This window comes from Devosia sp. Root685, assembly GCF_001427875.1.
Lineage (GTDB): Bacteria > Pseudomonadota > Alphaproteobacteria > Rhizobiales > Devosiaceae > Devosia.
Window position 1 is genome coordinate 59580 of record NZ_LMHK01000004.1, and the last position, 57399, is coordinate 116978.

The 57399-nt window shown below is 61.9% G+C and carries 51 protein-coding genes and 2 pseudogenes (1 of these 53 cut by a window edge); 27 read left to right on the forward strand and 26 right to left on the reverse strand.

Features of this window, described 5'->3' with window-relative positions; translation table 11 throughout:
• The 7 genes and pseudogenes from ASD83_RS17710 to ASD83_RS17740 all read right to left on the reverse strand — a co-directional run.
• Window positions 1–1427: HAMP domain-containing protein (locus ASD83_RS17710; RefSeq protein WP_056313469.1), on the reverse strand; the 1427-nt coding region annotated here is incomplete at its 3' end.
• A 150-nt stretch (window positions 1428–1577) separates the two neighbouring features.
• Entirely contained in the window at window positions 1578–2243 is a 666-nt protein-coding gene (locus ASD83_RS21390) for a methyl-accepting chemotaxis protein (protein ID WP_244489238.1), read from the reverse strand.
• 80 nt (window positions 2244–2323) lie between these two features.
• A pseudogene (locus ASD83_RS21515) lies at window positions 2324–4041 on the reverse strand (methyl-accepting chemotaxis protein); the annotation flags it as partial.
• Window positions 4042–4395: 354 nt separating this feature from the next.
• Complete coding sequence (locus tag ASD83_RS17725; protein ID WP_035085417.1) at window positions 4396–4785, reverse strand: response regulator; 390 nt, start codon at window positions 4783–4785, stop codon at window positions 4396–4398.
• Window positions 4786–4950: 165 nt separating this feature from the next.
• Window positions 4951–5997: a protein-glutamate methylesterase/protein-glutamine glutaminase gene (locus tag ASD83_RS17730; RefSeq protein WP_056313475.1), complete on the reverse strand. Its 1047-nt coding sequence runs from the start codon at window positions 5995–5997 to the stop codon at window positions 4951–4953.
• Window positions 5994–6836, reverse strand: a complete 843-nt coding sequence (locus tag ASD83_RS17735) for a CheR family methyltransferase (protein WP_056313477.1) — start codon at window positions 6834–6836, stop codon at window positions 5994–5996. The genes ASD83_RS17730 and ASD83_RS17735 overlap by 4 nt, the downstream gene beginning before the upstream one ends.
• 170 nt (window positions 6837–7006) lie before the next feature.
• Complete coding sequence (locus ASD83_RS17740; RefSeq protein WP_056313479.1) at window positions 7007–7597, reverse strand: chemotaxis protein CheD; 591 nt, start codon at window positions 7595–7597, stop codon at window positions 7007–7009.
• 163 nt (window positions 7598–7760) lie between these two features.
• On the opposite strand from ASD83_RS17740, the gene ASD83_RS17745 reads away from it, so the two are divergent.
• Window positions 7761–8114, forward strand: a complete 354-nt coding sequence (locus ASD83_RS17745) for a hypothetical protein (protein ID WP_156386035.1) — start codon at window positions 7761–7763, stop codon at window positions 8112–8114.
• 101 nt (window positions 8115–8215) lie between these two features.
• A complete protein-coding gene (locus tag ASD83_RS17750) occupies window positions 8216–8506 on the forward strand; it encodes a hypothetical protein (RefSeq protein WP_156386036.1) in 291 nt (96 codons plus the stop codon).
• Between the two features lie 870 nt (window positions 8507–9376).
• Here the strand turns inward: ASD83_RS17750 and ASD83_RS17760 are convergent.
• From ASD83_RS17760 to ASD83_RS17775, 4 genes are all read right to left on the reverse strand, one after another.
• Window positions 9377–9865 (reverse strand): chemotaxis protein CheW, encoded by a 489-nt coding sequence (locus ASD83_RS17760; RefSeq protein WP_056313484.1) that lies wholly within the window; start codon window positions 9863–9865, stop codon window positions 9377–9379.
• A 110-nt stretch (window positions 9866–9975) separates the two neighbouring features.
• Entirely contained in the window at window positions 9976–12324 is a 2349-nt protein-coding gene (locus ASD83_RS17765; protein ID WP_056313487.1) for a chemotaxis protein CheA, read from the reverse strand.
• A gap of 30 nt (window positions 12325–12354) precedes the next feature.
• A complete protein-coding gene (locus tag ASD83_RS17770; RefSeq protein WP_035085423.1) occupies window positions 12355–12720 on the reverse strand; it encodes a response regulator in 366 nt (121 codons plus the stop codon).
• A complete protein-coding gene (locus tag ASD83_RS17775) occupies window positions 12717–13007 on the reverse strand; it encodes an STAS domain-containing protein (RefSeq protein ID WP_056313488.1) in 291 nt (96 codons plus the stop codon). The genes ASD83_RS17770 and ASD83_RS17775 overlap by 4 nt, the downstream gene beginning before the upstream one ends.
• A gap of 163 nt (window positions 13008–13170) precedes the next feature.
• Here ASD83_RS17775 and ASD83_RS17780 point away from each other — a divergent pair, with 163 nt between their 5' ends.
• Window positions 13171–14487, forward strand: coding sequence for an NAD(P)H-dependent oxidoreductase (locus ASD83_RS17780; RefSeq protein ID WP_056313490.1), 1317 nt, complete (start codon window positions 13171–13173; stop codon window positions 14485–14487).
• Window positions 14488–14562: 75 nt separating this feature from the next.
• Window positions 14563–15459 carry a hypothetical protein gene (locus tag ASD83_RS17785; RefSeq protein ID WP_056313492.1) on the forward strand — a complete coding sequence of 299 codons (897 nt, stop codon included), beginning with the start codon at window positions 14563–14565 and terminating at the stop codon, window positions 15457–15459.
• Between the two features lie 6 nt (window positions 15460–15465).
• Here ASD83_RS17785 and ASD83_RS17790 read toward each other — a convergent pair whose 3' ends face one another.
• Entirely contained in the window at window positions 15466–16437 is a 972-nt protein-coding gene (locus ASD83_RS17790) for a zinc-binding dehydrogenase (RefSeq protein WP_056313494.1), read from the reverse strand.
• Window positions 16438–16556: 119 nt separating this feature from the next.
• Between ASD83_RS17790 and ASD83_RS17795 the strand changes: the two genes are divergently transcribed.
• Entirely contained in the window at window positions 16557–17366 is an 810-nt protein-coding gene (locus ASD83_RS17795) for a siderophore-interacting protein (RefSeq protein ID WP_056313495.1), read from the forward strand.
• Between the two features lie 37 nt (window positions 17367–17403).
• Here the strand turns inward: ASD83_RS17795 and ASD83_RS17800 are convergent, their stop codons facing one another.
• From ASD83_RS17800 to ASD83_RS17810, 3 genes are all read right to left on the reverse strand, one after another.
• Window positions 17404–17895: a hypothetical protein gene (locus tag ASD83_RS17800; protein WP_056313497.1), complete on the reverse strand. Its 492-nt coding sequence runs from the start codon at window positions 17893–17895 to the stop codon at window positions 17404–17406.
• 67 nt (window positions 17896–17962) lie between these two features.
• Window positions 17963–18847 carry a carbohydrate kinase family protein gene (locus tag ASD83_RS17805; RefSeq protein WP_056313500.1) on the reverse strand — a complete coding sequence of 295 codons (885 nt, stop codon included), beginning with the start codon at window positions 18845–18847 and terminating at the stop codon, window positions 17963–17965.
• Window positions 18844–19791: a pseudouridine-5'-phosphate glycosidase gene (locus tag ASD83_RS17810; RefSeq protein ID WP_056313502.1), complete on the reverse strand. Its 948-nt coding sequence runs from the start codon at window positions 19789–19791 to the stop codon at window positions 18844–18846. Before ASD83_RS17810 ends, ASD83_RS17805 begins: the two co-directional genes overlap by 4 nt.
• Before the next feature lie 415 nt (window positions 19792–20206).
• Between ASD83_RS17810 and ASD83_RS17815 the strand changes: the two genes are divergently transcribed.
• From ASD83_RS17815 to purU, 6 genes are all read left to right on the forward strand, one after another.
• Window positions 20207–21298, forward strand: coding sequence for a polyamine ABC transporter substrate-binding protein (locus tag ASD83_RS17815; RefSeq protein WP_056313505.1), 1092 nt, complete (start codon window positions 20207–20209; stop codon window positions 21296–21298).
• 52 nt (window positions 21299–21350) lie between these two features.
• Window positions 21351–22502, forward strand: coding sequence for an ABC transporter ATP-binding protein (locus tag ASD83_RS17820; protein WP_056313506.1), 1152 nt, complete (start codon window positions 21351–21353; stop codon window positions 22500–22502).
• A 298-nt stretch (window positions 22503–22800) separates the two neighbouring features.
• The gene (locus tag ASD83_RS17825) at window positions 22801–23655 is read left to right on the forward strand and encodes an ABC transporter permease subunit (RefSeq protein ID WP_244489239.1); all 855 of its coding nucleotides are present in this window, start codon (window positions 22801–22803) and stop codon (window positions 23653–23655) included.
• Between the two features lies 1 nt (window position 23656).
• Window positions 23657–24466, forward strand: a complete 810-nt coding sequence (locus ASD83_RS17830; RefSeq protein WP_056313510.1) for an ABC transporter permease subunit — start codon at window positions 23657–23659, stop codon at window positions 24464–24466.
• Between the two features lie 100 nt (window positions 24467–24566).
• Window positions 24567–24908, forward strand: a complete 342-nt coding sequence (locus ASD83_RS17835; protein ID WP_156386037.1) for a hypothetical protein — start codon at window positions 24567–24569, stop codon at window positions 24906–24908.
• 858 nt (window positions 24909–25766) lie between these two features.
• Window positions 25767–26621: a formyltetrahydrofolate deformylase gene (gene purU / locus ASD83_RS17840; RefSeq protein WP_056313513.1), complete on the forward strand. Its 855-nt coding sequence runs from the start codon at window positions 25767–25769 to the stop codon at window positions 26619–26621.
• A gap of 203 nt (window positions 26622–26824) precedes the next feature.
• Here purU and ASD83_RS17845 read toward each other — a convergent pair whose 3' ends face one another.
• The 5 genes and pseudogenes from ASD83_RS17845 to ASD83_RS17865 all read right to left on the reverse strand — a co-directional run bounded on the left by ASD83_RS17845 (window position 26825) and on the right by ASD83_RS17865 (window position 32679).
• The gene (locus tag ASD83_RS17845; protein ID WP_056313515.1) at window positions 26825–27265 is read right to left on the reverse strand and encodes an RrF2 family transcriptional regulator; all 441 of its coding nucleotides are present in this window, start codon (window positions 27263–27265) and stop codon (window positions 26825–26827) included.
• Window positions 27266–27891: 626 nt separating this feature from the next.
• Window positions 27892–29700 (reverse strand): annotated as a pseudogene (locus ASD83_RS17850) (cation:proton antiporter); the annotation flags it as partial.
• Window positions 29701–29847: 147 nt separating this feature from the next.
• Window positions 29848–30942, reverse strand: coding sequence for an ATP-dependent DNA helicase (locus ASD83_RS17855; protein ID WP_056313517.1), 1095 nt, complete (start codon window positions 30940–30942; stop codon window positions 29848–29850).
• On the reverse strand, window positions 30942–31643 hold the full coding sequence (locus ASD83_RS17860) for a fumarylacetoacetate hydrolase family protein (RefSeq protein WP_056313519.1): 702 nt from the start codon (window positions 31641–31643) through the stop codon (window positions 30942–30944). Before ASD83_RS17860 ends, ASD83_RS17855 begins: the two co-directional genes overlap by 1 nt.
• Complete coding sequence (locus ASD83_RS17865; RefSeq protein WP_056314048.1) at window positions 31618–32679, reverse strand: aldo/keto reductase; 1062 nt, start codon at window positions 32677–32679, stop codon at window positions 31618–31620. The genes ASD83_RS17860 and ASD83_RS17865 overlap by 26 nt, the downstream gene beginning before the upstream one ends.
• Window positions 32680–32812: 133 nt before the next feature.
• Here ASD83_RS17865 and ASD83_RS17870 point away from each other — a divergent pair, with 133 nt between their 5' ends.
• From ASD83_RS17870 to ASD83_RS17885, 4 genes are all read left to right on the forward strand, one after another.
• Entirely contained in the window at window positions 32813–33181 is a 369-nt protein-coding gene (locus ASD83_RS17870; RefSeq protein WP_056313521.1) for a GFA family protein, read from the forward strand.
• A gap of 28 nt (window positions 33182–33209) precedes the next feature.
• A complete protein-coding gene (locus ASD83_RS17875) occupies window positions 33210–34076 on the forward strand; it encodes an EamA family transporter (protein ID WP_244489231.1) in 867 nt (288 codons plus the stop codon).
• 58 nt (window positions 34077–34134) lie between these two features.
• The gene (locus ASD83_RS17880) at window positions 34135–34536 is read left to right on the forward strand and encodes a YciI family protein (protein WP_056313523.1); all 402 of its coding nucleotides are present in this window, start codon (window positions 34135–34137) and stop codon (window positions 34534–34536) included.
• 232 nt (window positions 34537–34768) lie between these two features.
• Window positions 34769–36091, forward strand: a complete 1323-nt coding sequence (locus ASD83_RS17885; protein ID WP_056313525.1) for a GumC family protein — start codon at window positions 34769–34771, stop codon at window positions 36089–36091.
• A gap of 38 nt (window positions 36092–36129) precedes the next feature.
• On the opposite strand, the gene ASD83_RS17890 is transcribed toward ASD83_RS17885, so the two are convergent.
• Both ASD83_RS17890 and ASD83_RS17895 read right to left on the reverse strand, forming a co-directional pair.
• Window positions 36130–36921: a WecB/TagA/CpsF family glycosyltransferase gene (locus ASD83_RS17890; protein ID WP_082561328.1), complete on the reverse strand. Its 792-nt coding sequence runs from the start codon at window positions 36919–36921 to the stop codon at window positions 36130–36132.
• A 118-nt stretch (window positions 36922–37039) separates the two neighbouring features.
• The gene (locus ASD83_RS17895) at window positions 37040–38098 is read right to left on the reverse strand and encodes a glycosyltransferase (RefSeq protein WP_056313528.1); all 1059 of its coding nucleotides are present in this window, start codon (window positions 38096–38098) and stop codon (window positions 37040–37042) included.
• 104 nt (window positions 38099–38202) lie between these two features.
• Between ASD83_RS17895 and ASD83_RS17900 the strand changes: the two genes are divergently transcribed.
• Window positions 38203–39084, forward strand: a complete 882-nt coding sequence (locus tag ASD83_RS17900; RefSeq protein ID WP_056313529.1) for a DUF6492 family protein — start codon at window positions 38203–38205, stop codon at window positions 39082–39084.
• On the opposite strand, the gene ASD83_RS17905 is transcribed toward ASD83_RS17900, so the two are convergent.
• Window positions 39066–40016 carry a glycosyltransferase family 2 protein gene (locus ASD83_RS17905; protein ID WP_056313532.1) on the reverse strand — a complete coding sequence of 317 codons (951 nt, stop codon included), beginning with the start codon at window positions 40014–40016 and terminating at the stop codon, window positions 39066–39068. The two genes, ASD83_RS17900 and ASD83_RS17905, sit on opposite strands and share 19 nt — an antisense overlap.
• Before the next feature lie 10 nt (window positions 40017–40026).
• Window positions 40027–41352, reverse strand: coding sequence for an O-antigen ligase family protein (locus ASD83_RS17910; protein ID WP_244489232.1), 1326 nt, complete (start codon window positions 41350–41352; stop codon window positions 40027–40029).
• 240 nt (window positions 41353–41592) lie between these two features.
• On the opposite strand from ASD83_RS17910, the gene ASD83_RS17915 reads away from it, so the two are divergent.
• From ASD83_RS17915 to ASD83_RS17960, 10 genes are all read left to right on the forward strand, one after another.
• A complete protein-coding gene (locus tag ASD83_RS17915) occupies window positions 41593–42642 on the forward strand; it encodes an endo-1,4-beta-xylanase (RefSeq protein WP_244489233.1) in 1050 nt (349 codons plus the stop codon).
• Window positions 42639–44075 (forward strand): lipopolysaccharide biosynthesis protein, encoded by a 1437-nt coding sequence (locus ASD83_RS17920; protein WP_056313533.1) that lies wholly within the window; start codon window positions 42639–42641, stop codon window positions 44073–44075. Before ASD83_RS17915 ends, ASD83_RS17920 begins: the two co-directional genes overlap by 4 nt.
• 295 nt (window positions 44076–44370) lie before the next feature.
• The gene (locus ASD83_RS17925) at window positions 44371–45810 is read left to right on the forward strand and encodes a UbiA family prenyltransferase (protein ID WP_056313535.1); all 1440 of its coding nucleotides are present in this window, start codon (window positions 44371–44373) and stop codon (window positions 45808–45810) included.
• Entirely contained in the window at window positions 45810–47138 is a 1329-nt protein-coding gene (locus ASD83_RS17930) for an FAD-binding oxidoreductase (RefSeq protein WP_056313537.1), read from the forward strand. Before ASD83_RS17925 ends, ASD83_RS17930 begins: the two co-directional genes overlap by 1 nt.
• Window positions 47139–47146: 8 nt before the next feature.
• Complete coding sequence (locus ASD83_RS17935) at window positions 47147–47569, forward strand: EamA family transporter (protein ID WP_056313539.1); 423 nt, start codon at window positions 47147–47149, stop codon at window positions 47567–47569.
• A gap of 54 nt (window positions 47570–47623) precedes the next feature.
• The gene (locus tag ASD83_RS17940) at window positions 47624–48634 is read left to right on the forward strand and encodes an NAD-dependent epimerase/dehydratase family protein (protein WP_056313541.1); all 1011 of its coding nucleotides are present in this window, start codon (window positions 47624–47626) and stop codon (window positions 48632–48634) included.
• Window positions 48635–48643: 9 nt separating this feature from the next.
• On the forward strand, window positions 48644–50089 hold the full coding sequence (locus ASD83_RS17945; RefSeq protein WP_056313542.1) for an aspartate aminotransferase family protein: 1446 nt from the start codon (window positions 48644–48646) through the stop codon (window positions 50087–50089).
• A gap of 25 nt (window positions 50090–50114) precedes the next feature.
• Window positions 50115–51335, forward strand: coding sequence for a hypothetical protein (locus tag ASD83_RS17950; protein WP_056313544.1), 1221 nt, complete (start codon window positions 50115–50117; stop codon window positions 51333–51335).
• 79 nt (window positions 51336–51414) lie between these two features.
• Window positions 51415–52830, forward strand: a complete 1416-nt coding sequence (locus ASD83_RS17955; RefSeq protein ID WP_056313545.1) for an exopolysaccharide biosynthesis polyprenyl glycosylphosphotransferase — start codon at window positions 51415–51417, stop codon at window positions 52828–52830.
• Window positions 52831–52916: 86 nt separating this feature from the next.
• Window positions 52917–54614 (forward strand): hypothetical protein, encoded by a 1698-nt coding sequence (locus ASD83_RS17960; RefSeq protein WP_056313547.1) that lies wholly within the window; start codon window positions 52917–52919, stop codon window positions 54612–54614.
• Here the strand turns inward: ASD83_RS17960 and ASD83_RS17965 are convergent.
• The gene (locus ASD83_RS17965; RefSeq protein ID WP_056313549.1) at window positions 54611–56038 is read right to left on the reverse strand and encodes an aminobutyraldehyde dehydrogenase; all 1428 of its coding nucleotides are present in this window, start codon (window positions 56036–56038) and stop codon (window positions 54611–54613) included. The genes ASD83_RS17960 and ASD83_RS17965 overlap by 4 nt on opposite strands.
• Window positions 56035–56802, reverse strand: a complete 768-nt coding sequence (locus ASD83_RS17970) for a gamma-glutamyl-gamma-aminobutyrate hydrolase family protein (protein ID WP_056313551.1) — start codon at window positions 56800–56802, stop codon at window positions 56035–56037. The genes ASD83_RS17965 and ASD83_RS17970 overlap by 4 nt, the downstream gene beginning before the upstream one ends.
• A 102-nt stretch (window positions 56803–56904) precedes the next feature.
• On the opposite strand from ASD83_RS17970, the gene ASD83_RS17975 reads away from it, so the two are divergent.
• Window positions 56905–57399, forward strand: the 5' end (the start) of a protein-coding gene (locus tag ASD83_RS17975) for a glutamine synthetase family protein (protein WP_056313552.1). It continues 867 nt past the right edge of the window; the window shows 495 of its 1362 coding nt (coding positions 1–495); the start codon lies at window positions 56905–56907; its stop codon lies beyond the right edge, outside the window.

The window sequence follows — 57399 nt, forward strand, 5'->3', positions numbered from 1 at the left end:
ATCGCTTCGGTCGCCTGCGCCATCACCTGCCCGCCGACTTCGGCCGAATTCGTCACGTCGCCCGCCGCTGCGCTGGCTTCCTGCGCCCGCTGCGCATTCTGCAGCACGGTAGAAGCCAGTTGCTCCATCGCCGCCGACGTTTCTTCGATGGTCGCTGCCTGCTTGGTGGTGCGTTCCGAGAGATCATTGGCACCCGAGAGAATTTCTCCCGTCGCGGTCTTCAGCGTACCTGAAGTCTCGCGCAGTTCGCCGACGACGTCGGTCAGCCGATCCGCCACCGCGTTGACGTCCGACTTCAGCCGCGCAAAGGCGCCCTGATAGTCTCCTTCCATGCGATGGGTCAGATCGGTATTGGCCAGCGCCGACAGCACGACACCGGTCTCCCCGACCCCGCGATCCACAGTCTCGACCAAACCGTTCACCGACCGCGCCAGCGCATTGAGTTCGTCATCGGGGAACTCGGCCTCAACCCGCTGCGAAAAATCGCCGGCAATAGCCGCATCAACCACATGCCCGAACGAGCGCTGCAGGTCGGTCATCATCTGCTGGCGGCTTTCCTGTTCGGCAATGATCCGCGCCGCTTCCGCCTCGGTCATCTGGCTGACGCGCAGCCCGTTTTCCCGGAACACTTCCACCGCCCGCGCCATGGCGCCGATCTCGTTGCGACGGTCCACATACTGAACTTCGGTATCGAAATTACCCTCGGCAATCGCCTCCATGGTCGCGGCAAGCCGGGGTACGGGCCGCGTCATTTGCCGCGCAACGATCAGCGCAATGGCGCCCATGACGGTCAACAGCACGCCGCCGATGACCAGCATGCCCGGGATGGAAGCCCGCGCCGCGCCTTGAGCCGCCTCGATATCCGCACCGACCCAGAAGGCACCGAGGAGCGTGTTGTCGAGTTTGAGCACGGGGAAGAATTCGCCCCAATAGGTCTTGCCCAGAAGCACGACCTCGCCCTCATAGGGCAGCGATTGCGACAGGGCCGCATGGGCCGGGCTCTGCGGATCCACGGCGAACTCCACGGCCCGCTTGTCGCCTTCGCCGGCAAAGCTCGAGGTCTTGGCCAGGAACTGCCCTGTTGCCGGGTCGATCGCAAAGACCACGGCTTCGTTGCCGGTCACGCGGGTGATCGAATCAATGGTGCCATTGTCGTAAAAGCGCGGAATGGAATAGGTCTGGAAAGCGCCAACGCTATTGTCCTCGGCCCAGGTCACCACGGAACTCGCGAGACGCTTTTCGAGGATCGTCGCGGCCGTCTTGAGGTCGGTTCGCTGCTGGAGCTGGGCCTGGTGCAGGGCCTGCTGGTGCAGTCCCATATAATTACTGACCGAATAGGCGATGATCGTCACGACGATGCTGCCGAGGACCAGTCCGGAAATAGCCGTGGTCAGCTTGATGCTGCCAAGCGCGGAAAAAAGTTTCATGCATCCCCCTGAGCACCCTGCCCGGTGCCGTCGCCCCAAATCTTCCGGCGCATCCTAGAGAGCGGAGGGTTAATGCAGGGTTGCTTGTATGGTAGCGCGGACAAGAAAAAGGGCGCCAGCGGCGCCCTTTTTCCTCGAAGCCACAATGATCTAGAACTCGCTCCAGTCATCGGCCTTCACCGCGGCATTGCCGTGACTGAGATAGGCTTTGGCGACCGATTTGAGTTTTTGCTGAATGCCGCGCGCGCCGTGCGGTTCGGCAGGGCGTGACGCGGGAGCGTTTCTGCGCTCATCGGTCGCAAAGATATCGACAATCCCGTCGAGCTTGTTGGCCTGCGCTTCGGTCTGCTCGATGGCGGCATTCATCTCTTCCACCAGCGCGGCATTGTGCTGGGTCATTTCGTCCATTTGCCGCACGGCCGCATTGACTTCTTCGATGGAAGACGCCTGTTCGCGGCTTTCCCGGGCAATGCCATTCATCAATTCATTGGACGAGCGCGCCGCTTCCAGCATGGCCGCCAATTTCGCAGCCGCATCGCCAACAAGCCGTGTGCCGCCCTTCACTTCCGTCGCGCTCTGCTCGATCAGCTGCTTCACATCCGAAGAAGCGCTGGCCGCAGATTGTGCGAGACGGCGCACTTCGACGGCCACCACCGCAAAGCCCTTGCCCGCCTCGCCCGCCCGTGCTGCTTCCACCGAAGCGTTCAGAGCCAGCAGATTGGTCTGGAAAGCAATGTCGTCGATCATCCCGATGATGTTGGAGATTTTGGCCGACGATTGCGTAATCTTCTCCATGGCTTCGGTCGCCTGCGCCATCACCTGCCCGCCGACTTCGGCCGAATTCGTCACGTCGCCCGCCGCTGCGCTGGCTTCCTGCGCCCGCTGCGCATTCTGCNGCTTCGGTCGCCTGCGCCATCACCTGCCCGCCGACTTCGGCCGAATTCGTCACGTCGCCCGCCGCTGCGCTGGCTTCCTGCGCCCGCTGCGCATTCTGCAGCACGGTCGAAGCCAATTGCTCCATCGCCGCCGACGTTTCTTCGATCGTCGCTGCCTGCTTGGTGGTGCGCTCGGAGAGATCATTAGCGCCCGAGAGGATTTCCCCGGTCGCGGTTTTCAAGGTCCCCGAGGTCTCGCGCAGTTCGCCGACCACATCGGTCAGACGATCCGCCACCGCATTGACGTCCGATTTCAGCCGCGCAAAGGCGCCCTGATAGTCCCCTTCCATGCGATGGGTCAGATCGGTATTGGCCAGAGCCGAAAGCACGACGCCGGTTTCCCCGACGCCGCGATCGACGGTCTCGACCAGGCCATTGACCGACCGCGCCAGGGCATTGAGTTCGTCATCAGGGAACTCGGCTTCTACCCGGCGTGAAAAATCGCCTGCAATAGCAGCATCAACCACATGCCCGAACGAACGCTGCAATTGCTGCATCATGGCGGCACGATCCGCCTGCCCGCGAATGATGGAGGCCGCTTCCGCCTCGGTCATTTCGGCCATGCGCAGCCCATTCTGCCGGAACACTTCCACCGCCCGCGCCATGGCGCCGATTTCATCGCCGCGCGCGCCGCCCGCCACGTCCACCGAAAGGTCACCCTCGGCCAGGGTTTCCATCGTATGGGTCAGACGCGAGATCGGCCGGCTGATCGAACGGGCAAAGAAGAACCCCAGCACTGCCGCGATGGCGAGGAGCACACCACCAACCAGCAGCGTCATATTGCGCATGCTGACGACCGGGGCAAAGGCCTCATCTTCGGGCTGCACCGCCGTCACCGCCCAGGTCACATTGCCCACGCTGACCGGCTCGGCCCGCACCACCATGGGGGCGCCGCGATAGTCCGTGCTCATGCCTTCGCGCGCCTCGCCGGAAAAGGCCGCGGTCACCACATCGGAGGTCAGCGCGGTCACGAGAACGTCGTCTTCCGCGGTCTTGGGCGATTCGCTGCGCAGCAGTCCATCCTGCCCGACAACGACGACTTCGCCGCTCTTTCCCATGCCCGAAAGTTCTGACACGCGCACGCTCATCGCCACCGGCGAAATCGCCAGCACCATGACGCCGGTCTTCTCTTCCTTCTCGAACACCGGCATGGCCATAAAACTTTGCGGCGTGCCGGCCGGTCCATAGACGGAAAAATCGACAAAGGCCGCCGAACCATCGGGCAGGTCCTTGGCCGCGGCAAAGGCCTGACCGAGCCCTGAAGCAGCCAGAACCGGATCGGCAACGACATTGCCGGCAAAATCCATGTTCTTGGCGACCGAATAGACCACATCCCCCGCAGCGCTGACGAGCAGCACGTCGGAATAACCGCGCTCGACCTGCAAAGTGCGGAAGCCGGGATGGAAGCGCTTGTGCGGCGCGTCATAGGTTGCGCCCTTGGCCCCGACGCTGTCGACTGCGGCCCGGTCTGCCGGATTGGGATTTTCGGTGACATAGGCGGTCTGCAATTGCAGCGCCGCGCGTTCCTTGAGCCCCATGCGCAATTCCTCGAGCGCCCGGGTCAGGTTCTTCATCGCCGTCACGGTATCGGAGCGCTGCACGAAGAGCCTGAGATCAACCTCGGCGCTCGAGAAATAGTCGCTCACCAGCGTTCTGGCGGTCGTCAGCGCGGCCTGCATGGATTGGTTGCGCTGTTCCTCGACCGTGCCGAGCCCGATGAAATAGCTGGCAATGCCGACCCCGGCACTGACCACCAGCGCCGAACCAACCAAAGCCAGCGGCAGCTTCTGCGCGATGCGCAGTTGCGGAAATATCCTCACCCTCGTCCCCCCGAGCCTGCCCGATCTCCGGCCTTTTGGCCGGGCCGCCTCCCGGCCGGCGTAGCGCCAAGCGAGATCGGACGAATTGCGTCCTGCAATCGATACACTTTTAGGTTTAACTACTTATTACGCCCGAACCTCGCCCCAAAACGCAAAGCGCCCGCAGCCTTCCGGGCTGCGGGCGCTTCAGCAATGGGTTCTGTCGTCAGACGATCAGGTCAGCGCGCCGATCACCGCTTCGATGCGCTTTTTCATGGTCGAAACGTCGAATGGTTTGATGATGTAGTTGTTGACGCCCGCCGAAATGGCTTCCTTCACCTGCTCGGCGTCCGAACGGCCGGTCGCCATGATGAAAGGCATGGCCTGGGTGCGCGGATGCTTGCGGATCACCTTGAGCAAGGTAAGCCCGTCGATATCGTCCATGTTCCAGTCGGAAATGATCAGATCGACATTGGCGCCTTCGAGCTTGCCCAAGGCATCGCGGCCCGACTTGGCCTCGATGATATCCTTGAAGCCGAGCTGATTGAGAATGTACTTACAGATGCCACGCATGGACTGCTGGTCATCAACGATCAGGACGCTGACAGCACTGGCTTTTGGCATGGACTCTATCTACCTCTTACCGCCGGAGCCTGGGCCCCGGTATTCAAGTTCATCCTAGGGGGGAGAGGTTACAATTCTCTCAATTGCGACGGGTGGATTGCAGGCTTGGCGTTAAAGCATATCCCCCAAACTCGCCCCGGTTTCGGGCGAGGGACATGCGATAAATCAGGCCGCGGAGCGCAAACGCACCAGCGCATTGGCAAGCTTGACCGCCACCTGTTCGAGCGGCGCCTGTTCCACCACCGCGCCTTCCTCGAAGGCAACGCGCGGCATGCCATAGACAAGAGCCGAAGCCTGGCTCTGGCCCACCGTATAAGCGCCGGCCTCGCGCATCAGTTTGAGGCCCCGCGCCCCGTCGCGTCCCATGCCGGTGAGGATCGCCCCGACCGCCATATGGCCGACGGCCTTGGCCACGGATTCAAACAGCACATCGACGCTGGGCCGATGACCGCTGGTCAGCTCGTCCTGGCTCAACCGGCATTTCAGCTGCCCCGAAGTGCGCTCGACGCGCAGGTGATAATCGCCCCGCGCCACATAGGCGTGGCCGCGTTCGAGCACCATGCGATCCTCGGCTTCGACCACCTTGATGGCGCAAAGCTCGTCGAGCCGCGCCGCAAAGCGGCCGGTAAAACCGGCCGGCATATGCTGGGCGATAACCACTGGCGGGCAATCGGCCGGCATATTGGTGAGAACGGCGCGGATCGCTTCGACACCACCGGTCGATGCGCCAAGAGCAATGAGCGCGCCATCGGGCGCCGCTGCGGTTTTCACCGTCGTCTTGGGCGCTTCGATCCGCGTGGCTGACGCGCGCACGTCGGCGCGCGCCGCATCGCGAATCTTGTCGCGCAGACTCGCCCCAAAGGCATCGAGCCCGCCGGCAAATTCGGCACTGGGCTTAGCGACGAAATCGACCGCACCGAGTTCGAGCGCCAGCAGGGTTTCGCTGGCGCCCTTCTTGGTGAGGGTCGAGACCATCACCACCGGCATGGGCCTGAGGCGCATCAGCTTTTCGAGGAAATCGAGCCCGTTCATATTGGGCATTTCGATATCGAGCGTCACCACATCGGGGTCGAGAACCTTGATCTTCTCGCGCGCCTCGATCGGATCGGTTGCCGTGCCGACGACATCGATATCGCCATCGCGCGTCAACATGCGGGTGAGCACCTCGCGAATGAGGGCCGAGTCGTCGACGACCAGAACCTTGATAGTCATGCTGCTTCTCGTTTGTTCATCCGCTTGGATTGATAGATGGTCTTGCCCACGAGGCGGAAACCTTCCCCGCCCGAACCCAGATTTTCCGAGTGGCCGATATAGAGGAAGGCTTCGGGGGCAAGGAGCTTGCCGAAGCGGCCGAAGACCGCCCCTTGCGTCGGTTTGTCGAAATAGATTGCCACATTGCGGCAGAAAATCGCGTCGAACGGACCCTTCATCGGCCATTCGGCGATCAGGTTCAGCGGCTTGAACGAGACCAGCTCCCGCGCCGCCTGCGGCACCTGCACAGTGCCGTCGCTCAATTTCTGGAACGGGCGGGCCCGCTCCCCGCTCAGGCCCGAAAGCTCGTTTTCCGGGTAAATGCCGCGCGCCGCCTTGGCGATCACGGCCGTATCGATATCGGTCGCCAGAATCTTGAAATCCCAGCGCTTGAGCTCGGGAAAGGCGGCAAGCAGATCCATGCCGATCGTATAGGGCTCCTGCCCCGTCGAGCAGCCGGCCGACCAGATGCGCAGTCGCTGGCCGCGCGGGCGTTCGCTCATCAGCGCGCCGACATAGGTCTTGAGGTGATCGAAATGATGATCTTCGCGATAAAAGCGCGTGAGATTGGTGGTCAGTGCGTTGACGAAATTCTGCCCGTCGCTCGCCGAAGCGCCCTTTTCGAGGTAGTCGACATAGTCGTCGAAGCTGGACAACTCGAGCGCGCGCACGATTTTGGAAAGGCGCGACACCACCAACGTTCGCTTGGCGTCGCTGAGGGAAATGCCGGCGACCTTATAGACGCGGCTTTTGATGCGCGAAAATTCGCGCTCGCTGAGGGAAATTTCTCCCTGTTCCATGAAACCTTCCCCGACTACCAAGCCCTTGTCACGCAACGGCAAGTTACCGTTCCGCCAGCATGATCGCGATCTCAGCGTCATACTATTGAGCCAAAGTCATTCTGGCCGGTTCATTCCTTAGATTGCGTAAATTCCGCCCGGAATACCGGGCAATATTTGCGCGAGACAGCCTAGAAAAGTTCGATATCGTCGACCGCTGCCGGCACCACGACGCGGCGCTTGGCGAGCGCCAGTTCTTCCTTGGCAACATTGGCGCCCATATCGCTGTCGAGCCGTTTGACGAAGGCACGGCCGGAATGGGGCTTGAACAATACCCGTCGCGCGAACATGCCGCCGAGATCTTCGCTCGAGGCCATATAGCCTTCGTCGGCCAGGAACTGGCGCACGAATTCGATATTCTTGGCCCCGACATCATCGAGCGCCGTGTTGATCTTGCCGCCGCCAAACACCTTGATCTCGAGATTGGACTTCTTGCCCGAGCCCTGCGAGAGCACCTTGTTGATCAGCTGTTCCATGGCAAAGGCGCCATAGCGGGCCGAAGCGCCATAGCGGTCCCTCGCCGAACCGGACTGTTCTGCGAGGAGAAAATGGTTCATCCCGCCGACATTGGCGGCGCGGTCCCTAACGCAGGCCGAGATGCATGAACCCAGAACCGTCGAAAAGGTGACATCCTGCGCCGCAGAAACGTGGCAATCACCCTGATGGACAGTCGTGACGATGCCTCTGTCGAATTCAGGAGGCAGGGAGCTATTCTGGCTCATTTGTCTACGAATACCCGTCGAGTCCGATTGCCCCCAACCCTAGCTTCAACTCGTTAGCCAAACGCTAACCACGCTACGCGGGTGATCCCGATCTGGCCGATACAGCAAGAAGCGGTTTAGAAATATTCAGATACTGTAAGGTGGTAGACCTGAGGTTATGTGTATGTCATTGCAGAAACTGGCAAGAGAGCTCGACGAGACAGCCCGTCAGTCCGCCGCAATGTTGGAAGGGATCACCGAAGCCCTCGACCTGCTGACCGATTCGTCGGCCGGCAGGGATGCTTCCGTGCGCCAGGCCATGCTCATGATCATCACCGCCCTCCAGGGCCAGGATCGCATCGAACAGCGCTGCCGCAATATGGCGCTGGCCGCCCGCCAGTTCTCACTGCTTCCCCCGACCGCCCCTGAAAGCGTCTACGACGAAATCTGGCAGAGCCTGACGCTCGACGAACTACGCGTCCCCGCCCTCTCCGGCATCGCCGCCAACCAGCCCCACGGCGAGATCGAGCTGTTTTAGGCAGGGCAAGTCAGGCTGCTATCGACCCCGTTTCGGAAGTTGAGCCACGCTCACCTCGAGCTTGTAAGCAGACAGTCGACTTGGGTGACATGGACGACCGAATGCTAATAACAGTGCAAGGCCCGGTCTATTTCAGCCAAAACGATGAGACCGCCATGTTTGAGTGGCTCGGGCGCATCGGAGTTGTAAGTGATGTGACCGGTGAGGGCCATAACCTCACAATATGCCTGAGGCGCGCTCCGACCGACGATCAGTTGCGCGATCTGCTGGCACTGTTCCATCGATATCAGATGAATATGAGGCCTCTGGCCGCCCTGCGAACGGCCAAGAATGAAAGCTGGTTCTCAGATCGAAGCAACTATTGGTTCGGTTCGGTGTTCGGGAACGCTTGAAGGCTGCGTCGTTCAGAGGTTGGACCCTAAGAACTAGGCCTCAGGCAAATTGACTGGACCGCCGAAAAAATGGTTGGCCATTTCGTTGATGAAACCAGCCTCTAAAATCGGTAGTCCGGAGGCGTCTCCGATTACCGAGTCGATGCCGCATCGCGGGCACATCGCGGTCAGGCCATCATCGATCCACTCCAAAATGTTGCTCGGTGGAAAAGTGCTCATGCAGAAAAAACAGACACAGGTGCTGCTACTCTCGATTTCCGCTCTATGCTTCCAAGAGTGTTCGTGCGCGGCTCTAATTTGTATTCCGTCCACTAACTTCCTCCCTCAGCCAGTAGACTAGCAGCGAAAATGCCGCGACAGAAGTTGAAAGGTTGGAGATAGCGGATCGTCCGCTCCCCCTAGGCTGTCAGTCTCCGAACGATCTGAGAGGCTCGAGGTATCTGTCGTGAAGAAAAGACGCACCGCTCAACTGAGGAAAAGGTCACGAACCGCCATTCGCGCGCCGCTCGCTGAACTGAATAATTGGCCACCATTGCATGCCCAATTGGCCAATAGACGATCGCGGAAGATACCAATTTCGCTCTTTTATAAGCTAAGGATGCACAGCTACACCTATGCCGGATCGCTAAAATGGCGGGTACAGGAGGCCGGTCGGATAACTCGTCTTCTCCACGGCACGCAGGCGGTCGATGAAGGCAACAGCCAATCACGATAGAGAACATGCTTCGAGCCGGGACTACTTCCCGCGGCTGTTGATCCACTGCCAGAAGCCACGCTACGCGGGGCAGCAATCGCCCCCAACATTCCGCGCTCACAAAACAAAAAAAGAGCGCCTTGCGGCGCCCTTCGTGAACTCAGATTTTGTAGCTCTTAGCCGTCGAGCTTGGCGCCGTTGACCACGGCATGCAGGTCAATCAGACCCACCATGCGGCTGTCATGGGTGATGATGCCGTTGAGGAGTTCCGTGTCAATGGCATTGCCTTCGGGCACATTGTGAATGTCTTCGCGGCTGACGGTCAGAATGTCGCTGACAGCATCGACGAGGATGCCGACCCACTTGTCCCCGACGCTCATCACCACGACGACGTGGTTCTTGGTGGGCGAGGTCTGGCCATCGCCAAAACGGGCGCGCAGGTCGAAGATCGGCACGATGGTACCGCGCAGGTTGATCACGCCGCGCACGAAGTCGCGCGTGTTCGGCAGCGGGGTCGCACCATTCCAGGCGCGGATTTCGCGCACCGTGGTGATCTCGACGCCATAGGTCTGATCGCCGATGGAGAAGGCGATAAGTTGCAGGGTGTTCTGGCCTGCGACGGCCGTTTTATCCCCATTGTCTTCGCGGAGGCTGAGCGCTTCCATTGTCCTGGCCTTTCTGCCGCCCTTCTGGGCCGGTTACACACTGTGAGCGGCTGACACGCCGCCCCTTACTCGTATTCCGGCGCGGCATGCCGCCGCGCCACTTGGCCCAACTAGGCCGCGTTCTGATGGATCTGGTGAACCCTGAGGCCCTGCACGTCGACGATCAGCGCGACATTGCCATCGCCGAGGATCGTGCCGCCGGCAATGCCATCGACCTGCTCGAAGTTTTCTTCGAGCGATTTGATGACCACCTGCTGCTGGCCGATGATGTCGTCGACGACCAACGCCACTTTCTGGCTGCCTTCGCTTTCGCAGAGGACCACGAAGCGATCGTCCGGCGCCTTGTTCGAATGCATGCCGAAGCGCTGGGCCACATCGATGACCTGCACATATTCGCCGCGCACCTGCAGCACCTGGCCGCCGGAGGGCACGCGCTCGAAGATCGCGCCCGAGCACTGCATGGTTTCAACGATCGAGGAGAGCGGCACGACATAGGGCGACTCGCCGACCTTGACGAGCATGACATCGAGCACCGCCAGGGTCAGCGGCAGGCGCAGCGTCACGCGCGAGCCCTTGCCCGACCACGAGCGGACATGCACCGAGCCGCCGATCTTCTTGATATTGGAGAGCACCACATCCATGCCGACGCCGCGGCCGGAAATATCGCTCACCGCATCCGCCGTCGAGAAGCCCGGAGCAAAGATCAACTGATCGATCTGTTCGTCGGTGGGCGTGATATCGGGCGCCACAAGGCCCTTGTCACGCGCCAGCTGCAACACGCGCTCACGGTTGATGCCATTGCCGTCGTCTTCGACGATGATGAGAATATTGCCGCCGGCCTGTTCGGCCGAAAGGCGAATGGTGCCAATGTCCGGCTTGCCGCGCGCCTTGCGCTTTTCCGGATCCTCGATGCCGTGGTCGGCCGAGTTACGGATCATGTGGGTCAGCGGATCGGAAAGCTGTTCGATGACGGTTTTGTCGATTTCGGTGTTTTCACCGATCGTCTCGAGCTTGATCTTCTTGCCGGTCTTGGTGGCGAGTTCACGCACGAGGCGCGGCATGCGCGAGAACACCGACTTCACGGGTTGCGCGCGGATGGCCATGACCGAATCCTGCAACCCGCGCGTCGTCTGCGCCAGCACTTCGAGGCCACGCACCAGTTCGGTGTAACGTGCGCGCAGATTTTCATCCATCTGCTGGGTCAGCATCGATTGGGTGATCACCAGTTCGCTGACCATGTTGACGACGCGATCGACCTTGTCGAGATCGACGCGGATCGACTGCACGCCAACGCTACGATTGCCGCCTTCTTCGCCACCTTCCCCGCTCGCTGCGGGTTTTGGTGCGACGACGGCCTTGGGCGCTGCCACCGGCACGGGACGCGGCGGTGCCGAGGCCGAGATTTCATTGGCGAGATCGGCAAAGCTGAGCGCCGGTTCGTCGGCAACAGGCTCTTGGGCAACAGGCTCCTGGGCGACAGGTTTTTCGGCAACCGGCACAGAAGGCGTATCGACGACCAGGCGCACAGGAGCGGCAGCCACTTCGTCTTCAGTCAGCGCCATGAGGTTCTCGTCAGCTTTGGCAGGTGGTACGGCCGCAACAGGGGCAGGGATCGGCGCGGCGGCCGGCAACATGGTATGACCGAGCGGCACCACTTCGATACTGCAATCGCCATCGACGAATTCGAAGACTTCGCGGATCGCGGCTTCACTCAGGTCGGGCGCAAACAGCGAAATTTCCCAGGAGCAATAGACCCCGAAAGGCTCGAAATCGCTGAGCGCCGGAATGTCGGTGAGAATGGCGCGGACACTGATCTCGCCCAAAGCCGCCAGTTCGCGAAACAGCAGCAGCGGATCATTGGCGCGCGAATAAAGCTGGCGATAGGGCGTGAACCGCACTTCCCAATGGCCCGGCTCGAGCGGCATGGGCGGCGCGTCGAACGTATCGGGCTCGGGCGCAGCCTCTGCCTCGACGGCCTCTTCGTCGCCGACGGAAAGCTCGACGCGCACCGGAGTGAATTCGATATCGAATTCCTCGATGATGTCGCCGCTCCACTCGTCTTCGTCGCCCCGCTGGCCGCGGGCAATAGCGTCGAAACGCTGCTTTTCTTCCTGGCCATAATCGGCGTCGAGCTCTTCCCCGCTCTGGGCCGCATTGATGTGGTCGCCAACGATATCATTGGCGCGAATGCAGAGGTTGACGACGTCGTCGGTCATCTCGACGCGGCCATCGCGCACATAATCGAGCAGCGTCTCATAGGCATGGGCAAAGCCCACGAGCGCAGAGAAGCCGAAAGCCCCGGCACCGCCCTTGATCGAATGGATGGCGCGGAAAACGGCATTGAGCCGGTCGGCGTCGCGCTCGCCCCCTTCGATCGCGGCGAACTGTTCTTCGAGCTCGTTCATCAGCTCGGAACATTCGTCGAAATAGGTGGCCTTGAAGTCGTCTAGGTCGCTCATGGCGCCGGTACCAGCCTTAAGAAGATCGTGTTAGTGGACCACGCGATGGATGACGCTGATCAGCTTGTCGGGATCGAAGGGTTTGACGATCCATCCCGTGCCGCCCGCGGCCTTGCCCTGGTCGCGCTTGTCCTGGCTGGTTTCGGTGGTCAGGATCAGGATGGGCAGGCTCTGGTACTGGCCGCTTGCCCGCACGTTCTTGATGAATTCGATGCCGTCCATGACGGGCATGTTGATGTCGGTGATGACAACATCGATATCGTGGCTCATCAGCACATCCAGGCCCTGCTTGCCGTCTTCGGCCTGCAGCACCTCGAAACCGGCATTGCTCAGCGTATGGTGCAACATGGCCAGGATGGTTCTGGAATCATCCACAGTCAGTACGCGCAATGTCATGGTTTCATCATCCCTGAAAATTGTGCGCCAAGGCCCAATCGATCGATCGCGGCCAACATGGCGGCGCTCGGCGCGTCGACAGCAAATTCATTATGGTTACGACGGGCCGTTTCAGCAGCGCTGATCAACATCAGCAGCCCATTGGTCGACACGCGCTGCACCGCGCTTGCGACAACGGTTACTGCACCATCTTCGACAGCGTCGATCAGCTTGTCACGAATCGCGTCCAGCGCGTCGAGGTCAATGACCTCTGGCAAGGCGATTGCGCTTGCTTCCTGATGTGCCATTTTCTGGCGTGCCCCCGGAGTTCTCTCCGTGGCCATATTCATCTGGAACGGTTTAAGAAGTGCTAATCGCCCGGATGCCGGGGCTTAGCACCGTTCAACGCCCAGCGCGCTTGCCGAGCCGGGCAAGTGGCTGTAACGAGGCGGCAGTATCAGGACAATCGCCATGACCAGCAAGATCGCTCTGACCGGGCTCGCCCGGGACCTCGCCGCCCGCGCCGATGCAGGCAGGCCCATTCGCGTCGGCGTCATCGGCTCGGGCGAAATGGGCACTGATCTCGTCACCCAGATGAGCCTGATGAAGGGCGTCGAAATGGCGGCCATCGCCACCCGCCGCCCCCACACTGCGCTTGCCGCCATGACCATCGCCTATGGCGACGACAGCCATGGCCGCGTGGTCGAGTCTCCTGCCGCCGCAACCGCCGCGATCGAACAGGGCAAGATCGCCGTCACCTCCGCTGAAACCCTCGTCACCACACCCAATATCGACGTCGTCATCGACGCGACCGGCAAGCCCGGCGTTGCCGCCGATTTCTCCCTGACCGCCATGGAGCATGGCAAGCATCTCGTCATGATGAATGTCGAGGCCGACGTCACCATCGGCCCCTATCTGAAAGCCCAGGCCGATCGCCTCGGCGTCGTCTATTCCGTGGGTGCCGGCGACGAACCCTCCTCCTGCATGGAGCTGATCGAATTCGTCACGGCGCTGGGCCTCGACATCGTCGCCGCCGGCAAGGGCAAGAACAATCCGCTCAAGCACGACGCCGTCCCCGACGACTATCGCGAGGAAGCCACCCGCCGGAACATGAACCCGCGCATGCTGGTCGAGTTCGTCGATGGCTCCAAAACCGCCGTCGAAATGACCGCCATCGCCAATGCCACGGGCCTGATGCCCGATATTCCGGGCATGCACGGCCCCAAGGCCGACCGCGACGACATGGCCAAGGTGCTGATTCCCAAGGCCGATGGCGGCATCCTCAACTCATCCGGCGTCGTTGATTTCACCATCGGCAAGGGCGTCGCCCCCGGCGTTTTCGTCATCGTTAGGGCTGACCACCCGCGCATCATCGAGCGCATGGACGACCTCCATATCGGCCACGGACCCTATTATGCCTTCTTCCGCCCCTATCACCTGACGAGCCTTGAAGTGCCGCTGACTTGCGCGCGCATCATGCTCACCGGCAAGCCGGACATGGTGCCCCTGCCCCGCCCCGTCGCCGAAGTCTGCGCCGTCGCCAAGCGCGATCTCTTGCCCGGCGAAGCGCTCGATGCCATTGGCGAAACCTGCTACCGCTCCTATGCCATGACCGCTGCCGACGCCCGCGCCGCCGGCGCCCTCCCGGTGGGCCTTCTCGAAGGCGGCAAGGTCACGGCCCCCATCGCCAAGGGCGCACTTCTCACCGCAGCCAACAGCCAGCCCGACACCTCCACCCGGCTTTTCGCCCTGCGCCAGGCGCAGGATAAAATGCTGGGCTATCTCTGAATTTCAACTCTGCGCCACATTCTCGTCGCCCTTAGTCCTAGAGATGTCCGAGACCTTTTTCTTCGGAGCGCCGACATGCGATCGCTTGGCCTTTTCGCCCTCGCCTTGTCCCTGCTGCCACTGAACGTGGCCGCGGCGCCCGCCGCCAAGACGAAAAGCCTTGCCGATTGCGCCGCCCTCGTGGCGTCGATATCAGACATTGTCACGGGTCCGAACAGCGCGGTGGAAGACATCGACGGCGGCTGCCGGGCCACCAATATCAGCTACGGCGTCTCCAGCTTCATGAGCTACAGCGTAGATGAAGTGACGCTGCGCAGTCCCGACCTGCTGGCAAATTTCCCCGCCGGTGACATCTTTGAAGCTGCCGAGCTGGACCTCAAGGGCGTGCGTTTCAAACCCCTGACCCATTCGCCGCTACAGGATTATATCCTCGCCCTCAACACGGTCGGCATGGACCTGCGCCTCGCCTATACGACGGATCCCGAAGCGCTGACCAGCCAGGCCGAATTTGAGTTCAGCGCGGAACGGCTTGGACGGTTTGCGATCAAAGCTTCCCTCTCCAATTTCGACAATACCGATGTCGATATCAACGACATCACCGAAGTCTCGGGCACGCTCAACCAGCTCGATTTCACGCTCGAAGACCGCGGCCTCTTCGCCGCCATCTTTGCCCCCGCCGTTCTCAACATGCTTTTCCCGCCGGACGAAGATCCGACCGGTGCGATCATGGTCATGCAGGAAACGGTCGTGGCGACGCTGGCCGGCCTGCCCGAAGGCACCCTTTCGCCCGGCTCGCTCGTTGCCCTTGGCACCCTGATCCGTGCCTTCCCCAAGCCCGAAGGCGATTGGCACCTCAATTTTGTGAGCGAGAGAGGCATCTCGCTCGACGACTTGAACGCGGACAACCCGGCCGCCATCGCCGCCATTCTCGCAGACGCGAAAATCACCGCGACGGGTGGGCCCGCCCAATAGAGCGGCCTAATTGCCGCGAATGGCGATCTTGCCCTTGCGACCCGGTTCGCCACTGGCGCGCACTGCCTCGGCCACTTCGCTGATCGGATAGGCCGCCTCGATTTCGAGCACCAACTTGCCGGCCGCGGCATCCCGCACCAGTTCACCCAGCAGTTCGCCGATGCGCTCGGGCTTCACCGGCGGCTTGGAGCCCCAGAACCCCTTTACCGAAATATTGCGGAACAGCAGTTCCCCCGCCGAAATTTTCAGCGGCCGCCCGGTCATGGCGCCAAAGCTGATCAGCTGGGCGCCATCGGCCAGAATGCTCGAGAGCTGCGTTGCCCCCTCGCCGCCAAGCGATTCAATGCCGCGAATGATCGGCGCCCCGCCCGTGATCGACTTGACCTTGTCCTGCCAGCCCGCGCTCTCGGTCGCCACCACTTGCCTGAAACCAAGCGCCGCCATTTCATCGACGGCCGCATCGCGCCGCACAAGGCCCAGCACCTTTACGCCCTTTTCCGCCGCATATTGTGTAAGAAGCTTGCCCACCGCGCCATTGGCGGCATTGATCGCAATCCAGTCGCCGGAATTGACCTCCAGCGTATCGAGCAGCATCTTGGATGAAAGCGGCATGGAGACGAGCTGACAGGCCGTTTCGTCACTGACGCTATCGGGAACCGGCACGAGCCGCGCCGCAGCACCGATATAATATTCGGCCCAGGTCTTTTCCCCGCCGCCGGCAACGCGCTGGCCAAGCTTGAGATGGGTGACGCCTTCGCCCAGCGCTTCCACGACGCCGACGGCCTCGGTCCCCGGCACAGCCGGCAGTTCGGGCTTGAAACCATATTGCCCGGCAATGGTCATCAGGTCATGATTGTGAACCGGCGAGAGCACCATCTTGATCAGCACCTGCCCCGCGCCTGGCTGTGGCCGATCGACGTCATCGGTTCGCAGGACTTTTTCCGGCGTGCCGAATTCGGAATAGATCGCGGTTTTCATGGCCGGCTCCTTTGGATTGATCTGCGGCTGAGATAAGCCTCTCCCGATGGTGTTCAACCCCGGCTTGCCTTCGACCGATGCATGAAATAAATGCTGACTAAGTTATTCAGGATTAAATCATGTCGACCGAAGCCTTCGATCCCCGCGCCCCGCAGCGCGTTCGTCACGACACGAAACTGCGTCTTCTTACGGTCACCGCGGTCACCGACATCACCCCGCTCATGCGCCGGGTCCGCCTCACCGGCGACATGGAGGGCTTTGTTTCCCCCGGCCATGCCGACCACATCAAGGCTTTCTTCTTTCCCGAAGGCGTGACGCCGCTGCTGCCGGCGATCGGTCCCAATGGCGTCGAATTCGAGCCCGGCACCCGCCCCGAAATGCGCGACTATACCCCGCGGTACTGGAACGCCGCCCAAGGCTGGATCGAACTCGATTTCGTGCTGCACGGCGATGGCCCCGCCTCAAGCTGGGCCGCTGCCGCAGCCGCCGGCAAGACCCTCGTCATCGGCGGCCCCCGCGGCTCCATGGTCGTCCCCACCACCTATGATTGGTACCTGCTTGTGGGCGACGAAACCGCCCTGCCCGCCATCGGCCGCCGCATCGAGGAATTGCCCAAGGGCGCCGTCGTCGTTGCAGTGATCGAAGTCGATAGCGCTGCCGAAGAGCAGCGCTTTGAAACCAAGGCCGACCTCGACCTCATCTATGTCCACCGCAATGGCGCGCCCGCCGGCAGCACGACGCTGTTGCTCGACACGCTCAAAACGCTCGACCTGCCCAGGGGCGATGCCTATGCCTATGTCGCGAGCGAAAGCGGCACGAGCAAAGCGGTCCGCCAGCATCTCACCGAAGAGCGCGGCTTCAAGTCCGAATGGGTAAAGGCGGCCGGCTATTGGCTGCTCGGCACCGCCGACGCGCACGAGCCGCATTGAGCCACTTGCCGGCCCGTCAAGGGCCGGCAAGTGGCAATTACTTGGCTTTCGTCTTGCCCGCTACCGGCGCATTGGCCCCGGCCTGCAACCCATCCATCAGAGCGCGCCATTCTTCATAGGCGGCTTCCTGGTCCGGCAGCGCCTCGCGCGAGCCACCGCGCTCGACCAGTTCGCTCAGCACCCGTTCCACATCCGGGCCCTGGCGATCACAAACGCCTGCTTCATCAAGCGCATCGAAGGCAGGCTTATAGAAAAGCGTATCGTAATCGTCGGTCGTCAGGTTGAGCTGGCCATAGGCGAGGAGATCAGCGGAATCAGTCAGCAGCGACCATTCTTCGTCGGTCACTTCATAGCCCGTGCAATTGCTCGAGATGACATTGGCCAGAACCACCCGTCCAAGAAATTCCTCGGCCGGATAGCCTTCATAAGTGCTGAGATCGGGCAGCTGTACGTAGATTTTGCCATCGGCCAGCGCCTGTTGCGCTCCCATTGCGAGAAGAAGGCCGGCCACGAGCACTTTCTTTAACATTACGCTTTCCCTGCTGTTCGTTTGCTCAAAAGGTACTGAGCTTCATGGAGAAATAACGGCAGCGTGATCATTTTGGCTGGCCACCCACGAATTGGACTGCGCGCGCGCCATTTTCGATACCACGCTCAAGGCACTCTTCTACGGGCAGCCCCGCTGTCAGACCCGCAATGAAGCCCGCTGCAAAGGCATCCCCTGCACCTGTTGAATCGACTACGTTTACGATTGGGGCGGGCCGGCTGACGGCAATGCCGTCCTTGCCCCCTAAAGCCGCCCCGAACCGGCCGCGCTTGATCACGACCTGCTTGAACTGCGTCCCGAGAAAGCGCATCTGCGCGTCGAAATCGGCCGTGCCCGCCAGCATTTCCGCTTCGCTCTCATTGGCAAAGAGCCAGTCGGCTTCCCCGACCCAGGCAAGGAAGGTGCGCGGCCCCACCTCTTCGAGAAACCCGATCGAGGCGGGATCAATGGCAATCGGAATTTTGCGCTCGCGCGCCCGGCCGAGCAGCGATTGCACCGCGGCCCGCGGCCCCGGCGCGAAGAAACTATAGCCCGAGATCAGCACCAGCCCGGTTCCCTCAAGCAGGCTGTCGGGCAGATCTTCGGCAGAGAGGTTGAGATTGGCCCCGCGATCCGTGAGAAAACTACGCTCCCCGCTGGGATCGAGCAGCGTTACCAGGACGCCCGACCCCAATACCGGATCGCCCGCCAGCATCGGCGTCACGCCGCGCAGGCGAAAATGCCCCTCATGGCTGGCCTTGTCGACCATGCCGACGCGCGCCGCAAACACCACATCGGCCCCGGCTGCACCGAGCCACACGGCCTGATTGGCGCCTGAACCACCCGGCCGGCTTTCGATCGCCGCCCGCCGGTCAGAGCCGAACACGATCGGCCCCTCGGGCTTGACGATGACGTCGGTCATCACGTCGCCGACGACGAGGACTTTTTTGCTCATGCGCGGCGAACAGGTGCCTTGCCGGCCTGAAGATGCGCCAAAGCCACCGCGATATCGCCGGCTACCCGCGCGTTGTTCTTGACGAGCGCAATATTGGAGACGAGCGACTTGCCCCCCGTCAGCTCAAAGATGCGCTGCAACAGGAAGGGCGTCATGGCCTTGCCCTTGATCCCCTTGGCATCGGCATCGGCCAGTGCCTGAGTAATAAAGCCCTCGATGGCGCTCGCTTCCCAGGCGTCTGCTTCCGGAATGGGGTTGGCGATAAGAACCCCGCCCATGTCGAGATCGGACTGAATGGCGAGCATTTTTGCGACGCCCTCGGCATCGTCAAAGCGGTGATCGACGCCAAAGCCGCTTTCACGCGCCCAGAAGGCCGGGAAATGGTCGGTGCCGAACCCCAGCACCGGCACGCCATTGGTTTCAAGCACTTCCAGCGTCTTGGCGATATCGAGGATCGACTTGGCGCCCGCGCAAACCACCGTCACCGGCGTCTTGCCCAGCTCTTCGAGATCGGCCGAAATATCAAAGCTGTCCTCGGCGCCGCGATGCACGCCACCAATGCCGCCGGTGGCAAAGACCTTGATCCCGGCCAGCGCCGCAATCTGCATCGTCGTCGCAACCGTCGTTCCGGCCGTGGTCCCGCTCGCCAGCAACGCCGCAACGTCGCGACGGCTGGCCTTGGCGGCCTTATGGCCCTCCTGAGCGAGGCGTTCGAGGTCTTCTCCCGCAAGACCCACGCAGAGCCTTCCATCCATGATGGCGATGGTCGCCGGCACCGCGCCGGTTGCCCGCACCACATCCTCGACGTCCCGGGCCATTTCAAGGTTCTGCGGATAAGGCATGCCATGGGTGATGATGGTGGATTCAAGGGCCACCACGGCCTTGCCGACCGCCAGCGCCGCCCTCACGTCTGCCGATACTGAAAGATAGGCCTTGCCGCTCATCCGTGCCTCTTTGGAAACTGTTCGAGGCCCCATAAGGTCTGCCCCTGTTGCCAGCGCTTTTGCGCCCGGGCCGTTCTGCGGTCAACCCCTGCAAAAACTTCTGTTTGCCGGTCTTGTCGCTCTTAAAAAATGACTTTAGTTTGCATCTCGATCAGAGAGGGAAAGGGCACTTCGCTGACCAGATCTTTTGTTGATGGCGCGCCTGCCGCGCCTCGATGTCAGCCCGGCTCCGGGCCGGTCGCAGCGTTCGTGCCGGGCGTCGTTCGGCGTCCCCTGAAGACGTGTTCCCAATCATTCGCCAATTCTCCGCCGGGTTCTCAAAGATGAGGGCCCTGGCCTGAGCGCGGCTTGCCGCAAAGCCTCCCCTCCCCGCGAGGGTCACTATCCTCGATTTTCTACTTGGAGCTTCCACGTTATGAACAAGACGCTCGCCCTCGCCTTTGGTGCCCTGGTGGCTGCAAGCCCCGCTTTGGCCCAGGAGGAACCGGTCCTCAACGTCTATAATTGGTCCGACTATATTGCCGAAGACACCATCGCCAATTTCGAGGCGGAGACCGGCATCAAGGTCAATTACGACGTCTATGACAATAACGAGATCGTCGACGCCAAACTCCTCGCCGGCAATTCCGGCTATGACATCGTCGTGCCCTCGGGCAATTTCCTCGAACGCCAGATCAAGGCCGGCCTGATCCTGCCGCTCGACAAGTCCAAGCTGACCAACCTCGGCAATCTCGACCCCGCCGTCATGGCCACCGCCGCCGAGCAGGACCCGGACAATGCCCATGCCGTGCCCTATATGATCAATACGATCGGGCTCGGCTATAACACCGCCAAGGTGACCGCCGCCCTCGGCCCCGATGCCGATCTTGAAAGCTGGGACCTCCTGTTCAAGCCCGAGGTCGTCTCCAAGCTCGCCGGCTGCGGCGTCGCCGTGCTCGACAGCCCCTCCGAGGTCATCGGCATTGCGCTCCATTATCTTGGCCTCGATCCCAATTCGGAGAGCGCGGACGACCTCGCCAAGGCCGAAGCGCTGCTCAATTCGATCAAACCCTCGATCCGCTACTACCATTCGAGCCAGTACATCGATGATCTGGGCAATGGCGAAATCTGCCTCGCGCTCGGCTATTCCGGCGACATCTTCATTGCCGCCGACGCTGCCGCACAGGCCGCTCAGGGCAATGAGGTCACCTACCTGATCCCCAAGGAAGGCGCGGCGACGCTCTTTGACTTCCTCGCCATCCCGATCGATGCCCCGCATCCGGACAACGCCCACAAGTTCATCAACTACATCCTCGAACCCGAAGTCGTGGCCGCGATCACCAATTACGTGTTCTACGCCAACCCCAACCTGCCGGCGCTCGAATTCGTCGACGAGGAAGTCAAGTCCAACCCCGGCATCTACCCGCCCGCCGAGACCATCGCCAAGGCATTCGTCATGAAGGCGCATTCGCCTGACTTCGAAGAGGTCTTGACCCGCACCTGGACCCGCATCAAAACCGGCCAGTAATCTCTTATAGGGGCGGTTTTAATAGCCGCCCCTTTCACACTCGGATGCCGCCATGAAGAAGTCTCAGCAGCTCGCCGTCGATACCCGGCCATGGCGCGATACGGCCAATAACAAGCCGTTTGTCCGCATCAAGAACGTGACAAAAAAGTTCGGCGACGTGCTGGCCGTGCACGATGTCTCGCTCGACATCTACCGCTCCGAGCTTTTCTGCCTTCTCGGTGGCTCCGGCTCGGGCAAGTCGACGCTTCTGCGCATGCTGGCCGGCTTTGAGCAGCCGACCTCGGGCACCATCGAGATCGATGGCCAGGACATGACCGAAGTCCCCCCCTATAATCGCCCCGTCAACATGATGTTCCAGTCCTATGCGCTCTTCCCGCATATGTCGGTCGAACAGAACATCGCCTATGGCCTTAAACGCGACAATCTGGGGAAGGGCGAGATCAGCGATCGCGTCGCCGAGCTGCTGAGCCTTGTCAAACTGCAGGACTACGGTCGCCGCAAGCCGCACCAGCTGTCTGGTGGCCAGCGCCAGCGCGTCGCCTTGGCCCGCGCGCTCGCAAAACGTCCAAAACTCCTCCTTCTCGATGAACCCCTTGGCGCGCTCGACAAAAAGCTGCGCGAGGAAACCCAGTTCGAACTGGTCAAAATCCAGGAAAGCCTCGGCGTTACCTTCATCGTCGTGACCCACGATCAGGAAGAGGCGATGACCCTCGCCACCCGTATCGGGGTCATGAATCTCGGTGAAATCGCCATGGTGGGCGAGCCCACCGACATCTACGAATTCCCCAATTCCCGTTTCGTCGCCGGCTTCATCGGCTCGGCCAATATGGTCGAAGGCAAAGTCACCGAGGACGAGCCGGGCCATGTCCGCATCCGCTCGAGCGAACTCGGCTGCGATATCTATGTCGGCCACGGCGTCGATTGCGCGCCAGAACAAATTCTCTGGTGGGCCATCCGCCCCGAAAAGATGGTGCTGAGCCGCGAAAAACCTCTTACCCCCCATGATGCCAATGTCACCTCGGGCATTGTAGAGGAGATCGCCTACCTCGGGGATATCTCTTTGTATCAGGTAGCGCTCGAGAGCGGCAAACGCCTCCGTGTCAGCCAGACCAATTCGGTGCGCGGCAACCCCGATGCCATCACCTGGGACGAGAAAGTCTACATCACCTGGAGCGACAGCTCTGGTTCGGTGCTGACGGTATGAGCGCACAGCAAAGGGACCCCTCACCCGTCTGGCGCTGCGCGCCATCCACCCTCTCCCGCAAGGGGCGAGGGGAGGCTCCGTTCATTGGGAGGCAGAGTGCCCCCCTTCTCCCCTTGCGGGAGAAGGTGCCCGAAGGGCCACCGAATTCGCATTTGCGAATTTCGGTCGGGATGAGGGGTATTCTCGCGGGAGCCAACGCATGACCACCGCCCGCGACCCCACCATCCCCCCACCGCGGCGCCTCAAACCCTGGAACGCGGTCGAACGTGGCCTCGCCAAGGTCGGCATCTCCGGCCGCATGCTGGTGCTCGCCGCCCCGGTCCTGTGGCTCCTCGTCTTCTTCCTCATTCCGCTGGCCGTGGTTTTTGGCATTTCGCTGTCCACAAAACAGTTCGGCCGCCCGCCCTATTCGCCGCTGCTGACCACCGAAGAGGGCACGGTGCAGCTCACCCTGCATCTCAACAATTACATCCGCCTCTTCACCGACAATCTCTATATCGCGGCCTATCTGTCCTCGATCCGCATCGCCTTCATTTCGACGGTGATCACGCTGTTCGTCGGCTATCCCATGGCCTATGCCATAGCCCGCGCGCCCGACCGCTGGCGCAATATCCTCTTAATGCTGGTGATCCTCCCGTTCTTCACCTCATTCCTGCTGCGCGTTTATGCGCTGACCGGTTTCATGCGCGGCAATGGCGTCATCAACCAGTTTCTGGGCCTTTTCGGGCTGGAACCGCTGGTGATGATGCAGACCGATTTCGCCGTCTATGTCGGCATCGTCTACACCTACCTGCCCTTCATGATCCTGCCGCTCTATACGACGCTGGTGAAACTCGACGTGTCGCTGTTTGAGGCCTCGGCCGATCTCGGTGCCCGGCCGCTGCGGACCTTTCTCTCGGTGACGCTGCCGCTGTCGCTGCCCGGTATCATTGCCGGCTCCATGCTGGTCTTCATCCCGGCTATCGGCGAATATGTCATTCCCTCGCTTCTCGGCGGCCCCGAAACCCTGATGATCGGGCGCGTCCTCTGGGACGAATTCTTCACCGCCGCCAATTGGCCGCGTGCCGCCGCCGTCGCGGTCGCCATGCTCTTGGCTGTCGTCATTCCGATCATGCTGTTGCAGCGCGCCCAGAGCGCCGTGGTGGAGAGATAAGATGCGCCGTGGCTGGTTCCTTCCCATCGCAGCGGCCCTCGGGTTCTCGTTCCTTTATGCGCCCATCGTTTCGCTGGTCATTTTCTCCTTCAATGAGAGCCGCCTCGTGACCGTCTGGTCGGGCTTTTCGACCAAGTGGTATGGCGAACTGTTCCGCGACCCCCAGATGCTCAACGCCGCCTGGCTGAGCCTGCAGATCGGCGCGGTCAGCGCCACCATCGCTCTGGTGCTGGGCACGCTCGCAGCCGTCGCGCTGGTGCGCTTCCGCCGGTTCCGGGGGCGGACGCTGTTTTCGGGCATGGTATCGGCGCCATTGGTCATGCCCGACGTGATCACAGGCCTGTCGCTGCTGCTGCTGTTTGTCGCCATGGAGGGCTTTCTCGGCTGGCCGCAGGGCCGGGGCATGCTGACCATCATCCTTGCCCATTCCACCTTCTGCACCGCCTATGTCTGCGTCGTGGTGCAATCGCGCCTCGGCGATTTCGACCGCAGCCTCGAAGAAGCCGCCATGGACTTGGGCGCCAGCCCCCTCCGCACCTTTTTTGATATCACCCTGCCCATCATCGCCCCGGCTTTGGTCTCGGGCTGGCTGCTCGGTTTTACCCTCTCGCTCGACGATCTTGTTATCGCGAGCTTCGTTTCGGGCCCTGGCTCCTCGACGCTCCCCATGGTGATTTTTTCAAAAGTCCGTCTGGGCGTCTCGCCCGATGTCAATGCGCTTGCCACCATCATCATCGGCCTCGTGGCAACGGGCGTTCTTATTGCGACAATCATTCAGCTGCGTTCCAAGCCGAAAAAGGCGAAGGTCTAGATACACTTGTGACAGGCAAGTTGCTCCACCTGAGCAACATGCCCGTCACCAAATGGTCGCTTTCTCGCTTCAATTTGGAGATGACGAGAAGGAGAACCCTGTGACCCAGACGCCCTCCGACTACATCCGCAGCCATGGCCTCCTGCGCAAATATGGCTGGGGCCTCGCCATCATCGCCCTTGCAGGCCTTGCCAGCACGCTCAATGGCGACCCTGCATCGCTTCTGACCCTCAAGATGATGATTGCCATTCCGTTCGCCATCGCCGTGGCCTGGCTCCCCACCATATTCGATCCGGTCCGCTCCCGCCTTCCCTTCACCCCCAGCTTCGTGGAACGCAGTTTTCTCGAGGGACTTTATTGGCCCTCGGCGTCAATATCGCCAGCTGGACGCCCGATTACACCCCGCTTCGCATGGTCGTTACCGTTACTATCACCACCCTGATTTATTTCGGCCTCCAGTCTCTGGCCTATAGCGTCATCGAGCGCAGCAGACGCAAATAGAAGGGGCCATTCATTTGTGAGGCCCCCAAACGCACTCCTGCCTTTTTGCAGATCGGCCAAATGCGATCCCGTGGTCTTCCAGAGTCTCGGGCGACCGGCGCCCCGACGGCAGCCCTTGCCATAAAATGTTTCGCCCCCCGCAAAACTGCAGATCTATCCCCCTCCTCTGCCTGATGCCCATCCCCACCGGCTGTCATCGTGTTTTTTGGGGGGCGCCAGATCGACTTATCCATCTTATCCCCGCCCCCAAAATCTCATGCCAATATCTGCCCATTCCGCCAGTCACGCGGCCCCTACGCAGGGCCGGGCGGAATGACCGGTGGAAGGGGGCGCCTTTCCGGGTGGGGTGAATTCGGCAGCCGCGCCTTCCGGATCCGTGACGGGCGGCCTTTGGCTCCCAATGTACTATACGGATCGAGCCAATGGCCGCCCGTTACCCGTGTACCCGCGACGCCGAAAGGCCGGGCGGATTTTCGTGTTGCCGGAGCAACATCCGATCGCGTGAAAGTTTTGTGACTAGACAGACCCGGCGAACGGGCGCAGTCTTTCCTCATGTTCAACCAACTTTAAGGAGGTGATCCAGTGTCTTTTGAGAATGCGGTACTCGAAGCAGGTCTGGGATTGAAGGTGATGTCGCGGAGTGATCTCTGCTAGCACCAACCTCCTAGGCCCTCGAGGCCTATGACTCAGGGAAGGGCTGCTCATACGGGCGGCCCTTTTCCTTTTCTGGCAGGCGAGGCTTGACGACAGGGCACAAGCCATTGATACCGCTGGCCGTCACCTTCCTCGGAGGCCCGCCTTGTCCTCGGCCAATTTCGTCCTGACCCTTTCCTGCACCGACCGCCCCGGCATCGTCGCCGCGGTAACCACGGAGCTGGCGGCGCTCAACGCCAATATCGCTGAGTCCAACCAGTTCTGGGACAAGGAAACCGGCCGCTTCTTCATGCGCCTCGCCTTCACCGCGCCGCAAGGCGTCGGCCGCGAGAGCATCGAAAAGGCGCTGAAATCGCCGATCGAGCGTTTTGACATGAAGACGGCGCTGAGCGACGAGAGCCGCCGCAAGCAGATCGTCATTCTGGTCTCAAAGTTCGACCATACCCTCTTGCACCTGCTCTACCAGATCCGCGTCGGCTGGCTCGACGCCGATGTGGCCGCGGTGATTTCCAATCACGAAGACGCCCGCAAGATCGCCGAAGACGCCGGCATCGCCTTCCATTATCTGCCGGTGACCAAGGACACCAAGGCGAGCCAGGAAGCCCAGGTGCTCGATATCGTCAAGCAGGTTGGCGCCGATCTCGTCGTTCTCGCCCGCTATATGCAGGTGCTCTCGGACAATCTCTCCACCCGGCTTTTCGGCCAGGTGATCAATATTCACCACTCGTTTCTGCCCAGTTTCAAGGGCGCAAAACCCTATCATCAGGCGCATGAGCGGGGGGTGAAGATCATCGGCGCCACGGCGCATTATGTGACACCCGATCTCGACGAAGGCCCGATCATCGAGCAGGAAACCGCCCGGGTCACCCACGTCATGAGCCCCGACGACCTCGTCGCCGCCGGCCGCGACATCGAAAGCCGGGTACTGGCCCGCGCGGTAAAACTGCACTTGGAAAGCCGGGTCATGCTCAACGGCAAGAAGACGGTGGTGTTTGGCTGAAACGGCCGTGTCGCAGTAGCCCTCATGGTGAGGTGCTTTGCTCTTGCAAAGCCTCGAGCCACGGGGGCGTGGCGCCAAAGCATCGGGGCACGTCCTCGTGGTTCGAGGCTACGCTGCGCTTCGCGCCTCACCATGAGGACTGCTGATGTATCCCCGTTCAGATTGAACCTGAAACGCGCTAAGCCAGCCTAAACGCGTAGCGTTTAGGCGACTTCGTCGATCGGCAGGTCTTCGAGATTGAGAGAGTCTGCAAGGCTCGTGCTGTCGAGCACCGCGCGCGTAGCGAGCGTGACGCGCTCGAAGACGTGGCGGATTTCGCAGGAGCTCTCGTCCTTGCAATCCTCGCATTTGCGATAGGCGATCTTTGAGAGGCACGGCAAAGGCGCGATCGGCCCGTCGATCAGCCGCAGCACTTCGCCATACATGATCTCTTCGGGCGCCTTGACCAGCTCATAGCCGCCCATGCGGCCGCGCCGGCTGGTGACAAGGCCGGCGCGCTTCAATTCGAGGAGAATCTGCTCGAGGAACTTTTTCGGGATCGCCTGATCGCGGGAAATCTCGCCGATCATGCGGCTTTCGCCGCGCCCGGCCCGGGCCAGCGCCACCAGGGCTCTCAGCGCATATTTGGCCTTTTGCGACATCATGGCCCGGCCTACTCCCTCGGCTCCGGTTTCACGACTGGCACATCCGGCTCCGGTTTTTTGGTCTCTTCGGGCTCGGGCTCGAGGGCAGCGTCGACGACCTCGCCCGGCTCCACAACGACCGCTTCATCCACAGCTTCAGGTGTATCATCCGTCGCAACGGGCCCGCTAACTTCATCGGCCGCCGCCACCTCGACCACAGCCTCTTCTGGCGTTTCGTCAGAACTTATCCCCGGCGCCTCCGGCGGCAGTATAATCACCTCGTCGATGGCAGGTGGAGCCCCGCCAATGGAGGGCGTGTCCTCGGTCTTGGCTTCTGCTTCAACGGGGTTCTCGGCCGGTTCGACGACGACCAGTTCGGCCGGGGGCACCTCTGCCATGTCCGGTTCCGGCGCGGGCGGCGGCAGTTCGATGACGGCAGGCGCTTCCACCACAGGGATCGCTTCCACCACGGGGATCGCCTCGACTGGGGCTTCCGGCTCCGTAGTTGCTTCGGGCTCCGCCGGCGTTTCGGCGACGACTGCGGGCATGGGAATGACCGGCTCGGCCACCGTTACGATCGCGGCGGCCTGGGCCAGAATATTCTCGCTGGGCGGCAGGGGGCCGGCGGCTTCTTCCGGCAGAGGCATTGCCAGGGCTTCATCGCGCAGCAGCGCCAAAATGCCCTTGCCGATTTCGCGCTCGCCGCGAATGACGATCGAGGCGCCGAGACCGCGGAGGAAATCCTCCTCTTCCTCGGAATAGGCGCGGGCAATGATGCTGATATTGGGATTGAGCTTGCGGCCGCTCTCGCAGACGGTGCCGGCCTCAAAGGCGTTGGAAATGGCAATAAGCAGATTCTTGGCTTGGCCGAGATTGGCCAGTTTCAATGTGTTCTGGCTGGCCGCATTGCCATAGATGACCTCAAGGCCCGCCGCGCGCGCCGCAGCCACGTCATGATCGGAATCCTCGATCACGACGATATCGCGGCCCACCGCCTTGAGCCCGTCGGCAACGATGCGGCCCACCTGACCATAGCCGACGAGCACGGAATGGCCGGTCACGCTCAGGGGTTCAACGAGATCGTCATCCGGCCCCGGCGCGCCGCGCTCGATGGCCGCTTCACGCGGCATGTCGGTGGTTGCCGGGCCATTGGCTGCAGCGGAGAGATCGCCCGGCTCGACCCGGATATCGGGACCACCGGCCACCGCCACGCGGGCGCCGAAGCGGGTTTCAACGCCCGGACGCGCCCGTTCGAGCAACCAGAAGACGATCGGGTTGAGCACGATGGAAATCAGCGCGCCGGCCAGGATCAGGTCCTGCCCCTCTTCGGGCAGAATGGCGAGGCTGACGCCCATGCTGGCGAGGATGAAAGAGAATTCGCCGATCTGCGCCAGGCTTGCCGAAATGGTCAGCGCCGTGCCCGCCGGACGGCGGAACAACAGCACGATGGCAAAGGCGGCGAGCGACTTGCCGATAACGATGATGAACACCGTCGCCAACACCGGCAGCGGATTGGTGACGATGATGGAGGGGTCGAACAGCATGCCGACCGAGACGAAGAACAAGACCGCAAAAGCGTCGCGCAGCGGCAGGGTTTCGTTGGCGGCGCGATGGCTGAGTTCGCTCTCGGAAAGGATCATGCCGGCAAAGAAGGCGCCGAGCGCCAGGGAGACGCCGAACAGCACCGAGGAACCCAGAGCCACGCCCAGCGCGATGGCGAGGACAGCGAGGCGGAAAAGCTCACGGCTGCCGGTATGGGCGGTAAAATGCAGCGCCCAGGGGATTACGCGACGCCCCACGATCAGCATGAAACCGACGAAAGCGGCAAGCTTGATCAGCGTGATGGCGAGAACGCCCCAGATGCCGACCTCGGCATTGAGAATGCGCTCGACAAAGGAAACGAAGGGATCGTGCACCCCGGTATCCGCGCCATTGAGGCCGGCAAAGGCCGGGATCAGCACCAGGGCAAGCACCATGGCGAGATCTTCGACGATCAACCAGCCGACGGCGATGCGCCCGCGCTCACTTTCGATCAGACGCCGGTCCTGCAGTGCCTTGAGCAGCACGACGGTCGAGGCGACCGAGAGCGCCAGACCGAAGAGCAGCGAACCACCAAGATCCCAGCCGAGCATCAGGCCTAGGCCGGCACCCAAGGCTGTGGCCACCGCGATCTGGGCGATGGCGCCGGGAATGGCGAGCGCCCGCACGCTCATCAGGTCTTTGAGCGAGAAATGGAGGCCCACCCCAAACATGAGGAGGATGACGCCAAGTTCGGCCAGTTCGGCGCCCAGCGCCTGATTGGCCACAAAGCCCGGCGTATAGGGACCGGCGAGCACGCCGGCAAAAAGATAGCCGACAAGCGGCGGCAGTTTGAGCCGATTGGCCAGCATGCCGAAGATATAGGCCAGCACCAAACCCGCGACGATCGTGGTGATCAGGGGGGTATCGTGGTGCATCGGCTGTCCTCCGGGGCGAGAAACTCTAGTATGATGATGGGGTATCACCGGGCCAGGCGCAAGAAGGAAAGACCTCGGCAGATCAATCCCTTGGCCGCGCCTGGCCAGAAACTCTAGAGAGAGGGCAAACTTGGCTGAACTGTGACTTCAGCTGATGATGGTGATGCGCTCGGCGGCGCGGGTAATGCCGGTATAGAGCCAGCGGGCCCGCTCTTCGCGAAACACGAAACTCTCGTCGAACAGATAGACATTGTCCCACTGGCTGCCCTGCGCCTTATGGACGGTGAGGCAGTAGCCGAAGGTGAACTCGTCGAACTGCCGCCGCTCGGTCCAGGCCATGCTTTCTTCTTCGCCCGCGAAGAAGGCCTTGTGGGTGAGAACCTTGGCTTCGCCCTTGCCCTCGTCATCGGCCAACATCAGCGACCATTTGCCGTTCGAGCGGCGGGTGGCATCGGTGACGATCCAGATCTGGCCGTTGAGCAGCTTTTTGCGCGGATTGTTGCGCAGGCACACCATGCGGTCGCCGACCACCGGCTCGTGGAACGGCAGACCCTTCAACTCGCGCAGCCGGTCATTATAGGTGAGGCGTGTCTTGTTGCGACCCACCAGCACCTGATCGGCCTCGAGCACGGCATCGCGATCGACCTTGTCGCGGCCGATGACAATGCTCTCGCCATAGCGGCCATGTTCGAGAAAGCCACCTTCGCGCACCGCCATCGAAAGCTGAATGATCGGGTTGTCGGCCGCCTGGCGGTGAATTTCGGTGAGCATGACATCGGGCTCTTCGGTGGTGAAGAAACCCGCGCCCTGTACCGGCGGCAGCTGGAACGGATCGCCGAGCACCAGGATTTTGACCCCGAACGAGAGGAGATCGGCGCCCAATTGCTCGTCGACCATCGACACCTCGTCGATGACGATCAAATCGGCATCAGCCGCCGGGCTTTCGGGATCGAGCACGAAGCGCGGCTCGCCCTCTTTTTCGGAGACCAGCGTATAGATCAGCGAGTGGATGGTCTGTGCGCCCTTGCAGCCGCGTTTTCGCATCACCAAAGCGGCCTTGCCGGTGAAGGCGGCATATTTGACCGAGCGGATGTCCTGCGCCAGATGCACGGCAAGCGTCGACTTGCCGGTGCCGGCCCAGCCGAACAGGCGAAAAACCTGCGGACCATTCTTGTCCCGAAGCCACCTGGAGACGGCAATCAGCGCCGCGTCCTGCTGTCCCGACCAGACCGGTGTCGTCATCAGGCAATCACCGTCCGAACCTTGCCGACGCCGGCGATTTCGCCCTCGATGACGTCGCCCCTAACGACGGCACCAACCCCGGCAGGGGTGCCGGTCATGATGATGTCACCCGCCTTGAGGGTGACGAACTGGCTAAGAAAAGCGATGGTTTCGGCAACGCTCCAGATCTGGTCGCCGAGATCGCCGCGCTGGCGCTCGCTGCCATTGACGGAGAGGGTAATGGCGCCTTTGTCCGGGTGGCCGATGGCGCTGGCTGGCTCGATCGTGCCGATGGGGGCGGACTGGTCAAAACCCTTGGCCATTTCCCATGGGCGGCCGGCTTTCTTAGCAATCGCCTGCAGATCGCGCCGCGTCATGTCGAGCCCGCAAGCATAGCCATAGACGTGATCGAGCGCGGTCTCGACCGCGATATCTGCCCCGTCCTTGCCCACGGCAACGACCAGCTCTACCTCGTGATGGAAATCAGACGTTTGCGGCGGATAGGGAATGGCGGCGCCACCGACGACGACCGCATCGGCGGGCTTGGCAAAAAAGAACGGCGGATCGCGCACGTCATTGCCCATTTCCTTGATGTGCTCGGCATAATTGCGGCCGACGCAATAGACGCGGCGCACGGCAAAGAGCCCGCCGCGCGCAATGGGAATGGAAACCGGCGCATGCGGCTCGAACAGAAAATCAGCCACGTTTGAACTCCTCAGCATAGGGCCCGATCAGGTCGCGATCGACAGGCCCCAACCGGTCCTGAGCACTAAACGACTGGTGCCAATATGGATAGAGCAGCGGCGGACGGCTGACATCGTCAAGACGCTGCCGCTCCTCGGCACTGAGGACGAAACTCGCCGCAGCGATATTGTCGCGGAATTGGCTCTCATTGCGCCCGCCGATAACAACCGAGGTAACGCCGGGCCGGCCGAGCAGCCAAGAGAGCGCCACCTGCGCGCCAGAGACGCCCCGCGCTTCGGCAATGGCCACCAGCGTATCGATGCCCGAATAGAGCTTTTCCCAATCATAGACCGGCGGCTCGCGGAACCCACCGACATGACGGCCGGATGCAGGCTCGCTGTCGCGCCGGTATTTACCCGACAGTAATCCACCGGCGAGCGGCGACCAGACGAGAATGCCGAGGCCCTGATCCTGCGATACCGGTACCAGTTCATATTCGGCGTCGCGGCTATGGAGGGAATAGTGGATTTGCTGGGAGACAAAGCGGGCGCCCTGCCGTTTGTCGGCGGCCATCAACGCCTTCATCATGTGCCAGCCCGAATAATTGGAACAGCCGATATAGCGCACGTGACCATGGCGAACGAGCGTATCGAGCGCTTCCATGGTCTCTTCAATGGGCGTTCTGCCGTCCCATTCGTGCACCTGATAGAGGTCGATCACATCGGTCTTGAGCCGCCGCAAACTGGCCTTGCACTGCTCGATGATATGGTGACGCGACAGGCCAATGTCGTTGGGCCCGTCGCCCATCTTGAAGCGCACTTTGGTCGCGATCAGCGCTTTTTGGCGGCGGCCATTCTCTTTCAGAATGTCGCCCAGAATTTCTTCCGAGACCCCGGCATTATAGACGTTGGCCGTATCATAGAGATTGATGCCGGCATCGAGGCACATATCGACCTGCCGCGCCGCATCGGCCGGGCTGGTATTGCCGATCTTCTCGCTGCCGCCAAAGGTCATGGTGCCCATGGTGAGGACCGAGACTTTGAGGCCCGATCGTCCGAGATAGCGATACTCCATCGGCATTCCTCCTTTGTTCTCCTGCAACAGGGCTAAAGAATTGCGGGATTCGGGTCAATCTGGCAGTTGCTAATTCCCTTGCCTCGCTGGCGCCGAAACGGCTAAGCCGGCATGGCCAGCGGGGTTCAAAACCATGTCGGATGCCATCGAAAACGTCCTTGCCACCTGCCATTGCGGCGCCGTTTCGATCCGCCTGCCAAAGGCACCCACCGAAATCACGCATTGCAATTGCAGTCTGTGCCGCCGCTATGGCGTGCTTTGGGCCTATTACGCCATTGCCGACGTGGTGATCGAAACCAAAAGCCCCACCGGCACCTATGCCTGGGGCGGCAAGAACGTCGATTTCCATCGCTGCTCGGGCTGCGGCTGCGTGACCCACTGGTATCCGCGCAAGGCCGGCCGGGAAAACCTCGGCATCAATGCAAGGCTCCTCGAACCAAAACTCCTCGCGGCGGCCGATATACGCTACAAGGATTCGGCGGGTACCGGTCTCTTCAATTGACCACGCCTATTTCCTGAAAGCCTTCGCCGTGCGCCCCCAATCCATTCTCGTTCCCGTTCTGCTCGTCACGCTCGGCATGGTGTTTACCCAGACCGGGGCCAGCTTTGCCAAAATGCTGTTTCCCATGGTCGGCGCCAATGGGGCGACGGCGCTGCGCCTGACGCTTGCGGCGATCGTGCTGGTCGTGGTGTTCCGTCCCTGGCGCTATCGGCTCGACAAAAAGCAATGGCGGGCGGTGCTGCTCTATGGCGTCGTCATGGGGGCGATGAATCTGTTCTTTTATGCCGCGCTTGAGCACATTCCGCTTGGCATTGCCGTGGCGCTCGAATTTACCGGGCCGCTGGCGGTGGCGTTGTTCGGCGCGCGAAAGCCGATGGATTTCGTCTGGATTGCCCTCGCGGTTTCCGGCTTTGCCATGCTCCTGCCCTGGACCGGATTTGCCGGGGATATTTCCCCGCTCGGCATTGGTCTGGCGCTCTGTGCGGGCGCCTGTTGGGCGGGCTATATCATTTTCGGGCAAAAGGCTGGCACGGGCGGCGGCCCCCATATCGCCGCGCTCGGCGTCGCGACGGCGGCGCTCATTGCGCTACCCTTCGGCATTGCCAGCGCTGGCACGGCCTTGATCGACCCAGCAATCCTGCCGCTTGGTTTTGCGGTCGCCCTGCTCTCGAGCGCCATTCCCTATGCGCTCGATATGGTGGCCCTGCCCCATATTCCGGCCCGGCTCTTCGGCATTTTGATGAGCGGACAACCGGCGCTGGCGGCGCTTTCGGGCCTTGTGATTCTGGGCGAAAGGCTGACCCCGGGACAGGTCGCGGGCATGGCGGCGATCATCGTCGCCTCGATCGGCGCCACAGCGACCATTACGCGCCCGGCCAAGGCGACGACACCCTAAAGACTGGATTTTCGCGCCGCGATGGGCATAGTGCGTGCCCGGGGGAGGAAGGTGCAACATGCTCTACGCCGTATTGTGCTACAATGACGAGAAGGCCGTTTCCACCTGGACCGAGGAGGAGGACGCCGCTTGCATGGCAAGGCTCGGCAAGGTTCAGGACGAATTGCGCCATGACGGCCGGCTCGGCCCCGTCGTGCGTCTCCAAAACACCACCGAAGCCAAGACCCTGCGCAAGGCCAATGGCGAGCACGTGGTTTTTGACGGTCCATTCGCCGAGACCAAGGAACAGTTTTTGGGTTTTTACGTCGCCGATGTCGACACCATCGAGGAGGCCGTGAACTTCGCCAAAAAGCTGGCCGTGGCCAATCCGGGTCTCGGGTCCTATGAAATCCGCCCGCTCCGGGTCTATTTGCCGAGCGCCCTGCTCGGCGATGCGGCGATTGCCGAACCGGCCGAGTAAGCAGGCTCTCCTTAACCTCGTTGGGCAATAGGCCGCGCGGATTGTCGGGTTCCGGCCTATATTCGAGGCTGGATTTTTCAGACCACCGAGCCAGATGTACCAATCCGTCAAACCAGACGCGCCAGCGCCGCAGCCCAGTGCTGCCCCGTTGCGCGCTGTTGAGCGCGGACCGGCACCTGTGACGGCCCCAAGGCGTCCTGCGTCAAGCCTGATAAGCAGCGTCACGCCCTTCATGATCATCGGCTGGATCAGACGCTTCTGGCTGGTCGTTGCAGTGCTTGCCGGGCTCGGCGCACTGGCTGGCTACGCCGCCGGCACGCTGATTCCGCCGCGCTATACCAGCTATTCCGACATCCTCCTCGACCCCAATGACCTGCAGCTCGTTGCCGACGATCTCTATACCCGCGTTGCTTCGGGCGAAGCGCAATTGATCGATGTCGAAAGCAAGATGCGCATCCTCACCTCGATCAGCGTGCTGGGCCGCGTCGTCGACCAGCTCGACCTGGCTGGTGACCCCGAATTCACCGATGCCGATGCTGCCTTTGAGCCGGGCGCCGACGCCCGCATCGCCGCTGTCCGGACCCTCGGCGAGCGGGTCCGCGTCAGCCGCGAAGAGCGCTCCTATGTGGTTACGGCCTCGATCTGGGCGCATACGCCCGAAAAATCCGCCATCCTGACCGACGCTCTGGTCAGCGCTTTCCTTGTCGAACTCGCCGCGGTCGAATCGGACGGCGCGCGCAATGCTTCGGATGCGCTCAACCAGCGCCTCGCCGAATTGCGCAATGACGCGGCAAAGGCCGAAACCGCCGTTGTCGACTATCGCCGCGAACATGGCCTGACCGCCAATCGCGATGGCCAGCTCAGCGCCCAGTCGGCCGTGCAGATCAACACCCAGGTCGATACCGCCCGCGAAACCCTGATCGCCGCCGAAGCGCGCTATGCTGCGCTAAGTTCTGGCGCCAGCGGGGCCGGCGCGCAGGAATCAGAACTTCTCGCGCAATTGCGCACCGAATATGCCGCGGCCAAGCAAAAGGCCGACGCACTGGCGACGACCCTTGGCCCCCGCCATCCGAGCCTTGCCACGGCAAGGGCCGAACAGGCCGCCGTGCAAGGCGAAGTCGATCAGGAAGTGTCCCGCATCGTCGAGGCAGCCCGCATCGATCTGCAGCGCGCCCGCGATGTCTTCGACCAGTTGAGCAATGCCGCCGGCGCCCAATTGGGCAGCGTCTTTTCCGACGAACAGGCCCAGCTCGAACTGCGCCAGCTCGAACGCACCGCCACCTCCACCGTGGCAATTTATGAGGCCTATCTGACCCGCGCCCAGCAGGTTGCCGAACGCAGCCAGCTCAATACCAGCAAGGTGCGCGTCATTTCGCCCGCCATGGCCCCGATCGCCCGCAGCTATCCGCCGCGCACGATGCTGCTCGCCGCCGGTGGGCTCGTTGGCGGGCTCCTGGCGGGCCTGGTTCTCGCAGCGGGTCTTGGCTTTCTTCAGTATTTTCTGGCGGGCACGCGAACGCGACCTGCCGCACCGCCGCGCATGCGGGCGGCCTGAGGATCGCGACCCGCTAGAGCCGGATCGGATCGGATCGCTTACTTGGAATGAAAAATGATCTGCCAGAGCGCGGCGGGATTGGTCTTGAGATAGCGGCCAAGCAGCCGGCGCGGCTCGATCATGGTGCGATAGACCCATTCGAGCCCGGCCTTCTGCATCCATTGCGGCGCCCGGCTATTCTTGCCCGAGAGAAAATCGAATAGCCCGCCCGAGGTCTTGATCACCCCGATGCCGCGCAGGTTTTCGAGATTGCGCGAGACGAATTCCTGCTCGCGCGGCACACCGAGCCCGATCCACAAAATGTCGGGCTTGCTGGACACGATATCGGCCACCACGCCCGCTTCGTCTTCAGGCCTATAGTAGCCGTCGCGCGCACCCGCGAAAATCAGGTCGGGATATTGCTGCTGCATATTGGCGACGGCGCGGCGATTGCCCTCGGGGGTGGCGCCGAAAAAGTAAAACCGCAGGCCGGCCTTTTGCGCCAGACGCGCCACGGCATGGACGAGATCGGTGGTTGCGACCCGTTCGCTCAGCTCTTCGCTGGCCACATAGCCCGAGAGCCGCACCATGGGCATGCCATCGGCCTGGATCTGGTCGGCCTGGGTAAGAAGGCCCTTGAAGGCCGGGTCTTCCGCGGCAAGCGCGATCACCTGCCCATTGGCCGAAGTCGAATAAAACGGCAGCGCATTTTGGCCCCGGGCCCGAAGCGCAGTGCGCACGAGAATGCGGGCGGACTCTTCCATGCCGAGAACCGAAATGGGCAAGCCGCCGATCGTGGTGCTCGGTTCTGCCCTGGGACTGGTCATTTCGCTCAAGTCAACCGGCCGCATGGCCTATCCTCGGTCAGTTCTGCCGTTCCATCGCATGCGCGCGCGCATGCGGAAAATACTTATGGCGATTAAGCTTAACCAGCCCTTGGTCTAATCCATTGCATTGGATCGAAATCGCCTAGAGGTCGATGCGCGCGCCGATCGATTGCCAGAGTTCAGCCATCGCCGCCGCGATATCGATCGGGTCCGGTGGCTCCCGGCTGGCGGCAAGAACGGCCGCGGCGACGGTCGGAATATCGGCCGCGGTCGGCACAAGAGAGATGGCACGGGTCTCGATCAGGCGCTGAAAAAGGCCGTGATGATCAAGAGCATGGGCCTCGGCGGGCGCATTGACGACCACCGCATGGCCCGAAAGCGCTGCGGCCAGCACGCTCCCCCGGCGCGAGGTCAAGCCTTCAGGGAAGAGGTAGCAAAAGACCTGGATCTCTTTGAAAATACCCGCCAGTTCATCATCCCCCGCCACATAGCCCGTCACCGTCACCCGATCGGCAAGGCCAAGGTCGCGCACGCTGGCGAAGAAATTCTCTTCGACATTGTCCATTCCCCTAATGAAGGAGCCGGCAAAGACGACACCCACATCATGGCCCTGCTTCACCAGTTCGGCGGCGACCTGCAAAACCACGGCGGACTGCTTTTTGGGATAGATCGAACCGAACTGCCCGAGCAGCAGCCGTCCGGCCCGCCGCTCAGCCGAAAGCGCGCGGCTGATATCGGTTTCCTTGGTGGTGCCGGCGGGGAGAATATTGGGCGGAATGGGCACGACCTGCCGCTTGCGGGTGACAAAGCGCGAAAGACGGGTCCGGGCAAATTCGGCGGCGATCTCGGGCGCCGAAAAGGCGAGGCGCGTGGCCAGGAGGACGACCGGCGCCAGCACGATCCGCCGCTTCCAGTCGAGCGCCAGCCATTCGTGGAGGAAGACGACGACGTCCTTTCCCATGAGCCGGGCCAGAACGGCCGCAAGGCCGGGCGTAAAAAGCCGGCGCTTCCAGCCCACTATCGGGAAATTGAAGATGACGGCGTCTTTGCCTTTGAGCGAGCGCGCCAGTCGAGGCAGATCGGCGTCGAGCACATGGGTTTCGGCACGGGCGCCAAACCGGTCGGCCAGAAGCCGCGAAAACGCTTCCACGCCACAAAGCTGGCGGGCGGCCGACACGAAGATGAGGTAGCTCTGGCTCAAAGCGGCGTTCCGAACTGCGCCGAAGTCCCGGCTTTTGCGTAACGCAACCTTAGAACCCCAGCGTTAACATGGGCTTGAGGGTTCTTGAGCCCAAAGGAGGGCCCATGACCGGTTCGATATCGCTGATTACGCCGAGCTATTCGGGCGATTTTGCCAGCTGCCAGCTCCTTTGTGCCTCGATCGATCGCTTCGTCACCGGGCATGACATGCACTATCTTGTCGTCGGCGACGAAGATGCCGCGCTTTTTGCGCCCCTCGCCGGACCGCGCCGCCGCATCGTGCCCCATAGCGAACTCCTGCCAAAATTCTGGCCGCTGCTGCGCTGGCGCAAGCGGCTCTATTGGTGGGCGCCGGGCCTGAGCCTGCCCGTCTATGGCTGGCACCTGCAGCAATTGCGCAAGATCGCCATGACCCTGGCGCAGCCGAGCGAGCGCATCATGTGCATCGATTCGGACAATTGCTTCTGCCGGCCGCTCGATCTCGGCGTCATTGCCCAAGACCCGGCGGTCCCGCTTTTCGTTGCGCCCGGCGACGTCCGCCCCGAACGGCCAAGTCATGTGCTCTGGCTTGAAAATGCCCATCGCCTCTTGGGGCTGGCGCCCGCAAAACTGCCGGCGGACGATTTTATCGGGCAGATGATCGTCTGGGAGCGCCAGACAGTGGCAGCGATCACGGCTAAGATCGAACGGGTGCAGCGCCGTCCCTGGTGGTCCGCAATAGCGCGGCTACGGCAGTTTTCCGAATATCTGATCTATGGTGCCGCGGTGACGCATGATCCCGCCCTGGCCGCGCGGCATGAGCGGGTGACGCAATCGCGCTGCCTCACCTATTGGAGCGGCGCGGCGCTGGACGAACAAGGCCTTGCCGCCTTCATCGCGACGATGAGCCCCGGGCAAAGCGCCATCGCCATCCAATCACATACCAAAACACCAATCGGGCTTATCGGCCGCGTGGCGCTCGACAGCCGTCAGCGCGACGCTTTATAGGGCTGCGGCAACACGCCGAAACTGGCGACGACCCGCCCCACCGACATCAAAAAGGGGTGACTGGCGCCAAGCAGGGACCCGGTGCGCAGCAAAAGCCCAAAACTGCGGAAAAACCCCAAGCCAAGGCTGCCGATATTTTTGACGAGAACCCGCCCCGCCGGCTGTTCCATGCGGTCGATGACATAGTTTATGCTGCCGGTGCGGATCGAGCGTTTCAGAAGAAAACGCGCTGAGACGCGTTCGGCCGGCACGAATTCGTGCACCACCGCCTCTTGGCACCACCAGGTCGAAAACCCCGCCCGCTTGCTGCGGGTGAAAAATTCCATGTCGCCGCCGCCGAGGAAATTGAAGCTGACATCAAAGGGCGGTTGCCCCATCTGCGCAAAGACGCGGCGCCGGATGAGGCAATTGCCCGAGCCATGGATTTGGTCAATGGCTCTCGTTGCACCCTCAATGGACACAAAGAGCGGATGCCGGGCGATGGCATCGGGAACAGGCACGTCGAATTCGCGCCGGACGGGACCACCGACAATATCGGCATCCTGTTTTTGCGCGGTGGCGACGATGGCGGCGAGCCAGCCGGGCATGGCCATCTCGTCATCATCGATCATCAGGAAGAATTCGGCCTCGGGGAAGGCGGCCTGGGCTTCGGTGAAAGCGCGGTTGATGGCGTGCACATTGCCCTGATCGGGTTCAATCAGAATGCGATGGGGAATTGCAGAGGACGACAATAACGCGGTGGCTTTTTTGGCCCCCTCGGACCCGGCCGCGTCATTGTCGACCACGACCAGCGCAAAGCAGAAATCGGTCCTTTGCGCGATAACCGAGGCAAGGGTGCGGGCCAGCCAGTCGGGGCGGCGAAATGTCGGAATGCAGACCACGGCCGCAACGGGCCGCGAAACCTGTTCCAACCCCTGCTGATCCCCTGCCATTGCGCCCGCCTCAGCCCATCGCCGATCTCAAACGAACGGCTCCATGAGCGGGGTTATCGATCAGATCGGCACGGGCCTGCAAGCGCAGGCCGAAAACCGCGATCAACATGGTAAACCAGATGGGTCCGCTGTTTTCAAAGAACGTGCTCTCAAAGCAACTGGCAAAGAGCCCGAACATCCATATCCGTACATAGAGCCGCGTCAGGTCCGGATCGGTGCCGCGCGCCAGCGCCTTCGAGGCATGAATGCACGGCAGAACCACCAGCCAGACCAGCACCAGGATCAGCAAGGGCCAGCCGCCATTGATCAGCTGATCGACATAGCCATTGTGGGCATTGGCCGCCGTTACCGCCCAGGTCGAGACCGAGTGATTGCCATAAAACAGCGCATCGGTCTGCCAGAAGGATTGGAAGCCATAGCCGGTAAAGGGACGGCTGGAGATGGACGACAGTGCCAATTGCCAGATCGAGGCGCGGTCGGTGAAGGTGGCATCAACGCCGAGGCCGGCAAGGAAGGACTGAAACGGCGGCGAGACGGCGGCCGAGAGAATGACCAGATTGAGGAGGGCCAGACCGCCGAGCACTAGGACGATCCGAAACCCGCCGATCCGCTCGAACAGCCAGACCCCGACCAGCACGGCCGGCAACATGGCCGCAGAGGTCTTGCCGCCGGAATTGTAGAGGAAAAAACCGGCAAGCAGCGTCAGCAGCAGACCGCTCCACACCATGCGCACGCGCAATAAATAGAGCCCGAAGAACACCGCAAAGGCCATGGCGGCGGCGGCGGTGTTCTTGTGGCCGAAATGGCCGCGCCAATCCCCGGCAAGCGACTGCTCCAGCGCATCCGTTGCCTGGTGGATGGCGCGTCCGGGCATGACGATGACGCCGAAATAGGAGAGCGCGACGGCAGCCAGCAGGCAGACACCGGCGAGGCGCGCGAACTGGGCATTGTCGCGCGGCAGCAGCAGCACGGCGCTGGCGCAGAGACACACCAGCACCGAATAGATGGTGCGGCGCAGGGCACTATCGGGCGTGTCGGAAAAAAGCACCGTCAGCGCCACCCAGGCGAAGATGACGAGGAGCGGCCCATAGGCCTTGAACACCAGTTCGCGCGCCGGGTGTAGCGCCAGGACGCCCATGACCAGAACCGACATGGCCAGGACGATCAACTGGTTGAAGGAATTTGAACTCTCGCCATAGGCCGTCAGCGCCGAGCCCGCCAGGGGATCTGGCAGTGGATCGAGCCCGATCCAGAAATAGCAGAAAACCGCGACAAAAAGCATGGTCGCGAACCATCCCCCCTGCGGGTTGTAGGTCTGCTCGCCAGCTTCTGACACCGAACTCTCCCCATCAACCCATGGCCGCAAAGCCAGAACCAGCGCCTATTCAACGGCCGCAGTTTTGCACGAAAGTCTGGATAATTCCTTCCGCACTGCGCTGGTTTCCCAAGGCAACGTTAACGCTAAACCCGTTGCTTTGATGTGATTTTAAGCCCGAAGGCCTATCCTTGTGCCGTCGTGCATATGGGCACGCCGGGGCTCGAAAAGGGACAAGCGGTGATGCGCAGGCGGGAATTCATGCTCGGAGCCTTGGGCACGGGCACATTGCCATATCTGGCCGCGCTGCCCGCTTACGCCAAGACGCCGGCGATGGCTGCCATTCCCTATGGCGCCGCGGTGCGCACCGACCCGCTCTATGACGACCCCGCCTATAAAAAGGCCATTCTCGATCATTGCCAGATCATTGTGGGGGAAGGCGGTCTCAAATGGATCGACCTGCGGCCCGATCGCCATATCTTCGACTTCACCCAGCCCGATCGGCAACTGGCCTTTGCCGAGGAACACGGGCTTGAAATGCGCGGGCATACGCTGATCTGGTATGGCGCCATGCCCGAATGGACCGAAACCATTGCCAGCGCCGAAGAAGCAAGGTTCGAACTCGTCAGCCATATCGAGACGGTCGTCGGGCGCTACAGAGGCCGCATCCGCAGCTGGGATGTCTGCAACGAACCGATCGCCGACAACCCCACCCGCGACGCCCCGATCCGCGACAGCGTCTGGCAGCGCCATCTTGGCCGGGACTATATCGAACTGGCTCTGCGCACGACCGCCGCGATCGACCCCGATGCGCGCCTCGTCATCAATGACTATGACATCGAGCAGGCGACGGACTCTGGCCGGGCCAAGCGCAAGGCCTTCCTCGATCTCGTGCGCGACCTCAAGGCGCGCGACGTACCACTTCATGCCGTGGGCCTGCAGGGCCACATTCGCCCCGACATCCCGATCGATCGCTCGGGCCTGACCGCCTTCGTTGCCGAGCTCGATGCTATGGGCCTTGGCGTCCTCGTCACCGAGCTCGATGTCATCGACGACAGCCTGCCGGGCCCGGTGGCCGAACGCGACGCCGCCGTGGCCGCCGTGGCAAAAGAGTTTCTCGAAGCCATCGGGGCGGCTTGCCGGCCCGAGGCCGTCGTGACCTGGGGCATCAGCGACCGCTTTACCTGGGTGCCGATCTGGTTCACTCGTGGCGACGGCATGCCGAACCGCCCGCTGCCGCTCGATGCGGACTATCAGAAGAAGCCGATGATGCAGGTGATCGAGGACTTTACCCGCAGTTTCAACCAATGATCCGGCAAGTCTCGTCCTATATGCTAGCCAATGTGGTCTCGGCCATGCTCGGCTTTGCCTCGGTTGTGATCTTCACCCGGCTGCTCGGCCCGTCCGAATATGGCATCTACGTGATCGGCTTTTCGATCGCGGCCATGATCTCGGCCCTGCTCTTTGGCTGGATCAAATCGTCGATCGTGCCCTTCACCGCCCATGACGAGGGCGCCGACCTGCGGGTGACCGTGGGCCTTGCCTTTGTCGCGCTGACCCCGCTCGTTCCCCTGCTCTATTTCGGCATTTCTGCGGTCGCGCCGCAATATTCGGCCTACCTGCTGCCCGCCATCCTCCTCGCCTTCGGCATCGGGTTTTTCGAATTCTATCTCGAAGCCTTTCGGGCCAAGCAGCAGACCGGCCCCTATCTCTGGGCGACGATCCTCCGCGCCGCCGTGGCTCTGGCGCTTTCCCTGCTGCTGATCGCGGTTTTTAACCTCGGGGGCGCAGGCCTGATCCTTAGCGTCATGTCGTCCTATTTCATCACCAGCCTCGCCTTCGCCGCGCTACTGTGGCGAGGGCCGCTCAAACCGCTCGATAAAACCCTCCTCCGGGCCATGCTGGTCTTCGGCCTGCCCATGACCGTGTCGGGCACCGTCTTCGTCCTGCAAACCATTCTCGACCGCTTCGTTCTCGCCGCGACACTCGGGGAGCATGCCGCCGGCATCTATGGCGCGACGGCAGATCTCGTGCGCCAGATCATCCTCTTTCCCGGCGTCGCCATCGGCACTGCCGTCGCCCCGATCGCCGTGCAACTTCTCGCCCGCAACGAAAAGGCCGAACTCGACCGGCATCTGACCGACAGTACCGAAATGCTGCTGGGCGTCCTCGCGCCGGCTGTCGCCGGCCTTGCGATCATCGCCGCCAAGCTCGCTTTCCTCGTCCTTGGCGAGGACTTCAGGCTCGAGGCGACGAACCTCCTGCCGCTGATCGCTTTGGCCTGGCTCTTCCGCTCGCTCTCTTACCAATTGCTGCATGTCAGCTTCCAGATCCGCAAGACCCCGGGCCTCATGCTGATCCAGGGCCTCGCCATTCTCGCCATCAATGCGCTGGCTTTGTTCTTCCTCGTGCCGCGCCTGGGGCTCATTGGGGCGGCCCTGGCGCTCATCATCTCGGAGGCATCAGGCGTTGCTCTCGGCTATCTGCTGACGCGCCGGGCCTATCCGTTACCGCTCGATCCACGCCCCTTCCTCAAGGTGGGCCTCGCGACCCTTGGCATGGCGGTTCCCACTTACCTCGTGGACCGCGCTTTGCCGGGCACGGGCGTGCTGGATATCGCGCTTCCCGTCCTCGTTGGCATGCTCACCTATGGGCTCTGCGCCTATGGCCTCGACATTGCCGGCATCCGCAGCCGCCTCAAGACGCTGCGCCTTCGTTCGACAGTGCTGCCGGTCAGTCGATAAAAATTTACTGACCGAACCAAGAATCCCTAAACCCTGATCAAAGATATGGCCGCCGGATCGAGCGTTCCGGCGCAGCTAAACCCCGCTCATTAGTCCAAATTAACAAGTTGAGCCGCTAGTTACGCCGGTGCGGGACGGTGGTTTTAGCCAAGAGCAAAGCGCCGCCCAAATAGGAAAGCCCAGAAGGGGCGGCAAGTCAGGCGTGGGACAACACCTGACGGGGCAGGCGCAATCGGCTCAATATCGCTCCACGGAGCAAAGAGCCCGGCGCCAGTCCGTTGAGACGGGGTGCAACATGAACGTGCGGGCACAGAACAGCAAAGACCTGCCCTTGGCAGTGGATCTCGACGGCACGCTGATATCAGCGGACCTGCTTTGGGAAAGCATCTTCCAGCTGCTGAAGAAAAACCCGCTCCTGCTGTTCATGCTTCCGGTATGGCTCATGGACGGCAAGGCGCGCCTCAAGGCCGAAATTGCCAGCCGCGTGGATTTCGACGCCTCCATCCTGCCCTATCGCCAGGAGTTTCTGGATTTTCTCCATGCCGAAAAAGCCACCGGCCGCGACATTGTGCTCGTAACCGCGGCGGCCGAACCCTTTGCGAGGGCCGTTGCCGCCCACCTTGGCATTTTCACCACCTTTCATGCCTCGGCGAGAGATCTCAACCTCGCCGCCCACCGCAAGGCGGCGCTGCTGGTCGAGCGCTTCGGCAAAGGCGGTTTCGACTATGCCGGCAATGATCACGCCGATCTCCCGGTCTTCGAAGTCGCGCGCGCCGCCGTGGTCGTGGCGCCGGACCGGGCCGCCCATCGCTATGCGCAAAGGACCGGCGCACGCCGCTTCGAGCGCCGGAAGCCTGATCTCAAGACCTACCTGAAAATGCTGCGGGTGCATCAGTGGCTGAAGAACCTCCTGGTTTTTGCTCCGGCCGTTCTTGCCCATGAAATCGCCAATCCCGAGGTTCTTTTGCCCTCACTGGGCGCCTTCATCGCCTTTTGCGCGGCCGCCTCGGCCATCTACATCATCAACGATATTATTGACCTGCCGCTCGATCGCCAACACGCCACCAAGCGCAACCGGCCTTTCGCCAACGGCACGCTATCGATCCCCTTCGGGCTGTCGGTTTCGGCCGGTCTTCTGGCCCTCACCATACTGGTCTGCGTCTTTCTCCCGCCGATCTTTGCGCTGGTCATCGGCCTTTATATCGTGACGACCACGGCCTATTCCTTTGCCGTAAAGCGCATGCTGCTGATCGACGTGCTGTGCCTTGCCGGCCTCTACACACTCAGGATTCTCGGCGGCAAGGCAGCCTCGGACCTGCCGTTGTCCTTTTGGCTGATGGCCTTTTCCATGTTCTTCTTCCTCTCCCTGGCGCTGGTGAAGCGCTATGTGGAATTGCAGACCTCCAAGGTCAGCGAGCGCGACCGCATTGCCGGGCGCGGCTATCGGCCCGAGGACATGGCCATTGTCGGTCAGGCCGGCATCGCTTCGGCCTTTTCGGCGACGCTCGTGCTCTCGCTCTACATCCAGAGCCAGGAAATCATCGGCTATTATTCCTCGCCCTGGCTGATCTGGCCGCTGGTGCCGATCGTGCTCTACATCGTCATCCGCATCTGGATTCTCGCCTTCCGGCGCGAAATGCATGACGACCCGGTGGTGTTCATCGCCACGGACTGGCGCAGCCAGATCTTCGTCGCCTTCGGCGCGCTGCTGATGATCGCGGGGAATTTCATCTGATGGCGGCAAACCTCGACAGTTTTGGCCGCATCGACCGACGCCCGCGCCAGGCGTTGACGCCTGATCTCGCCATTGCGAGCCTCGGCGCCGGTGGGCCAAGTCTGCTGGCCTTCGGTAATGGCAAGTCCTATGGCGATAGCTGCCACAACGATGCCGGTGCGCTGGTGCCCATGCGCTCGCGGCGCGCCATTCTGGCCTTCGATGCGGCAACGGGTATTCTCACGGCGGAAGCCGGGGCATCGCTTGAAGAAATCATCGCCCATACGGCCCCGCATGGATATTTCCTGCCGGTGACCCCCGGCACGCGCTTCGTGACCCTCGGCGGCGCCATCGCCAATGACGTGCATGGCAAGAACCACCATGTTCGCGGCACCTTTGGCTGCCACGTCACCGGCTTTGAACTGCTGCGCTCGGACGGCGCCCGCTACGCCTGCTCGGCCACCCAGAACAGCGAGCTTTTTGCCGCCACCATCGGCGGCATGGGGCTGACCGGGATTATCCTCAGCGCCAGCATCAAGTTGATGCGCGTCGGTTCGCTCGATATCGAAGAAGAGATCACGCCTTTCTCCAATCTCGAAGGCTATTTCGATCTCGCCGAAGGCGCCGATGCTGCCAACGAATATGCCGTCGCCTGGGTCGACCAACTGTCTCGCTCCAACCGGGGTGTGCTGCTCACCGGCAATCACGCGGACAATGGCAATTTTAAAACCGCGCGTTCGGCGACGCGCCTCTCCGTGCCGTTCGAAATGCCGTTTTCCATGCTCAACGGTCTGAGCCTGACGGCATTCAATTTCGCCTACTTCCACGCCAAGGCGCGCAAGAGCAACAAGACGCTCAGTGGGTACGGCAGCTTCTTTTATCCGCTCGATGCCGTGGGGAACTGGAACCGGCTCTATGGCCCAAAAGGGCTCTTTCAGCACCAGAGCGTCATTCCCTTCGAGGCGGCCCGCGCGATCATTCCGCAGATGCTCGAGGCCAGCCGCGAAGCGGGACAGGCTTCATTCCTGACGGTGCTCAAGCGCTTTGGCGCCGTGGCATCACCCGGCACCCTCTCCTTCCCGCGGCCTGGCTACACGCTGACCATGGATTTTTCCAATCGCGGCGCTTCGACCCTGAAGCTGCTCGAAAGGCTCGATGCCCTGACGACCGAGGCCGGCGGTCGGGTCAATCCCTACAAGGACCAGCGCATGAGCGCGGCAACCTTTGCTGCCGGCTTTCCCGAATGGACTGAGCTCGAAGCATATCGCGATCCGCGCTTCTTCTCGGATTTCTGGCGGCGCACCGCGCTCAGCCTTTCCGCACACGCACCGGCCCTGGCGGCCGAATAGAGGACATCATGACCTATCTGCCCTTTATCCTCTTTACCGTTTTCACCAATGCGGCCGCCCAGCTCATGCTCAAGGCCGGCATGATGAACCTTGGCTCCATCAGCTTCACGGCCGACACGGCGATCCTGCGCATCTTCCAGATCGTCTTCAATCCCTGGGTCTTTGCCGGGCTCGTGACCTTCGTCATCTCCATGGCCTCGCACCTCTATGTGCTCTCCAAGGTGGACATCTCCTTCGCCTATCCCTTCCTCAGCCTCGCCTATGTGGCGGTCGCGCTCTTTGCCTGGCTGGTTTTCAAGGAAGACCTCGGCGCCCTCAAGATCGCCGGCATTGCCCTGATTTGCGTGGGCACGGTGCTGATCGCGCAGGGCGGAACCAAGCATGTCGAAGCGACGGAAACCGTCGCCAGCCTCGATCAGGCCCGAACCTGATCCCCAGTTCATCCAGACAAAACAACAGTTTTCACAGTTAGGGCGGTAGCAAACATGAGACACATTATCTTCGGCGGTGATGGCTTCGTTGGCCGGCATCTGGCCCCGCGTCTTCTCAACGCCGGCCACGAGGTGGTCGTGGCCGATATCGTCAAGTCCGACCTGGCGCACTATCGCGATGTCCAGTTCATCAAGACCGATGTGACGAGCGATGTCTCGGTGGGCAATCTCGGCATCAAGCCCGATGACATGGTCTATAACCTCTCGGCCAAGATGCTCTCGCCCATTCAGGTGCGGGCCAAGCGGCACGATTTCTTCTTCCCGGTGAACTATTACGGCACCGAGAACATCATCCGCGCCATGGACAAGGCCGGGGCCAACCGGCTCGTGCACTTCACGACGGACATGGTCTATGGCCACACCTTTACCTGGCCGCAGAAAGAGGACCATCCCTGCGCTCCGCTCGGGGAATATGGCCTTTCCAAATACAAGACCGAACTGCTCGCCGCCGAATGGCGCGAGAAGGGCATGAACATTTCCCTCTTCCGTCCGCGCCTCATCATCGGGCCGGGGCGCCTGGGGATTCTGGCAAAGCTCTTCAAGCTGATCGATCTTAACTTGCCGGTGCCGATGATTGGCTCGGGCAAAAACCCCTACCAGTTCATCTCGGTCTTTGACTGCGCCTCGGCCGCCCATGCGGCGTTCACGGCGGGCGTGCCCAACGAGGTCTACAACCTTGGCTCGCTCAATCCGCCGACGACGCGCGAACTCCTCACCAAGCTGATCAGGCACGCCGGCTCGAAGTCGCTGCTGGTGCCGACGCCGGGCTGGGCGGTGAAGCGCACGCTCGACCTGCTTGACCTCATGAACATGCCGATCATGGACCCCGAGCAATACCTGATCGCCGACGAGATGTGCATTCTCGACGTTTCCAAGGGCGAGCGGGAACTGGGTTGGGTGCCGCAGTATCGCGACGAGGACATGCTCGTCGCCGCCTATACCGAATACCACAAGAAGCTTGCCGGCGCCGAGCCGGCATCAGTCACCCAGTCCAAGGCCGCGTGAGGAGTTAGCATGAGCAGCGTAATGAAACTGTCCGACACCCCGGCGCGCACAACCAAGACACAGAAGCCCGATCTTCTTACTGTCGAAGACGCCAAGGCGCTCGACATTAAGAAGATCAACGAGCTGTTCACCGAACACATGAATCCCGGCCAGCTGCATTTCATGAAGCTGCTTGGGTTCCACAAGATCAAGATCGAGCGTGCCGAGGGCATGTATTATTTCGATCAGAACGGCAGAAAAATCCTCGACTTCTTCGGCGGGTTTGGCTCGCTCGCCTTCGGCCACAACCACAAGCGCATTCTTGAAGCGCGCAAAAAGTTTGCCGAAGAAAAGCGCCAGGAAATCGCCATCGCGTTCCTTTCGCAATATGCGACGGCGCTCGCCGCCAACCTTGCCGCCTGTTCGCCGGGTGATCTCGATATGGTGTTCCTGGGCTCTTCGGGTTCGGAAGCCATGGAAGCGGCCATCAAGGTCGCCGAGCGCGCCGCCGGCCCATCGCGGCCCAAAATCGTCTATGCGGAAAATTCCTTCCACGGAAAGACCAAGGGCGTTCTCTCGATCACCGATGGCGCGCTTTATCGCGGCCAGTTCAAGCTGACCGAAAACACCGTTCGCGTGCCTTTTGGCGATATCGACGCCATTGAAACGGCCTTCAAATCCGACCCCGCCATCGGCACCATCGTGCTTGAAACCGTGCAGGGCGGCGGCGGCATCATCGAGGCATCCGCCGAATTCTGGACCAAGCTGCGGGCGCTTTGCGACAAATATGGCGTGCTCTGGGTGGCCGATGAAGTGCAATGCGGCTTTGGCCGTACCGGCAAATTCTACGCCTTTGAACATTATGGCGTCGTGCCCGACGTGACGGCGCTGGCAAAATCCCTCGGCGGCGGCAAGGCGGCCATGGGCGCCATGATCGCCAGCCGCGATGTCTATATGAAGGCCTATGGCACCTCGAAGACCGCCATGATTCACGCCATGGCGACCTTTGGCGGCATCGGCGAAGCCTCGGTCACCTCGATCGAAGCGCTCAACGTGCTTTATGACGAAGGCCTGATCGATAATTCGGCCGAAACCGGCACCTACCTGATCGAAAAACTGCGCGCGCTGCAGGCCAAATATCCGAGCCTCCTCAAGGACGTGCGCGGGCGCGGCATGATGGTGGGCCTCGAATTCCACGACTTCTCGCAGACTCTGCCATTGGTCCTGCGTCCGGTCGTCGCCGCGCTCGACGACAAGCTCAAGGGGTCCCTCCCCGGTTTCATCGGCAGCCACCTGCTACGCGACCATGGCGTGCTCGTCGCCTTCACCGAATATAACCGCAACGTCATCCGGCTCGAACCGCCGCTGATCTGCACACGCGAAAATGTCGACGAATTCATCGCCGCACTCGATGAGGTCCTGTCGCGCGGCGTCGTGAAAATCGTCACGGACTTCGTCCGGGCCCAGGTGGGCTAACGAACAGGGAGGGCGGAAATTGACCATGACCACTGACCTCGATCGCCGGCGCGACCTGCGTGGCACGCTTCAAGGTGCGCTCGCCGGCGGGCTGCAGGCGCTGCGCCAGTTTTACTGGCGGCATGCCGATGTCTTCTCGGTGCTGACGCTGGCGGGCTTCGTGCTCGTCACCGTGGCCATGACCTTTCTTCGCCCGGTCTACAATTGGGACGTTTTGGCCTATCTCGGCACCATGGTGAAAGGCAGCGCCACGAGCGCTGCCGAAATCCACGCCTATGCCTATGGTGTCGTCAGGGACGCGGTGCCGCCCGAGGCTTTCGCGGCCCTGACCGAGGCAGGCAGCTATCGCATCCGCCAGTTCGCCGATCCCGACGCCTTCGTCTCCATGCTCGGCATGTATGAGATGAAATGGCTCTATATCAGCCTGATGAAGTGGTTGACCCCGATCACCGGGGCTTATGAATCCACCTATGTCATCAACATCGCGGCACTTCTGATCCTGACCACATCGGTCGGCCTCTGGCTGCGCTCGGCCCGGCTTTCGGGCTATGCGCCGCTCGTCGTGGCGCTGTTCTTCGTGCTGCAATTCCCGGGCTTTTACGCCACCCAGCAGCCCGATTTTCTCGGCAATGCCTTGCTCATCGCCTCTTTGCTTTCCTATGAGCGCAAGCGCGACATGCAAGGTTCAGTGCTGATGCTGCTGACCATCCTGACCCGCCCAGACCAGATCGCGACCACCGGTGTCCTCATGGCCTGCGCCTGGTTTCTGCGCGACCGCTCGACGCCGATATTTGCGCTGACCTTCCTGGCCGGCCTCATCGCCTGGTTCGTCATCGGCCAGACGACGGACGATGTCGGCTACTGGTCGCATGTCTGGTTCTCGACCTATCAGATCCAGGACACCATGGTCGGCTTCCATCCCGATTTCTCGCCGATCGTCTATCTCACTGCGATCGGCTTTAATATCTACCGCTCGCTGTTTGAGAATACCTGGCTCGCCGCCTACGCTCTGGGCCTTGCCTGGATCGGCGCGCTGTACTTCCGTTCCGCCATTGGCGATCAGCGCCGTCAGGTGCTGGTATTGACCGCGTTGCTCGCCATCGCTGCGAAATTCGCCGTCTTTCCCCTCAGCGACGGACGCATCTATTTCGCGCAGTTGACGATCCTGTTCCTCCTGGCCTTTGCCGCCTGGACCGCGGGCATGACCCCTACAAATGACCAGGCGCTGCAGGCAAAGCGCCCGTGAACGATAGTTATGCCCAGCGCCCCGGATTAGGGCGCCGGGCAAGAGTTGGGATACGATCTGAGTGTTAGATGGGCCGGAAATGAGCGTTGTGGCGGAACAGCGAGAGGCGCGACGGCGGCGGCGGTTCAAGCTGTCCGGAAGGGCCACGCTGGGCGGTATCGTCGGCACTGTGGAGGGCATGGCGGCCGCCGCGCTGAGCCTCATGCTGTCCTACGCGCACGACATCCTGATCGTTCTGGCTGTGGGAGCCACGGCGGGCCTCATCTATGGCGCGCTGGCCTCGCGTGCCGCGCGCAAGTTCCTCGCCTATGCCGACCTGCGCCAGCCCTATGCTCTTCACGCCGTGATGAGCTGGTTCCCGGCCGCTGCCATCGCTTTTCTCGTGGCGCTCGCCGTCTCGCGCTGGGACCTGATCTGGGGCCGGACTTTCTGGGGTTGGTTGTTCATCACGCCATTCGTCTTGACCATGCTGCGCATCTATCTCTATCGCCGGATTGCCAAAATGCTGGCGCTGGGCCAGTTCCAGGTCGAGCGCATCGGCGTTATCGGCGACGAAAAAGCCGTGTCGCGGCTGCGTGCCGATCCGCGCATCTGGCAGCAGGGCGGGCAGGTCGTGACCGATCTTGTCCTGCCCCAAGGCATGTCCGGCACGCTGCCGGCGCCGGAAGCCATTGCCGCCTTTGCGCGCCGCTGCATCGATAAGAATTGCCAGCACGTTCTGCTGGTCGGTGATCTCAACGATTTGCAGACCATCGAGACCATCATCGATCCGTGCCGCCCCTATGCGCTCAATGTGCTGCTCTATCCAGCGCGCGGCTTTGAGCGGTCCAAGGTCGATCTCGTCGATATCGTGCCGCTGGGCTCGGTCAATTCGGTGCGCGTGCTGAGCGCCCCGCTCAACGATATGGGGCATCTGTTCAAGCGCAGTTTCGACATTGCCGCCGCTGGCTTTGGCCTGTTGCTGCTGTCCCCGCTGCTGCTGACCATCGCCATCCTGATCAGGACGACCAGCCCCGGTCCGGCGCTGTTCCGCCAGGAACGCCGCGGCTTTAACGGACGCAATTTCCACATCTTGAAATTCCGCTCCATGCGGGTCATGGAAAACGGCCGCGCCATGCGCCAGGCGCAAGTCAACGACCCCCGCATCACGCCCATCGGCCGGTTCATCCGCCGCACCAGCATCGACGAATTGCCCCAGCTCATCAATGTGCTACGCGGCGAAATGAGCCTTATCGGCCCGCGTCCGCATGCCATTTCCCATGACGATGAGCTTTCGGAGAAATTCGAACTTTACGCGCAGCGCCAGCGCATCAAGCCCGGCATTACCGGTTGGGCCCAGGTCAATGGCCATCGCGGCGATACATCAACGCAGGACAAGATCGAAGCGCGCACGCTGCACGATCTCTATTATGCGGAGAACTGGTCTGTCCTCCTCGATATCTGGATCGTCTTGCTGACCATTTTTTCCCCGCGCACGCGGCAGAACGCCGGCTGATCCAGGGGCCCGTCCTCGCATTCTGCGATTGGGTTTGGGGAATATTAACCACGTTGCGTCATCGTTTGATCCGAACGGAAAGAGCGATGACCACCAAACTCATGCAGCAGGCCAAGGCCCTGACTGGCGCCGGCCAGTTTTTCGTGGCGCTCGCGCCGCGCCTGCCGCGCATGGCCGCTGCGACGGCCGTGGTGATGTTCACCGCCTTTGCCGCCATTCAGTTCATGCCCCAGACATTTGAGGCGAGCCTCGCCATCCGCGTGCCCGCCGGCAGCGAACCCGCGCAGGAGGCTGCAAAGCTGATCGACCAGCAGCATCTGGGCGACGCCATTTCCCGGCTGACGCCCGACATCGTTGCCGAACTGCGCCGCGACGGCGGCGGGGTGCTCGACACGACGGCCTTGCTGGCCAAGCGCCTGACCTTGCAGCCTGCCGATGGCGGTGCCCATCTCGACCTCACCGCCACTGCCGGAAGCCCGGCACGGGCCCGGGCCATCGTGGCGGCAATCGCGGAAAGCTATGTCACCCTTGCGGGCTTGCCGCCTGCACTATCCGAGGCTCCACCAAAAGAGGCGGCATCAACGGCACCAGCCACCATTCCGGGCAATAATGACGAGACCCAGCTGCTGCAAAAACGGCTCAGTCTTGCCTGGGAAGACCGGATACGGCTTGAAAGCCGCGCGCGGCGCATCGAATCCCTGATTGCCGATGGCAATTACGCCATGCTGGCGCTCGACGCGGAAAACCTGCCCAGCCTCGGCCGGCAGATTGACGATCTGGCAGTGCTCGAGGTTGAGCTCGAGAAACTTTCGGTCAATCTGCTGCCCAATCACCCGCGCATGCGGGTGCTGCAGGAAGAGATCGACCAGCTTTCCGCCGCCCTCGATCGGGGCATGCAGCAATTGGCGCAGCTCGTTGTCGCCGACCGCGATGCGGCACGGCGCCTCGAAGATGGACTTCGCGACCAATTGATCGCCGCCACCGCGCCGGCCGTGGCGGATGCCAGCGTCGTGACGGGTTCTGTTGGCGACCAGCCCGAACCAAAGGTAACCGCCCTTCCCCGCCCGGTCCGGACCGATCTGGTTCTGGCCCTCTCCGGCGGCCTCGCCTTTTTTGGCCAGATCGGTCTTTTCGCCTTTTTGCGCGCACGCCGGCGGGTGCCGGAAGAGGCCATGGAGCCCGAAGACGATTACGCCTATGCGCAAGTCGACGCGCTGGAAGCAACTGAGGCAGAGGCGCATAATTGGCTCGACGCTTCGCCTTTGCCCGCCGTCGCCCTTGCCGCGGACTGGTCCATGACGCCCGAGCCCGGCAATGCAATTGTCAAAGAGGATGCCGGCCAACTGCCGGCAAGTACCAATGGGCTGGACGATGCCCACATCGTCGCCATTCGTTGCCGGGGCGACATGGGCGCGGCGGCGCGGCGACTTCTCGGCCAATATGAACGTCAGGGCAGACGCGTGGTTCTGGTCGACGCGGCCGGCCGCCATCGCGGCAGAGCGCCAGGGATCAGCGACCTGTCGCTGGGCCTTGCATCCTTTGCGGATATCATCCACGGCAGCGGATCGCATGACACCGCTCTCGTGCCCTGGGGATGTCAGGCGCAGTTCGACCCCGGCGCCAAATCCGTGCGCATCCTCGTTCAGGCGCTCGCCGAACTCTATGACGTGGTTATCCTTGCGCTCGACAGCGACAATCTTGCCGCCTGCCAGCCGCTGACAGCCTTGGCTGATCTTGTGCTGGACGCAGCGGACATTCCGGGTGCCGCCAAGGCAGCCGCCTAGCCAAACATCAGGTGCCGGATCTGGGTATAGTCGAGCAGCGACTGCATCGAGAGATCCGAGCCATAGCCGGAATTCTTCATGCCACCATGCGGCATTTCCGTTGCCATAACGCCATGAGTATTGATCCAGGTGACGCCGTATTCGAGCGCATCGGCAATGGCCAAAGCCTCTTCGCCATTGCGCGACCAGACTGACGAGCCAAGACCATATTCGGAAGCATTGGCCCAATCCACGGCGGTTTGCACCGTATCGAACGGCGTGATGCTGACGACGGGACCAAAAACTTCCTTCTGCACGATCTCGGCTTCGATCGGCGCGGCGACCAGCGTCGGAGTGTAAAAGAACCCGTCTCCGTCCGCAGCGCGGCCCTGCATGACATCGGCGCCGGAGCTTTTGGCGCGATCTACGAAACCCGCCACCCGTTCACGCTGCCGCGCGCTGATGACAGGGCCGAATTCGACATCGCCGCGCTCGGGCTTGCCATAGACCAGCGACCCGACCATGGTTTCGAGCCTGTCGGTCAGCGTCTGCGCGATGGTTTTGTCGGCAAAGATGCGGCAGGCCGCGGTGCAATCCTGCCCGGCATTGTAAAAACTCGCCTCGCGCAGGGTTTCGACCAGTTTGTCGAGATCGGCATCCCTCGCGACGATCACCGGCGCCTTGCCGCCGAGTTCGAGATGCGTGCGCTTGATCATCGGCCCGGCCGCAGCCTGCAGCACGGCGCGCCCGGTGCGCACATCGCCGGTCAGGGAAATCATCCGCACCAGATCATGCGAGATCAGTTTTTGGCCAACATCTGGCCCATTGCCGCAGATGATATTGATAACCCCGGGCGGCAGCACTTCGGCAAAGATCTTGCCCAGCGCCAGAAGACTGAGCGGGGTTAGTTCGGAGGGTTTTATGACCACCGTATTGCCCGCCGCGATCGCCGGCGCGATCTTCCAGGCGGCCATAAGGAGCGGATAGTTCCAGGGCGCGATCTGGGCGATCACCCCGATGGGATCGCGGCGCACGAGGCTCAGGCGATTGGACGACCGGTAATTGCCCGCAGCGGGAGCCGGCATATTGCGCACCGCCGTGGCGAAGAACCTGAACACATCGACGACATTGCCGATCTCGCCGCCCTGCGCATAGCGCAGCGGCTTGCCGGCATTGCGCGATTCGATTGTCCCGAGCGCTGCGGCCGCCTTTTCGATGCGGTCCGCCACCTCCAGCAATGCGGCGCTGCGCTCGCGCGGCGTGGTTTTCGACCAGGAGGCGAAAGCCTTGTGGGCGGCGCCTATGGCCAAATCGACCTGCGCGGGGCTGGCCGAGGCAACCTCGGCAAGCGTGCTCCCCAATGCCGGTTCGAACACCGTTTCTGTCGCGCCCTCGCCGGCGATAAAATCGCCGTTGATGAACAGGCGTGTTTCGAATGCGCTCATGCCCTCGTCTCCAATTGAGCCGCCGGCAGATAGTCGGCGCGCGCCGCTTCGCCGAGATAATTCCAGAAAGCCATATCATGCGCCCGCCCCTCGGGGCGCCATTCGGGGTGCCATTGCACCGCAAAGACCGGCGCCGCCGTGTGATTGGCAAAGATCGCTTCGATCACGCCGTCAGGGCCGGTGGCATTGATCGCCAGCCCTTCGGCCAGGCGATCAATGACCTGATAGTGGACGCTGTTGACCGCCAGGGGTTCGCTGCCCGAAAGACGCTGCAGCATACTGCCGGCCACGACGTTGACGTCGTGGCAATAGGCAAAAGTCTCGCCAAGATCGGCTTCCGGGGCCGCATGGTGTTTTTGTGCAAGGTTGGTCTCTCGCAGGTCACGCAATGTGCCGCCGAGCGCCACGTTGATCTCCTGCAAACCCCGGCAGATGCCGAAAACCGGCTTGCCGGCATCCACGGCCGCGCGGATCAACGCGTGTCCAAAAAGATCGCGCCCGTGATCGGTCGGCGCCTGCGCCGATGCTGCCGAACCATAGCGGCTGGGCTCGATATTGGAACCGCTGCCGGTGAGGAGGACGGCATCAAGCCGCGAGACGATTTCGGCGGCATTGGCCGGCGCCTGATTGGTCGGAATGATGACCGGAACCCCGCCGGCGAACCGTTCCACCGCCTCAAGATAGCGATGCTTGACCGCCTGGGCGGGCTCGCCCTCGACCTGACGCTCGCAGGCAATGACGCCGATAAGAGGCCGATGCTGCATGATATTCTTCCAACCCCGGCGAAAATGCCTTGTTGCCTTCCCCTTGGGTGAAGGCTCCTGCTAGGGTAACGCCGGAACGCACCAAAAGTCGACGGACGAGGCATGAGCATCGAAACGAGCGTGAATACCGACATCGTGGCGTGGCTCGAACAGAACCCACAGATCGAAGTGCTGCACACCGCCGTCTGCGATCTCAACGGCATCATGCGCGGCAAGCGCATCCCCATCGACCAGGCAAGGCGTATCGGGGAAAACGGCATCCGCATGCCGCTCTCGATCGTCGGCGTCGATGTGTGGGGCGAGGATATCGTGGGCAATCCCATGGTCTATTCAAGCGGCGACGTCGACGGCATTTGTAGCCCCACCGGACGGGGCGCCCTGCCGATCAACTGGACGACGCGCCCCAGCGCCATGATCCCGCTCTGGCTGTTTCAGGATACCAGCACACCGTTTCTGGGCGATCCGCGGCAGGCCCTCGCGCACGTCTTGCGGCGCTATTCCGAGATCGGGCTCAAACCGGTCGTCGCCACCGAACTCGAATTCTATCTCGTCGACCCCAACGCCGATTCGGCGACGCCGCCGATTTCGCCCTATACG

Excerpts from the sequence above, each read along its gene's own strand:
- ASD83_RS17925 (WP_056313535.1), top strand. The coding sequence starts at position 44,371 with ATGAACGTGCGGGCACAGAACAGCAAAGACCTGCCCTTGGCAGTGGAT.
- ASD83_RS17745 (WP_156386035.1), top strand. The coding sequence starts at position 7,761 with ATGTCATTGCAGAAACTGGCAAGAGAGCTCGACGAGACAGCCCGTCAG.
- ASD83_RS17805 (WP_056313500.1), bottom strand. The coding sequence starts at position 18,847 with ATGAGCAAAAAAGTCCTCGTCGTCGGCGACGTGATGACCGACGTCATC.
- ASD83_RS17965 (WP_056313549.1), bottom strand. The coding sequence starts at position 56,038 with ATGAGCGCATTCGAAACACGCCTGTTCATCAACGGCGATTTTATCGCC.
- ASD83_RS17775 (WP_056313488.1), bottom strand. The coding sequence starts at position 13,007 with ATGGCACATCAGGAAGCAAGCGCAATCGCCTTGCCAGAGGTCATTGAC.
- ASD83_RS17780 (WP_056313490.1), top strand. The coding sequence starts at position 13,171 with ATGACCAGCAAGATCGCTCTGACCGGGCTCGCCCGGGACCTCGCCGCC.
- ASD83_RS17870 (WP_056313521.1), top strand. The coding sequence starts at position 32,813 with ATGTCGGATGCCATCGAAAACGTCCTTGCCACCTGCCATTGCGGCGCC.
- ASD83_RS17930 (WP_056313537.1), top strand. The coding sequence starts at position 45,810 with ATGGCGGCAAACCTCGACAGTTTTGGCCGCATCGACCGACGCCCGCGC.
- ASD83_RS17825 (WP_244489239.1), top strand. The coding sequence starts at position 22,801 with ATGCTGGTGCTCGCCGCCCCGGTCCTGTGGCTCCTCGTCTTCTTCCTC.
- ASD83_RS17800 (WP_056313497.1), bottom strand. The coding sequence starts at position 17,895 with ATGTTAAAGAAAGTGCTCGTGGCCGGCCTTCTTCTCGCAATGGGAGCG.
- ASD83_RS17945 (WP_056313542.1), top strand. The coding sequence starts at position 48,644 with ATGAGCAGCGTAATGAAACTGTCCGACACCCCGGCGCGCACAACCAAG.
- ASD83_RS21390 (WP_244489238.1), bottom strand. The coding sequence starts at position 2,243 with ATGGCGCAGGCGACCGAAGCCATGGAGAAGATTACGCAATCGTCGGCC.
- ASD83_RS17750 (WP_156386036.1), top strand. The coding sequence starts at position 8,216 with ATGCTAATAACAGTGCAAGGCCCGGTCTATTTCAGCCAAAACGATGAG.
- ASD83_RS17890 (WP_082561328.1), bottom strand. The coding sequence starts at position 36,921 with ATGCGGCCGGTTGACTTGAGCGAAATGACCAGTCCCAGGGCAGAACCG.
- ASD83_RS17785 (WP_056313492.1), top strand. The coding sequence starts at position 14,563 with ATGCGATCGCTTGGCCTTTTCGCCCTCGCCTTGTCCCTGCTGCCACTG.
- ASD83_RS17735 (WP_056313477.1), bottom strand. The coding sequence starts at position 6,836 with ATGGAACAGGGAGAAATTTCCCTCAGCGAGCGCGAATTTTCGCGCATC.
- ASD83_RS17885 (WP_056313525.1), top strand. The coding sequence starts at position 34,769 with ATGATCATCGGCTGGATCAGACGCTTCTGGCTGGTCGTTGCAGTGCTT.
- ASD83_RS17865 (WP_056314048.1), bottom strand. The coding sequence starts at position 32,679 with ATGGAGTATCGCTATCTCGGACGATCGGGCCTCAAAGTCTCGGTCCTC.
- ASD83_RS17765 (WP_056313487.1), bottom strand. The coding sequence starts at position 12,324 with ATGAGCGACCTAGACGACTTCAAGGCCACCTATTTCGACGAATGTTCC.
- ASD83_RS17795 (WP_056313495.1), top strand. The coding sequence starts at position 16,557 with ATGTCGACCGAAGCCTTCGATCCCCGCGCCCCGCAGCGCGTTCGTCAC.
- ASD83_RS17920 (WP_056313533.1), top strand. The coding sequence starts at position 42,639 with ATGATCCGGCAAGTCTCGTCCTATATGCTAGCCAATGTGGTCTCGGCC.
- ASD83_RS17760 (WP_056313484.1), bottom strand. The coding sequence starts at position 9,865 with ATGGAAGCGCTCAGCCTCCGCGAAGACAATGGGGATAAAACGGCCGTC.
- ASD83_RS17880 (WP_056313523.1), top strand. The coding sequence starts at position 34,135 with ATGCTCTACGCCGTATTGTGCTACAATGACGAGAAGGCCGTTTCCACC.
- ASD83_RS17860 (WP_056313519.1), bottom strand. The coding sequence starts at position 31,643 with ATGCTGAGGAGTTCAAACGTGGCTGATTTTCTGTTCGAGCCGCATGCG.
- ASD83_RS17730 (WP_056313475.1), bottom strand. The coding sequence starts at position 5,997 with ATGACTATCAAGGTTCTGGTCGTCGACGACTCGGCCCTCATTCGCGAG.
- ASD83_RS17820 (WP_056313506.1), top strand. The coding sequence starts at position 21,351 with ATGAAGAAGTCTCAGCAGCTCGCCGTCGATACCCGGCCATGGCGCGAT.
- ASD83_RS17725 (WP_035085417.1), bottom strand. The coding sequence starts at position 4,785 with ATGCCAAAAGCCAGTGCTGTCAGCGTCCTGATCGTTGATGACCAGCAG.
- ASD83_RS17810 (WP_056313502.1), bottom strand. The coding sequence starts at position 19,791 with ATGAGCGGCAAGGCCTATCTTTCAGTATCGGCAGACGTGAGGGCGGCG.
- ASD83_RS17960 (WP_056313547.1), top strand. The coding sequence starts at position 52,917 with ATGACCACCAAACTCATGCAGCAGGCCAAGGCCCTGACTGGCGCCGGC.
- ASD83_RS17950 (WP_056313544.1), top strand. The coding sequence starts at position 50,115 with ATGACCACTGACCTCGATCGCCGGCGCGACCTGCGTGGCACGCTTCAA.
- ASD83_RS17815 (WP_056313505.1), top strand. The coding sequence starts at position 20,207 with ATGAACAAGACGCTCGCCCTCGCCTTTGGTGCCCTGGTGGCTGCAAGC.
- ASD83_RS17915 (WP_244489233.1), top strand. The coding sequence starts at position 41,593 with ATGCTCGGAGCCTTGGGCACGGGCACATTGCCATATCTGGCCGCGCTG.
- ASD83_RS17900 (WP_056313529.1), top strand. The coding sequence starts at position 38,203 with ATGACCGGTTCGATATCGCTGATTACGCCGAGCTATTCGGGCGATTTT.
- ASD83_RS17970 (WP_056313551.1), bottom strand. The coding sequence starts at position 56,802 with ATGCAGCATCGGCCTCTTATCGGCGTCATTGCCTGCGAGCGTCAGGTC.
- ASD83_RS17855 (WP_056313517.1), bottom strand. The coding sequence starts at position 30,942 with ATGACGACACCGGTCTGGTCGGGACAGCAGGACGCGGCGCTGATTGCC.
- ASD83_RS17740 (WP_056313479.1), bottom strand. The coding sequence starts at position 7,597 with ATGAGCCAGAATAGCTCCCTGCCTCCTGAATTCGACAGAGGCATCGTC.
- ASD83_RS17770 (WP_035085423.1), bottom strand. The coding sequence starts at position 12,720 with ATGACATTGCGCGTACTGACTGTGGATGATTCCAGAACCATCCTGGCC.
- ASD83_RS17790 (WP_056313494.1), bottom strand. The coding sequence starts at position 16,437 with ATGAAAACCGCGATCTATTCCGAATTCGGCACGCCGGAAAAAGTCCTG.
- ASD83_RS17940 (WP_056313541.1), top strand. The coding sequence starts at position 47,624 with ATGAGACACATTATCTTCGGCGGTGATGGCTTCGTTGGCCGGCATCTG.
- ASD83_RS17955 (WP_056313545.1), top strand. The coding sequence starts at position 51,415 with ATGAGCGTTGTGGCGGAACAGCGAGAGGCGCGACGGCGGCGGCGGTTC.
- ASD83_RS17845 (WP_056313515.1), bottom strand. The coding sequence starts at position 27,265 with ATGATGTCGCAAAAGGCCAAATATGCGCTGAGAGCCCTGGTGGCGCTG.
- ASD83_RS17935 (WP_056313539.1), top strand. The coding sequence starts at position 47,147 with ATGACCTATCTGCCCTTTATCCTCTTTACCGTTTTCACCAATGCGGCC.
- ASD83_RS17905 (WP_056313532.1), bottom strand. The coding sequence starts at position 40,016 with ATGGCAGGGGATCAGCAGGGGTTGGAACAGGTTTCGCGGCCCGTTGCG.
- ASD83_RS17830 (WP_056313510.1), top strand. The coding sequence starts at position 23,657 with ATGCGCCGTGGCTGGTTCCTTCCCATCGCAGCGGCCCTCGGGTTCTCG.